Consider the following 57671-nt stretch of genomic DNA (forward strand, 5'->3'; position numbering starts at 1 on the left):
AAACCTACAACATCGTTGCAGCCCACGGCTACTTCGGTCGCTTGATTTTCCAATACGCTTCCTTCAACAATAGCCGTTCCTTGCACTTCTTCTTGGCTCTATGGCCAGTAGTTGGCATCTGGTTCACCGCATTGGGCGTAAGCACAATGGCATTCAACTTGAACGGTTTCAACTTCAACCAATCGATTTCTGACAGCCAAGGACGAGTAGTACCTAGCTGGGCAGACGTAATCAACCGCGCTAACTTGGGTATGGAAGTAATGCACGAGCGCAACGCTCACAACTTCCCTCTCGATTTGGCTGCTGTTGATGTAGCACCAGTAGCAATGGCTGCTCCTGCTATCAACGGTTAATCGACTAGTCTAGTCATCTCGAAATAAAAAAGCCTCTCCTTGCGGAGAGGCTTTTTTATTTGTTGTGGATTGTGTAGTAAGTTCTAGCGATTGTACAGCGCTTTGTGCTCTAACTAAAACAAGAAAGAAGGAAAGCGTTGCTTGGCATCGCTTTCCTTCTTTCTTGCGTCTCGAAAATGACGGGTTTTTATTATGAAAATTGCTGATATAGCAATACAAGAAATAGCTAGGACAGATCAAAACCAAAAAGATGAGTGGCGGCACTTCGCAGTGCCGCCACTCATCTTTTTGGTTTTATGTCCTAAGCAAAACTTACATTCCTATATTTAACGTGATTTCTCCTTCCCTTTGGTAAACTATGTCATGGCTATCCTAGTAAAGCTTTTCAGAACTAGAATAGGATGATAGCGACAGTCGGCAAATATGCAAATATCTTTAGACAATCTGTTAGAAGAATTATCGGGGCTTGAGACAATTACCAATCCCACCCAAGTTGCAAAACTTTCAGAGGATTATGCTCACTTTAGTCCAGTTCTTGTTCCATTATTAGCGGGCAAAGTTGGCGATGTTGTAGTTCGTCCTAGCAACGAAAGTGAAGTACTGAGAATCGCTAAAACTTGCGTAAAATATCAGATCCCCTTGACAGTGCGCGGTAGTGGTACAGGTAACTATGGACAATGTACTCCCCTCAAGGGTGGGGTGATTTTAGAAACTTCGCGACTGCAAGAAATCAAATGGGTTAAGGCAGGAGTTGCTTGTGTAGAAACAGGCGTAAAAATGGTGACCCTTGATAAAAAAGCTCAAGAAATTGGCTGGGAATCGCGGATGGTTCCATCAACGGTGCGAAGTGCGACTGTAGGCGGATTTATCGCAGGTGGTAGCGGGGGAATTGGATCAGTTTTGTACGGGCAGTTGCGCGATCGCGGCAACTTGCGAGCGGTGCGTGTCGTTACCCTTGAAGATGAACCAAGAGTCATTGAACTACGTGGTGATGATGTTCAGAAGGTTGCACATGCCTATGGCACAAATGGCATCATTACCGAATTGGAAGTTCCATTAGCTCCTGCCTATGGCTGGGCTGAGTATGTGGTCAGTTTTGCTGATTTCATGACTGCGGCGAGATTTGGGCAAGCGTTGGGGAATAGTGATGGCATTATCAAAAAGATGATCAGTGTTCATTGCGCACCAATTTCTAATTATTTCATAGCTTTACAGAGTTATATTCCCGCAGATTCCCATTGTGCTTTAGTGCTAGTTGCCGAAAGCGATCGCGAACCGTTTAAAAGCCTCATTCAAGAATTCAAAGGTGAGATTTTCTATGAGAAAAGCGCTCAGGAAGCGAGTAAGGGGATTAGTCTAGTTGAATTCTCATGGAATCACACTACTTTACATGCTCGTGCTGCTGATGCTTCTCTGACTTATCTCCAAAGCCTATTTCTAAACGATCCGAAATTAGAACTTGTGCAGCAAATGTATGAGCATTTCGGTGATGAGGTGATGATGCATTTGGAATTTATCAAAGTAAATGGAGTCGTAATTCCTGCGGCGATTCAAGTGGTGCGCTTTACGACGGGTGACCGCCTAAATGAAATCATTGAATACCATGAGTCGCAGGGTGTATTTATTGCCAATCCCCATACCTATATTCTCGAAGATGGGGGCATGAAAACAGTTGATTACGATCAGCTCAACTTCAAGCGCCAAGTCGATCCCTACGGTTTGATGAATCCCGATAAAATGAAAGGCTGGCAAATTAAATAATCACAGATGACAAAAAAAGTCAAAATTGCGCCTCACCTGTAATCAGCGATCGCAAGCTAAACTATTTACATAACTTTACAAAGCGAAGAGTCCATTAGCTATGACTGCAAGCACTTTGCTCAGGGATAATCTCGATGACAAATCCAAATCTGAGGCTGATCGGCGATCGCAAGTTTTGCCTGCGGGTGGACAAGATCCCGATCGCTTTGATTGGCAAGAGGTATGGTATCCCGTCTTTTATATTGAAGACCTAGATAAAACTAAACCTGCCAAATTTACCTTGTTAGAACGTGATTTGGTGATTTGGTGGGATCGGCATACAAACTCATGGAAAGCCTTCGACGATCGCTGTCCCCATCGGTTAGTCCCTCTATCGGAAGGAAGAATTGCGGAGGATGGCTTGTTAGAATGCCCCTATCACGGTTGGGCTTTTAAGGGAGATGGAAACTGCGATCGCATACCTCAACAACCCGAAGGCGGACTAGCTCACACATCAAAACGTGCTTGTGTAAAGTCTTTGCCCACTGCCGAGCGTCAAGGCTTACTGTTTATTTACGCGGGCAAGCCCGAAAATGCACCTCACGTCAAAATTCCAATCATCGAACCATTGGAAACTGAGACTGAGAAATGGACTCTTTTCGGCACTTTCCGCGACTTACCCTACGATGCGATTACCCTTTTAGAGAATGTCCTTGATGCGAGTCATCTTCCCTTTACCCATCACAAATCCGTCGGCAATCGTGCCAATGCTGCACCGATGGTTTTAGAAGTTCTCGAAAGTGATAAGTACGGTTTTACTGGAACTTGGGAAGAAGGACCAAGACGAGGCAAATTAGGAAAGCAAGACACTACCTTCATCGCACCGTCGCTAATGTGGCATGACCTCACGTCTAAGCAATTTGGTCGCACGATCACGGCTGTATATGCAACACCCACTCGCAAAGGTGAATGTCGCTTGTTTGCGAGATTTCCCTTCCAATTTAATTCGGCAATTCCCAGATTTTTTATTGGCATTACGCCACGTTGGTATTCACATATTGGACAAAATGGAATCTTAGAAGATGACCAGATTTTTCTGCATTATCAAGAGCGTTATTTAGCCCAAGCTCTCGCTCAGCCAGAAATTGATGGCAATTATGCTAAGGCTTTCTATTTGGCAACAGCCGCCGACACCTATGTTTCGGAATTACGGAAATGGGTCAATCGTTATGAAGCCGATCCCTTTGTCGATCAGAGATTAGCTGCACCCTTAGCAAAAGAAGTTCTCTTAGATCGCTATCATTCGCATACTTCCAAGTGTGCAAGTTGCAGCCAAGCTTTGCGAAATGTCCGCAAGATTAAGATGATCAGTATGGTGCTTGCAGCGATCGCATGGACAGCCACGCCATTACTCAGTTATATTTTTGCCCCAGCCAATTTAACCTTGATTTTGCTTGGTTCTGGTACGGCGGCGATCGCGATCGCCGTATGGGTAATTTGCAATAACCTAGAACGTAAATTCATCTACGGACAAGAAACGCCTTTACGCAATTTATAGATAAGGATCTAAGCAAACCCGTAAAGTTGCGCCCCGCAGGGGCGCAACTTTACGGGTTTGGTAATTGGTACATAAAGTGCTTTGCACCTTAATATAAATGAGGTCGCTTAGCGACCTCATTTATTGTGTTTAGGGAAAAACTATGATCAAGCTCTATGGTGGCGCAAGAAGTCGTGCCTCAATCGTCAGATGGTATCTAGAAGAGTTGCAAGCTCCCTATGAGTTTGAATTACTAGATATGAAAGTAGGTGAGCATTTACAGCCTGAATTCTTAGCACTCAATCCTTTTGGTAAAGTCCCTGCGATTGATGATGATGGCTTTATCGTCTGGGAATCAGGTGCAATTATGCTTTATGTGGCTGAAAAATATGACCAATTGAAGACGTTACAAGAAAGAGCGATCGCATCTCAATGGGTCTTATTTGCGAACTCGACACTGGGGACTGGACTCTTTGTTGCGGAAAGTCGCGAGAAAGAAACACCTCGTTTACTGAGCAGCTTAAACAAGGTTCTCGAAAATCAGGATTATATTACTGGCGCAAACTTCACGGTGTCGGATGTGGCCGTAGGTTCGATTTTGGGCTATGCGATCATGATGCTGCAAATGTCCTATGCTGACTATCCTGCGATCGATGCTTACATGAAACGAATTAGCGATCGCCCCGCTTACAAAAAAGCAATTTTATAGCTATAGCCACCTGTATCAGGACAAATCAAAACCCAAATAGTGTGAGGCGGCGCGAAGCGCCGCCTCACACTATTTGGGTTTTATGTCCTAACAAGAATGGCGACAGCTATAGGTATTTCATAAAAAAGAAGGGTCGCATTGCGCCCCTTCTTTTTTTATGGAAAGTTAGCTAGCCGAACCAAGTCCAACATAGGAACCATAAAAGAAAAGACCGACAACAACTAGTACACCAGTACCAGCAACAGTTGCGACTAACCAAAGCGGAATACGTCCATTTTGAAGCATGAATGAAACCTCCAGATAAAAATTGTTTTTATGAAATGAAGTGCAAATGAGTTGGAGAATTTAGAGATTATTCAAGAAATAGAATCTTTTCTAACTGATCTCTAAGCCACGCTAGTTAAAGAAATAGCTGGAAAAAAGTAGCACAGTTACGAAAATGAGCAGTAGTCCCAAGAAGAGAGAAGTACGGTTCAACTCTACAGGTTGGCTGTTAGGATTTTTAGGAGCCATAGGTAGGTAAAAGGAGAAAGGTTAAAGGTAAAGGTAAAAAGTTTTGTTTTTTAAGAAAGCAAAACTAAAATGAATTTCGATTAGCGGCTGATGAATTGCATTGCAGCGATCGCGCCGATGAAGAACACGGTAGGAACGCCCAGACCGTGAACTGCTAGCCAACGGAAAGTAAATACAGGATATTGAATGGGTTGGTTAGGATTATTGCTTGCCATAGTTATTAAGTAGTGGATGCGTTGATTGAGTGCGTTAATGGGGAGTCGTTAATTTAGCGCTTGAGTTTAGGGCTGCAAAATTAACGAAATATTTTTTATCTAAGCGCTATTTACCCATTTGGATATCTTTGGAGGGATTGTAGCGATCGGTTACCAGAGGAGCGGTCTGACGATCTTGACCGTAGTATTCGTTGGGGCGTGGTGTGCCAAATACGTCATAAGCTAAGCCTGTGCTTACAAATAGCCAACCTGCCAAAAATAAAGCGGGAATTGTAAGGCTGTGGATTAGCCAATAACGAACGCTAGTAATAATGTCGGAAAATGGGCGTTCTCCAGTAGTACCTGCCATAACAGTCCTCTAAATGTGTGATGTTTAAAATCTTTATCTTAAATAATAATTTACTATTGTACATACTTGCCATCGCATAGATAAAACAATAACCCCTCCACTAATATATTTTATAAATAATTCGGTATTGTTAATAGTTTGGTAAAGGGTTGTAGATAGCATATTCGTCAGTGTCAACCTTAATAACAAGGGCGATCGCCAAGTTATATAGCAACGCAAGAGATAGATAGGACAAATCAAAACCAAAAAGATGAGTGGCGGCGCTTCGCGCCGCCACTCATCTTTTTGGTTTTATGTCCTAAGCAAAACTTACGTTGCTATACCATCAATTCACGAAAGTGTGGCAACACTTTTGCAAATTAAAAATTAACGTGAGTTCAATAATGGCGATCGCTATTTGGATACAGAAGATCGGATTCCCATGATGAGGGATTATTAGCTATGTATTGGCGTAGGCGATCGCAGATTTCTTGATTGCGGATAATATGTTCATAATAGTTCCGTTGCCATAGTCTGCCCATAAATGGTTGCCATTGTTCCTGATGAACGCCATGACGATATTTTGTGGTTGTGAAGGATTTGAACCGATGCATGATTTCTCCTAATGTCATTACAGGTTCTATTTGTGCTGATTTCAGAATGATAATGCCGTGAATATGATTGGGCATTAGCACGAAGGCATCTAACTCTATGTTTGGATAATGGAATGGCAGTTCTTCCCAAATTGTTTGTACCATTGTTCCCGCAGGGGTTGGGTGCATGATGCCATCAGCGATCGCGCCCAATAGGGGTTGGCGATGGTTGATGCAAATGGTGACGAAATACGCGCCTGCCTGTGAATAGTCGTATCCTTTGAGACGAATGGAACGACGATGATGTATGTCTGGATTGTAGGACATGGTGCAATTTTTTTGCGGCGATCGCAATTTTATCAACGCATTGGTAAATTGTCGCCGCATACAAAATGGTTTGTGATCTGCGAAAGAGGGGCGAGCACGGGGGCATCGCCCCTACGATTTTTTGTTTTGAATGGTAAATGGAATGTTCTGGCGATAATTTTTATGATTTTACCCGTAGGGGCGATGCCCCCGTGCTCGCCCCTTCTATGCGAACCGCAAATAATTGTTGACCGCAAAATCCCCAATTTTCATGGATGGATTTGGCGATCGCATAATCATCATTGGTCAAAATTGATCGCAATTTTTCCCTACATTGCAAATCTATCGCCGTATAAAAAAATGGTCGTGATCTGCGACAGAGGGGCGAGCACGGGGGCATCGCCCCTACCGATTTTTGTTTTGAATGGTAAATGGAATGTAATGCGAATAAAATTTTATGATTTCACCCGTAGGGGCGATGCCCCCGTGCTCGCCCCTTCTATGCGAACCGCAAATAATTTTTGACCGCGCAATTCCCAATTTCATTACGGGATTTTAGGATTGAAAAAAAATTTGATCGCCTGACGGCGAAGGACTAATCAAAGAAGGGCAGATAAATACGAAGAAGTGCAAAGGGCTGAGGCAAAAGAACAGAGAAGGGAGTCCTCACCGCAAAATACACACAACCCGAAAACCGATGATGTAGTGCCGATTACGCGCAAAGCTGCTGTCACGAGACGCAGACCGACAAACCCTAGCAATGAGGTCCCACGAACCACCGCGCAGCAGTTTTTTTGTTTCGCCGCCGTCTTCATGATTCTTAATATGCTTTACCCAAATCTGTGCATCAATTGGCGCTCCTTCGTAACTGTCATGCCAATCATCAGCGCACCATTCCCAAACATTGCCATGCAGATCGTAAAGTCCCCAAGCATTAGCTGGTTTCAGTCCGACAGGATGCGTACCACAATTATTTTGCCTTATTCGTTCAGAATATCGATTAACATCTTGATTCACATCTTTCCAGATCTGATCGGCATCGATCGCGCGATCACCGCTATTATTGCCATACCAGCCATAGTTATCTAACTGGCTAGCATCATCACCAAAGCTATATTCTGTATATTCACTTGCCCCTGCACGACAGGCATATTCCCATTCCGCTTCACTAGGCAAGCGATAGTTCTCTCCTGTGAGTTGTGATAACCGCGCACAAAACTCCTGCGCTTCGTACCAAGTTATTTGTTCCACAGGTTTATCTTCACCGCGATGATAAGCAGGATTTGGACTCAAATCAATCTCGACCTTGGGCGACATCGCCACCGCCCGCCATTGCGCCTGTGTGACAGGATACTTGCCCATCTGAAAGGCTTTTACCGTAACTTGATGGTAGGGCTTTTCATTCTTATTACCTTTCCCTTCAGGCGAACCCATCCAAAACGTACCGCTAGGAATATCCACCATTTCAGGTAAATTCCTTGGATCAAGCCAAGGCTTATATTTATAACGATTGCGCTGCACAAATTCCTGTTGTTCAGGCGTGAGGTAGTCAGCGATCGCAGCTTCCACTTCCTCGATTTGAGCAACCACACCTTCAGGCAACAAAAACTTATCCCGATCCAACGCGCGATCGCATTCCTCAAAAGCATCCCTAATCCGATTTACCAACCGCAATACATCACGTTTTTCTTCGCGCCACTTCGCAAAATAGCTCCATTTCTCCATCAGCGCCTCATGCGCCATATCCACCCAAGCCTCACCATCGCCATCCTTACCCGTTACCAACAGTCTCCCCAACACCAACTGCTCCAGCGCCACCTGAAAATCTTGCAGATCGCCATCTTTCGCAAGTGTCGTAAGTTCCCCCTTAGTTCGGCGTTGGCGCGTATCCCTTTCACCCAGACCAGTCCGCACTAACATCAAACAAATCCGCTTTGCCCAGTCCTGCTCCTGCGGTTTCAGCGCATCAAAAACAGAATTAGCGTGTTGATTCAATGCTCCCATCACCCCACCCAACTTGTCATAGATCGCAAAAGTAAATCGTCGCTTTTCGCGATTTTCCCATAGCTGCGTCAGCGCAAACTCCAGCAAAGGCAGCACATTCTTCTCGTCACGCACATCGCGCAAAATCGCAGGTAACAAGCCCTCACCTAGTTTATATTGTCCAACTTCAGCAGGAGCCGAGATCGCCTCTTTTAACTCCTCCTCATTCATCGGCAACAACAACAACTGATGCTCTTGAATCACCTCCCCTAAACCACGATAGCCTAGACAATTCTCAAAGAAATCCGCCCGCATCGTCGTCACCACCCGCAACCGCGAATCAGGATACTGCGTAATCCCCACCAACAAATCGATAAATTGCTGACGTTCTGCTTCCTTTTCCGCAGGACAAACTGTAAATACTTCCTCAAACTGATCGACCACCAGCAAAATCTTTTTTTGTTCGGATAGACAAGCGATCGCCGCTTCTAAATTTCCCGATGCGATTTGTTTGCTAATTTCCAGTTTGCTATCTGCTCTTTGACAAAGTTGTGTCAATACCCGACTAATTTCGGCAACAGGCATAAGCGGCGAGTCCCCAGCTTTAATAGGTGGCAAAATCAACCAATTTCCCTGCGCTTCTAATGCTGAAATCAGCCCCGCCCTCACCAGCGATGATTTACCACTCCCCGAAGCCCCAATCACAGGTACAAAGCTCGATTCAGTTATTTTTTGTAATAACAACCGCACAAAGCGATCGCGTCCCTTAAAAAATTTGGCAGTCTCCTTCGTAAAAGCCTCTAACCCCACATAAGGACAAACATCCTCTGTGATTTTTTTCGGTGCAACCTGTCGATAATTGACGATCTCCATCGCTCGACCATAGCCCAGTTGCCTCGGTTCCTGTTGTTTTTGCTTTAGGCGATCAGAAATAAACCCAAACAAACTACCCGAATTAATTTTGCCCTCATCATTTTGGCGCGATTCCGACAAAGCCTCTAGCAAAGCCCCTGTAAAAATACTATGGGCTTCCTTTTTCATCGCTGCCGCTTGTTCAAAATCTCGACAAGCCGAAATCAGCAAATAATCCTTATCTGTCTTGTTAAAAGCCGTAAAACTCTCCGCGATCGCTTGGAGCAAAGCCCCACTATGACAGCAATCCAAAAACATCACCAAACTACTCAAAGGCGATCGCGCAATTAAATTATTCAAACCCGCAAAGGGAATCCCATCAGTTACGCTTTCCTTCGTTGCTTTACAATCCGAAGGCGCTAAATATCCCTGTTTCACGCCACAATCTTCAACCAGTACCCCATGCCCCGTGTAATAAATCAAAACTTCGCTACCCGTCGCCTGTTCGCTTAACAACCGATTTAACCGAGCAAACAAATCCGCCTTAAGCAATTTGGGCGTATTCAGCAAAGTTACTTCTTGAAAATCACCATGCGATCGCAGCAAGTTCGCTACTGCCTCCGCATCCCCCAAGGTTTTACTAAGCGGCGATGGTAAATGCTTATATTCAGAAATACCTACTACTAGCGCATATCTAGCCATAACTTACTGATTTGTTGCGATCGCGACCTTGTGCAACTAGAATACAGGCAAATCTCACAAAATAGTAGTAACAATTGCTATGGCTCACAAAATTTATATCGAACAGGAAGACGGCGAAATTCTTGAGATAGCAATCTCTGAATCCGAAGATGATCAGCCAGTAGAGTCAGATAGCGATCGCGAATCCTATGGCATCAAAGAAGATGCGATCAAAAACCTGCAAGAAATTCATGAAACCATTCGCTTCTATACCAAATATGCGATCGGCGCATTCAAAAATCTCGGTGATGCCCAAGTCGAAGAAGTCAACCTCAAATTCGGTTTAAAAATTAGTGGTGAAGCAGGCATTCCCATTCTTACCAAAGCCTCAGCCGAAAGCAACTTTGAGATTTCAGTCAAATGTAAATTCCCACCAAAATAAACTTCTACTAGCTATACATACATTCTTATTTATGGAGTCACCTTACTGGCGATCGGCATTCTCCAGCCAGAACCAAAAGCGCGATCGGTTATTCTCAATCCTGGAGCAGCTTGGCGACGTTTGAATTCAGCGATTTTGACAAGACGAACTACGCGATCAACGATCGCTTGTTCATGTCCTGTAGCAATAATTTCGGAAGCTGAAAGATGTTGATTAATTAGTTTATGCAGAATATCATCAAGAATATCGTAGGGAGGCAGTGAATCTTGATCGAGTTGATCGGGCTTAAGTTCAGCACTGGGAGGCTTAGTAATAATATTCACAGGAATCACTTCCGTCGTCCCTTGCTTAATTGATAGAAGAGAATTAGTCCGATTCAACCATTCACAGATAGAAAACACTCTGGTTTTAGGGACATCAGCGATCGCTGCAAGTCCACCATTCATATCACCATAGAGAGTACAGTAACCAACCGAAACTTCCGATTTATTCCCTGTAGAGAGCAGCAAATGTCCAAACTTATTCGAGATTGCCATTAGCAAACTGCCACGAATTCTTGACTGCAAATTCTCTTCAGTCACATCACTAGACTTTCCTGTAAAGAGATTAGCTAGACTAGTATCAAATGCTTCCATCATTGGCGCAATCGGAATGGTTTGCATAGAGATTCCTAAATTATCTACTAAGGCGATCGCATCGGTAATCGAATGCGTAGAACTATAGGGCGAAGGCATCAACACACCCAATACATTCTCTTTGCCGATCGCCTCGGCAGCGATCGCCGCCACAAGCGCAGAATCAATACCCCCACTCAACCCAATCACCACTTGACGAAATCGACATTTCTGCACATAGTCACGTACACCCAGCACTAAAGCCGCAAAAATTTCTGCATCATCACTTTCATATCCAGATGCAGTCAGATTTAGCTCATCATCTAAATTAATGACCAGTAAATCCTCTTCAAAGCCCTTCCCACGAGCTATGATTTTGCCACTACGATCAAAAGCCATACTCCGCCCATCAAAAATCAAGTCGTCATTTGCCCCCACCTGATTGGCATAAATCAATGGCAAGTTATGCATAATCGCACTATGGCTTAACATCGACTCACGTAAATTCTGTTTGCCCACCGCATAGGGTGAAGCCGATAAATTGAGCAACAAATCGAGTTGATGATTTTGCGCGAGTTCCGCAACAGGATCGTCGGCATAGTTCCGTTTGCCCCAAAACTTCTCATCGTTCCAAATATCTTCGCAGATGGTCACCCCAATTCTTAGTGATGTTCCATCTTTGAGATGGAGTGTAAAAACTTGACTCCCCTTGCCCACGGCAAAATAGCGATCTTCATCAAATACGTCATAGGTTGGTAATAATCGCTTATGAAAAATCTGTCTTACTTCACCCCCCTGAAGCAAAGCGGCGCTATTAAATAATGGTTTCCCACCTGATTGACTAGCATGGGGATTGACAGACACCATGCCCACTAATACCGCAACATCAGGAGGAAGTTTACGAGCAAGATCCGCGATCGCTGCTTCCATATCACTCACAAATTGCCGATGCATCAACAGATCGCGAGGTGGATAGCCACAGATCGATAGCTCTGGTGTGAGTACTAGTTGCACACCTTGTTCAGCTAATTTCTGTATAGCAACCAATAGGCGATCGCTATTACCGACTAAATCGCCAATTACTGGATTAAGCTGGGCGATCCCAAAAATTGCAGGGGGCATATTTATTTTATGGGTTTGAAATTATTGGCTTTTAGCTTTTAGCGATTAGCAATTAGCTGTTAGCTATTAGCTGTTAGCTTTTCCAAATATATTTTAAAAGCCTCGCAAAGCGAGGCTTTTAAAATATATTTGAGTTTATCAAGAGTGCAAAGCACTCTAAAAAGCTAACAGCTAATCGCTAAAAGCTAACAGCCTTACCTCAAGAAACAAGCATGGAGCCACATTACCAACAAAATAATCACCATTTGGATCGAGCTAGGAAAAAATCCATCGCTGACCACACGGGACAATAATAAAACTTGATTAGTCAAGGCTGCCAATATGACACCGATCGTAATTCCTGATAGGGATATTAGCAAAGCTCGTCCAAAGCGATTTTCTTTGCGGGTTAGCAAATAAACACTAGCAATTAACCCAAAGGATAACCATGTAGTAGCTGCGGGAACAAAAAAGCTTACTGCACCCAGTCCCGTAAAAATTCCCAACGAAATATAAATATCTTTTTGGCTTGGGGTGTCTAATAGCCTCGACAACCAAGATGGGGCGCGTCGCTGCGTATTGTTTTGCATCGCAGCAGGGATCGCTGTAGACAGCCGTTCGGGATAGCGGATGCGATCGGGTACAGCGATCTTGCCTTCTTTGCGGGCGCGTAAACGATCCATAAGGATGGCATCGTAAGCAACCTCGATCACTTCTTGTTGCGACTCGTCTCCCTCATATTCGCGCAATAGGCGATCGCGTGCATCGCGCACTTCTTCAAAGGAGGCTTCGTCATTGACTCCTAGTTTTTCGTAGGGAGTTGGTTCGCTCATTTTTCCAACTATGAATGTTTGTAGAGTTCGCTGTGTATTTAATGAAAAAGTTGTCAAGCAACTAAATCAAAAAATAGCATGTAGCTTAATGTCTAAACATAGTATAACGTCTGCTTTCAAATACGTATCTAAACTTTTAGATATCGTATCTCTCTAAACCCCTAAGAGGAGAAGCGGCGCTTTGCGCCGCTTCTCCTCTTAGGGGTTTAGGTACTGTTTAGCGATCGCTATATTTTTGTAAGATCCATGCCCCAACTTCTGATTGAGATTTTTCGCGACTAAGTTTTAGGGCGGCTTCGAGATCAGCGATCGCTAATCCACCTAACAATTTTGATACGGTAATTTGCCGACTGCCACCATTCTCTAGCATTTCTAAAGCAATAATTTTCACCTCTTGGACATCAACTACCCAATATTCACTAGTCCCCAGTTGTTCATAAAGTAATCGCTTCTTACCTAAATCATCGTTGATGGTGGAGCTAGAGATTTCAATTACCAAATTCGGTACAGGCGATTCATCAAGGCTAACAATAGAACTACTACGAGGGGCGAGGGCTGCGATTTCACCGATGTAGTAGGAGATATCTGGCTGACAGCCTTGAACTCCTGTTTTGACATAACTACAATTGGTTAAGCCTCTAGCAGGAATATTTTTTAATGTACAGTACAAGCTAATTGCAAAGATTATCAGTGTATTGTCATCAGCGTGTTCAGACCCCACAGGCATAGTTTCAATCCTCATTTGCTTAATTTGATTTTTGTCGTAGTAGCAGCGAGATTCTTCATATAGAGGATTTTCGAGAATCTGCACAAACTCTTCCCATGTAGCGCTAATCCACTGATCAGTGATGAGTGGCTGGGATATTGAATCTTCTGGTTTTGTTTGTTGTTTGATTGGGGGAGGGGCGATCGCTGACATTTGTTAGGCTCCTAAAAAATTAGCGTAATACCAATTCACAAAAGTGTCGTTACGCTTTTGTGAATTAAAAACCAAATCCAGTAAGGGTTTCAAAACACAAAATGGCGTAGCCATTTTGTGTTTTGGCGTAACAGAATAAAAAATACGAAGTTTCCTTTATCCTAATTAACATTTTTGCAACATTTTGAAACAGTCTTCATTTTTTGACTAAAAAATCCCAAAAATTGATTAAATATATATTATGAATTAGTGAACCTTGACCGAGATACTTGACCGAAATACAAGAATTAAAGCTTTCTCTATAAAACGAAAAAATGTTTAAGCTGTTTAAATTACCAGTTGCAAAAGTAGGAATCGAGGATAGTCAGCAAGGTTTGCTCAAAGCACTCCTTTGGTATAACGGATCTCTGCGTCCTTTGTTTGGACCTTCTCCTAGCTCAATGATCCCTCTCAATTTAATGGCAGCGGCTTTTATTCATACCCACTCTGATGCATCTATGCGTATCCTGCATGGGTACACATCCTTGGGGCTAATTCCTGGGCTATTTACTGTGATTTTAATGCTTCTCAAAAAAATCAGGCTTGAACTTGTAATTACGGTTTTAGCAGTGAATGCCATTTTCTTGGTTGTAAATACTTTAGTTGCGGTTAGTGCGATCGATATGCCATACGGTCAATTATTTCATGCTCTGATTTCTGCAATAATTCTTGGCAACTTTTTTCTAACTAATTGGCTAAATAAACTTTCAGCAGAAGAACTGATGAAAGAATCAATAGAAAAGTAATTGTAAACTCAATATATAGCTAACACTGGTAGACAATCAACAGATGCTGCGCTTCGCGCTGCCTCTGTTGATTTGGTTAAGCAAAACTTGCATTGCTACATAAGATTATGGCGCTTTTCAAGCAAGCGAGGTACATAGCTTAGTTTCCCCGCCTTCGGCGGGGAAACTAAGCCGTGCCTCACTAGACTGCTCAACGCTATAAATAGTTTTTGAGAGTGCATCTCTTTGAAATGCACTCTCAAAAACTATCTGGGATTGCTATACATGATCTGTCATCATGAAACGATCATTTTCTCTAAAAATTCTTTAATGTGGATCTGTCCCAATGAATTTAGACTTAATTGTTTCTAACATCCTCAATCCGCCGATTTTGTTCTTTTTCTTAGGAATGCTGGCAGTTTTGATTAAATCAGATCTAGAGATTCCACCACCGATCCCCAAATTGTTTTCGTTGTATTTGCTATTGGCGATCGGGTTTAAGGGTGGCGTGGAGCTAGTAAAGAGTGGGATCAGTCAAGAAGTAATTTTGACGATGGCAGCCGCGATCCTGATGGCTTGTGTTGTACCTGTCTATTCATTTTTTATTCTCAAGATCAAACTTGACTCCTACAATGCCGCCGCGATCGCCGCAACCTATGGCTCGATCAGTGCGGTTACCTTCATTACAGCTAGTTCATTTCTGGGGCAGTTAAACATTGCCTTTGATGGCTATATGGTAGCGGCTTTAGCGCTAATGGAGTCTCCTGCGATTATTGTGGGACTGATTCTTGTGAGCCTATTTACTGCCGAGGAAAAAGCCAAAAAAGGTGAAACTAGCGAATTTGCATGGTCAGAAGTACTCCGTGAAGCTTTTTTGAATAGCTCTGTATTTTTGCTCGTTGGTAGTTTGATCATTGGCTGCTTGACTGGCGAAAGAGGTTGGCATGTGTTGTCACCTTTTACGCAAGATATGTTTTACGGCGTGTTGACATTTTTCTTGATGGATATGGGCTTAGTCGCCGCCAAACGAATTAAGGATTTGCAAAAAACAGGTGTTTTCTTAATAGCCTTTGCGGTTTTGATGCCGATCTTGAATTCTGGTGTGGGCATTGCGATCGCTAAGTTAATTTCCATGTCACAAGGCGACGCGCTGTTATTTGCCGTCCTATGTGCCAGTGCTTCGTATATTGCTGTGCCTGCCGCCATGCGTCTGACTGTACCAGAAGCTAATCCTAGTCTCTATGTGTCAACGGCTCTAGCCGTCACCTTCCCCTTCAATATTATTGTCGGGATTCCTCTGTATATGTATGTGATTAATATGTTTTGGGTCACGGCTTAGATGATATTGGCGATGCAAAATGCCTGCATTTGTTTGGGTTTAGGCAAGAAATTTAGTAGGAACTTAGTAGAAATAAAATCATGCAAGCTGTTAAAAGAATCGAAATTGTATCTGATTCTGTTGAGTCACACAAAATCATCAAGGTTTTAGAAAAAGTTGGGGTTTTGAACTACACCGTGATTCGTAATGTCGTCGGAAAGGGAGTCAGTGGTACGAATTCAGGTGATCTCGATATGAGTATGTTGGAAAACGATTATGTGATTGCTTTCTTTTTGGAAGACAAAACCAAGACTTTGGTGGAAAAGCTGAAGCCTGTTACCCAAAAGTTTGGCGGAGTTTGTTATATCTCCGATGCGATCGCCATTAATGCCGCAAGTGCGACCTAAACTAACGTGAGTTCGATATAGCCATTTGCGGCGTGCAAAGCACGCCGCAAATGGCGAAAAATGGTAAGAATCGCTTAGCGATTCTTACCATTTTTCGCTTTCGTCGAACTGACGTTAAACTAATGCTAGACAAGGGGCTTAAGCCCCTTGTTCCAGTTGGTATTTAACGACGTGAAAATCGACGCTTGATTTGATTGGTGAGAGCGCCAATTTCAGGAATTCGCATTTGCATAGCGATCGCCCCAAAAATTGTGAAACCGATACCACTGGCGATCGCTAATCCACCGAGTTTTGCTCCAAACTTCAAGAAGGGGCTAAGGCTGTAAAAGCTCTGGCTGAGTAAATGATAAATTCCCCAACTCGCCCCACCTGCGATCGCACTGGCGATGATTAAACCCAAGATCGTCATACTCCAGCTTTTTAGTGGCATTCCATTGAGGCGGCGATCGAGGAAATAGAGCATCGCCACCATCGAGATCACATTCACCGCAACCGTCGCTAAGACAATGCCTGCTGCGCCAAACCTCTGAACTAACAAATAATCAAATAGTCCATTAAAGAAAATATTGACAACGCTGATTTTAAAAGGTGTGTCGCCATCGCCGAGGGCATAAAATACGCGCACCAGTACATCACGACCTAAATACACAAACATCCCTACTGCATAAGCCATTAAAACAACAGCAGTTAGCTGCGAAGCTTCGGCATCGAAGGCAAAGCGTTCATAAACTACCTGTGAGATCGGCAAAGCCAGAGCTACCATCACCGCACTAATCGGCAACATTGTCAGCGCTGTGAGCATCAAGCCCTGACGAATACGCTGTTTTAGTTCATCCCAGTTCTCAGGATCGGTGAGCTTAGACAGCACAGGAAACAATGGGACTAAAATCACATTCGACAGGATTCCTAGCGGCGTTTGTACTAGCAATCCTGCATAGCCCATAGCTGACACCGCCGCCGCCGCATTGGGGATAAATGAGGCAAAAAATAAATCTGTCCAGACATTGATTTGCAGCATTCCCGATGAAAAGGTGGCAGGGAGCATGATTTTCATCACTTCCTTGACTTCGGGGCGCTGGAAGTCAAACCGTAGTTTAAAACCACCCATGCCAGCTTTCATCTGCACAGGTAGTTGCACCAACCATTGCAAAACGGCTCCTGCTAGAGTTGCCCAAGCAAGTACCGCACCGCCCAACACCGCATTTTCGGGCAACAAAATTTTGCTCCCCATTGTCCAGAACAATCCGCCAATGCCAATCAACACGGTCAAGCTGGAAAATATGGGGCTGACCGATGGCAACCAGTAAGCATCCGCCGCATTCAGCGCTCCAAAGCCGATCCCCACTAGTCCCGCTAAGACTGCCATCGGAGCCATGATCTGAAACTGCTGAATCGCAATATCTTTAGTAATCTTCAGATTTTGAATAGTTTCAACAGAAATTCCTTTAGCCAGTAGATCTGCTTCTGGTACAAATAATCCGGGGGCAACCAGATGCATCAATGGCTCGGCAAAAATCACCAGCGCAATGCTCACCAGCAATAAAATCCCTGTGACGATCGTGGTGATGCTATCGATGATGGCGGCTACTTCTTTGCGATCGCGTTTGGCTAGTACACTAACGATCGCACTATGAAAAGGGCCATTAATCCCCCCCAGCAAGATCAGCAAGAAGCCGGGGATCACGTAGGCGAAGTTATACGCGCCATAAGCTGTACCGTTACCAAAAGCGGCAGCAATCGCCACTTGGCGCAGTAATCCAAATATTTTGCTCAGTAACGTGGCGATCGCCACAATCGTCGCAATATTTAGTAGCGATCGCTTGGTAGATTGTTGAGCAGATTGCCCAGAAAATTGCTCAGTGGATGGAGATTCCTGCGGTTCTGTGACGATATCGTCTTCTTCGTTGCCAGACAAAATTGGTGCGGTTCCTTACAATTTAGATTCTGAGAAATGTAGCATCAAATCATGACGCAGACTAAAAAACTCCGAACGTTGTACATAAAGTACTAGCGATCGGAGCTTTTAAAAAATTTATGGAAAGAAGCGATTAGTAGAGAGCTTCTTCTTGGTGGGTCAAGATTTCACAATCAGACTGAGCATAGGTTACGCAAAGAAGAGCGTAGCCAGCTTCGATTTGTTCGTCATCCAAGAAGGACTGATCGCCTTGATCGATTTCACCCTTAACGATTTTGCCAGCACAGGAAGAGCAAGCGCCAGCGCGACAGGAGTAAGGAAGATCGATGCCTTGAGCTTCAGCAACGTCAAGAATATACTCGTCAGAAGGAACTTCGATAGTTTTATCAAGGCCTTCAGCTTCGTTAATCAGTCTTACTTTGTAGGTAGCCATGTATGTAATAAACCTCTTAAAGATTGCAGCCAAAAAAATAAACGAGGGCTTGAATTTGTACCTTACTAAAGGAACTCAGCCAAGTTACGTTTACTTCAATTACCCACAAGGGTATCAACACGCATCATATCGCTCTTGGCAGCCAAGCGAACAACTAGCTTTTTATTTCTATCATTGGTTATAGGTGATAGTTATCGGTCGCTTTCAAGACCATTGCAAAGGTTGAAAACTAGTCTAGTAAAGGCTTTTAGTTGTTTTGACAGGCAAATAAAATGATGAGTTTTCGTTTGTATTTTAATTTTTTTGATAAGTTTTTATAATCTTATTCACAGGCGTAATCACAGACCAGTTTTTGATATGAAAATTCAATCAATGAGCATTACGTTCTGTCACGGCAAAATCATCTTAAAGTTTATTAACAACGGCAATTCAGGTGGAGCTAAATAGCGTGAGTTTGGGACATGCTACAAAATCTCTAGGAAGCAAAACCTGTAAAGTTGCGCCCCGCAGGGGCGCAACTTTACAGGTTTTGGTAATTTTTTGCTCAAGTACTTATTACAGCGCTTTGCGCTCGAAACTCAACCAAGAAGAATTTTGTAAGCTTTGCAAAGTATAGCTGTAGTCACTTTCAATAGGACAAGACAAAACCCAAGAAGCGAGTGGCGGCGCTTCGCGCCGCCACTCGCTTCTTGGGTTTTGTGTCCTAACAAGAGTGGCTATAACACTTGCAAAATTTTTCTTGTAGCTCGTTTGATCGGCAATTGCTATAAAAACTAAACGCTTATTGAGCTAAGTTTTTATACCTAGCTCGCGAGATCAAGCTCTCTTTCTTGGGCAGTATTGAGAAGATTTAGACGCTCTTCTTCTTTCCAATAAGCAGCTAGCTGCGATTCAATTTCACGACGTACAATATCGCGGTACTCCATGAAGTGTTCATTGTGAGCGCAGACGATTAGGTAATGCTCCCATACCGCAGGATTACGCTTAATCATGCTAAACAGATGATGCCAGAATTTCCAACGAGTATCGCGTTTAATCCCTTGCCGCCAAACGATAATCGCTAGAGCCTTGAGATCGGTAAGTGTAGGCAATTTTGCTTCAGCTTTGATTCTGGGTGCGCCCAACTTTAAGAAATAGCTGTAAACGCGATCGAGGTAAGCATGAGGCTCATACAAAGCACAGAAAGCTTCCACATATTCGCGGGCAATTTCCTCGACGGGGCGGGTTGGCTCAAAATTCATCAAGGTTGTTTGATTCAAGTTCCCATTTTGAGTTCGCAAACGACCTTCTTTTTCGAGGCGATGCCAGAGAGCGGTATGGGGCAATGCTTGCAACATCGCAAATGTTGTCGTAGGAATACCCGTTAGTTCGGCAAATCGGACAATGCGATCGCCTGCTCCTTTTTTCTCGCCATCAAAGCCGATAATAAACCCAGCCATGACGCGAATCCCTGTTTTGGTGATGGCTTCAACCGAATCCAGCAACGAAGATCTAGTATTTTGAAACTTCTTGGTCATCTGCAAGCTATCTTCATCGGGAGTTTCGATACCAAGGAATACGGCATCAAAATAGCACTCTACCATCAGATCCATGAGTTCTTGGTCGGCGGCTAAATCGATGGAAGCTTCCGTATTAAAGCGGAAGGGATAGCCATGTTCTTTTTGCCATTCTTTTAGTTCGAGCAAGAGCAAGCGCACATTGCGTTTATTGCCAATGAAGTTGTCATCCACCATAAACACTCCACGCCGCCAACCGAGGCTATATAAATAATCTAGTTCGGCTAGTAACTGAGCAGGAGTCTTAGTACGGGGTTTGCGTCCGTACAGTACAATAATGTCGCAGAATTCGCACTGGAAGGGACATCCGCGTGAGAACTGCACCGACATCGAGTCGTAGGCATCAAATTCTAATAAATCAAAGCGTGGTACGGGTGTGCTAGTGACATCGGGCTTTTCACTGGTGCGGAAAATGCCACTGGGTTCACCCTTAGCGATCGCCTCGACAAACATGGGCAAAGTAATTTCGCCTTCATCCAAAATCAGATAATCCACACCCGCCGCTTGAGGATCTTCGGGCATCGAGGTGGGATAGGGCCCACCGCAAGCAACTTTTTTACCCCGTTGTTTCGCTTCTTTAATCAATGACAATAAATCATCTTTTTGGACGATCATCGCCGATAAGATCACCATATCCGCCCATTGCCATTCCGCCTCGGTAATTGAGCGCACATTGCGATCGACCAGCTTGAAATTCCATTCTTGGGGCAAGATCGCCGCAACTGTAATCAAGCCTAGAGGCGGTAGTAACACTTTACGATTTACTAGCTCTAGGATTTTTTCATAAGACCAAAATGTTTTTGGAAAAAGTGGGTAAACCAGTAGAACGTTCATGCCTTTTTTTAGGTAAGTGGGCGGATAATCTTAATCGCATCCCTCTTTGGGGGATGCGATTAAGATTTAGACAGCAGGAAAACCAGTACGGATATCTTCGATGATGCCATCACGGAGAACAATTTCTACACGCATCTGAGCAATTAAATTATCACCCTTGCCAGCAGGGAAATAGCTGTCAAGTTGTCCTTGGGAAACTTCTTGTTCAAGTTCCAGATTTTGAACTTGGGTTAATTGCGTGAGTAATTGATTCTTTTGGTCTAGCAATTCGGCTTTAACTCGATTCATTTCTGCACGAATACCTTCGATCTCATTGGAAACTTCGGCAGAAAATGGTTTGATGCTTTGACGCTCAATTTCATTGATTTGACGTGAGCCTTGAGCATCGACTTGCTGCACTTGAGCATCGAGTTGAGCAATTTGCTGTTGCAGTTGTTGCTGCATTTCCTCTTTCCAGCGCTGCGTCACAATGACTTGAATATTGGCGGTACGACGCAATAAGAGCTGATTAGAAAAATCCATCGAATTCACACTTATCTCCAAATTTAATAGTGTTTAACATGAAAGCGGCAAAGCCGCTCTCACATTATGAAGTAGTTTTTAATGTGAAGGCGGCGCAGCCGCTTTCACATTATGAAGTAAACATTTTGACAATAATATCTTGATAACGCTCAAATACGATGTTACGTCGGATCTTGAATGTTTGCGTTAGGAACCCATTATCGATGGTAAAGGGTTCAGGCAAGAACTCAAAAACGCCGATGCGATCGTTAATGCTATAGCCTGGACGGTTTTGGACTTCGCGATTGAGTTCTTCACGGTAAAGATTCCGAATTTTTGCTTGATTCAACTCAGGCAAAATATCAGTAAGAGTTGAGTCAGCAGGAATTAATCCTGCGGCTTCTAGTGCTGAAAGATTGGGAACGATCAAAACTCCTAGCTGCTTTTGGTCTTGTCCCACTAGTACTACCTGATCGATATAGGGACTGCGAATGCAAGCATCTTCAATGGGCTGTGGTTCAATGTTTTCGCCATTGGTCAAGACGATCGTATCTTTTGCTCGACCCGTGATTACCAAGTCATCCCATTTGCTGACATAGCCCAAATCGCCTGTGTCAAACCAGCCCTGCGGATCGATCGCCTTAGCCGTGGCTTCAGGATTTTTATAATAGCCTTGCATTACTTGCGGACCCCGAATTAGGACTAATCCCTGTTGTCCCACTGGTACATCGGCTCTGGTAGACAGATCGACAATCCGAGTTTCCGTATTAGGAAATGGCTGTCCATCACCACCACGAATATTACGATTTGGGCGGCGCACATGGGTAATTGGGGAGGTCTCAGTCAAGCCATAGCCACCTAAAATCTCGATGCCGACAATTTCATAGAAGTCTTCGAGATGTTCCGCGATCGAGCCACCGCCACTGACGATATATTTGAAATTGCCACCCGTTGCTTCGCGGACTTTTTGATACACCAATTTATCTCCAAGCTTGTGAATAGCCCATAGCCCAATCACCGAAGGCAAGGCAAGCAATTTCTCGACTAGGGAAGGATAGAGATTTTCGACATTTAATCCTTGAAAAATGCGCTTAGCAACAATATATTTCTGACTAGCATTGAAGAAAAATTTGACTAGCCCTTGCTTATTTGCAGGTTGTTCGCGGAAGTTTTTCTGTACACCTTCATAGATGGACTCCCATAGGCGCGGCACGGCTACCATGTAGTCAGGTTTGTGTTCCTTAAGATCTTTTTTGATCGTGCGGAGATTGGTGTAAATCTGAGTGCAACCTTGGGAAAAGATGAAATATTCAAAGGTACGCTCGTAGGAATGCCATGTCGGGAGAATGCTCAGAACTTTTTCGCCTACTTGCAGTTGCAAAACTGACTGCGCCCCTTGGACTTCATATAGGAAATTTCCATGGGTAAGCATTACGCCCTTGGGACGAGCCGTTGTACCTGATGTATAGATCAGGGTGGCAAGGGTATCGCGTTGAATGGGGGGATTGCCTAAATCTTTGCTGCTGCCCTTTTCGAGTAATTGCTGAAAGTTATAAGCTCCTTCGGGTGGGGTTTCGTCTGAGAGCAAGATAATTTGCTTGACGGGTAATGTATGTAATTCTGGTTCTAGTTTTTTGAGGGTAGCGAGATTTTCGACGACGATCGCTACGCTATCACTATGCTCGATGATGTAGAGCAATTCGCTACGTTCAGCTTGTGAGCTACGGGTGGCATTGGCTGCGCCGATCGCCAAAATCCCTTGGTCAGCAATTAACCATCGTGGCGAGTTATCAGCAATTAGAGCTACCTTTTCTCCAAATTGGATGCCTAGCGATCGCAAGCCTGCCCCAAAAGCATTAATTTGCTCAAAGGTGTCTTTATAGGAAATTCTGACTGGAGGTTTGGTATGGGGATCATGAAGAGCGATCGCATCAGGATGATTTTTTGCGCCTTGCTCCCATAGTTGCCAGAGGCTAGAGGCTTGCGAAATAGGAAAAGATGTAGCCATAAAAGGAATGATCTCACTAATGTTTAATTATTTTTGATTACTAGAGTTTATAGTCAAAAACAAGCATCAACTTAATAATTGTATGATGCCTAAAATCATTGAGAATAATCAATGGTTATCATTGGGTTTCTCATAGATTTCTTTTAGTAACCCTTTTTGGTTACGACCACTTTTAGTTTTCCCACCAATAACTAGTAGCCATAATTCTGTAAACTGCCATTTGTATATTGGCATAGGATGCGCCGTCAAATTTCGTAATTTAGCGATTTGGTCAATTTTACTGGCTGCTTTTTGATTGCCTAAGAGCCAACTAGAAACAGGGTGATTCCACTGTTCCAAGAATTCATTTACTAATTGGCGATCGCTAGTTGATATTTTCTGATCATTGATTTTGTGATAGTAAAGGCGATCGCGATCGGCATTAGATAAACTGTCCCTATTTAAAATCTCATCACTAAAAGTATCCCATTCCTTAGCAATCAGATAGGGCAAACTGCCGATAGTATATCTGCCTCTGTTTTTGAGAATCACTCCCGCGATTACAAAATCTCTTTGCATGGGATTTTGCTGGCAAAGAAAGTGATAGAAACTCTTATAAAAAGAATGCACAATTTCCCTCTCGACCACACTAGCAATATATAAACATGAGGGTTTGTAGTCCGAAAAATCCTCTGTAAAAATATCTGACTCAACCAAATATTTATGTTTATAGGCACTAAATAGATCGTTTTTGCTAGATATTTCCAACTCTTGCCAAGCTCTTGCTCCCAGCCTTTTAATTAGTTTTGCTTCAGTCTCGCGCTCATCATAATTAAAGGTGGGAATATTTTGCTGATCAGATAAAGTTTTGATTTGATCTCGGAGTTGTAAGATTTCACCACGTTCTTCGTCCGACAGATTAGCTTTTTCTCTAAAAATGGCAATCTCTGCATTAAGCAGACGAATTTCTTCATCTTTATCCTTAAGCAGCTTGTATTTTTCAGCAAGATCGAGAGCATTTACAGCAGCTTTGATGAGGTTGTAATAGTTATTTTTTAAAATATCGACTTCCTGCGAAGTCGCCCGACTTTTACCGCGCAAAGCTGTTTTCTGCCCTTGCCTGACAGCTAAGATTTCGCCTTCATGATTGCGGATGCGTAATTCTTTACTCTCCCCTCGCTCATCGGAAAGCATCACAACCATGCATTCATACTTACGCTGACTGTAATAAAATTCCGCTTTCATTATTATTTAGACTGCTGATTCAGAATGGCGGTTCTTTGCGCTCAAACCAAGAGATTTTTTGAAAGTGTTGCGAAGCAACACTTTCAAAAAATCTCTTGTGATTCGTTTGATCGGTAATTGCTGTAGATTTCCACTTAGGGCAATGCATCGGGGTTGATTCCTTGCGATCGCAAATAATTGGCTAACTTTTCAGCCCGTTCGTTTGCTTGCTCAGCACGTAGACGCTCTTGCTCAACTAGCTCAACCGCCCAAGGCAAAATGTTACCTAACTCATCCCACCAACGCAACCAATAGCCATCACGTTGTTCTTTAGCCCCCTGCCATACGCCCAAATACAACTTCATCGCCTCGATCCAGAAATGCCCTTCCGCATTTGGTTGGGCGAGTTCATAGCGATCGCCCTGTAGATAGTAGACCTCTAGTTCACCTGTAGCTGGCTCAAAAATCACATATACAGGAACATGCAAAATCTGCTCATAAAAAAACCATTTGCCAAGGGGGAAAGTCCGTTTGACTGAATATTCGCCGCCATCGCTATGGGACAAAAACTCCATAACTATAGTCGGTGTCGCCCCTTCAAGTGTGGGTGTATAGCTACGGCGATCGCGAATCGTCTCATACTTTTGAACATCCGCGACATACAACCAATCAGGAGCCTTGATCGCGATCGTATCGTTGACCGTAGCGCATAGCCCAAAATTAGACGCAATCAACATCTCAGGTTGAATAAAACCTGACAGTTCTAAACTTTCGCGCAATGCCCCTGCCAAAAGCGGTTGCCCTTCATTTTCCACAGGTTCTTCCTCTAAAGGCAGATCATCTGGCCATTTTTCCCACTTAATCACGAGAGGAGATTTGACAATAGAAGACGGTGTCGCAACCATATATCCTCCAAAAAATTCTAGTCAGTTAGTACAAACGCGCCGCGTGTGTACTAACTGGTTAGCCAATAGAACCGCCGCAGAAATTTCAAAAGTTAGTTAGCCTTTGATAATTAGCCTTTGATAAAGGCGATCGCATGTTGCCAAATCACGATCTTATGTCCCGATGCATCCATGCAAAGGCATTGATCATCAATCCAAACAATTTTGCCGCGTAGTTGATCGCCTGTAACCAGTTTAATTTCCACTTCATTTTTGTCGCGAATAATGGCATGAATGCGACGAATACTGGGCAAAGCGGTATTGAGTCCGATCTTAGTTGCTGTTGGTGCGCTCATCGTCTTACCTAGGACAGTTTTACGAATATTATCATTTTAATTTGTAGGACTTACGCAAAATAAAGAACCATTTTTTGTGGTGCGGCTCGCTGCGCCACAAAAAACGAGTTCTTGAGAGAAAAGGCTAAGCAATGTCGCTAATCCACAAGTGGATAGGCATAATTAATTACAATCCCAAACCGTTAAGGTTGCGCCCCGCAGGGGCGCAACCTTAACGGTTTGGGTAACAAGGTACTTAAAAATAAAAGCAGTCCCAAGGACTGCTTTTACTCTACTTTGTTGGGACATGATAGGGACAGCCTTTACTAGAATCGTAAGCCCAAACCAGTTTGTAAAGAAGTTGCCGATGTTCCTGGAGAATTGCGATAGGCATCAAAAGCGAAGATCACATTACCAAATAGGACAAGATTACTATTAGGTACTGTGTAATCAATACCAGGTTGGATCACAAAGCTATTTCTGTTACCTACTGGAGTTGTATCAACGGTGTTAGAAAGCGCTACACCTGCACCAATATAAACATCAGTATCAAAGTTTAATGGCACATCAAAGGATACAGTTGGTACAACTGCGGTACTACTACCAATCAAAATTTGGGTTCTGACAGAAACAGGGAATTCTAGAAACTTATAACGAGCCGCTATTAGCCCAGATGTGCGAGAGCTTTCGCCTGCACTACTATTGCCACTGGTAAAGCCAAAGCTAGCGCCTGCGCCCACATAGCTACCATAGGCTGGCTGTGCTTGAGCTGAAGGAGCCGCGATCGCTGTCAAGCAACCCACGGCAGTCAAGCCAAGCAAAATTTTATTTAGGTTAATTAGATTTTTCACAGATATCACTTCCTTGTGTGAGAAACGATTTACTTAGTTTTTGATTGATAGCAAATTTCATTTTGCTGTAAGCAAAATGAAAATCCAAAACCATTCCTGAGTTTGATTTTCTATCTACAAATGAGTTCGTACTCACTTGTAAACTGCTTTAGTTTTCGGAGTAACCCCGTCAGGGAGACAGACTATCACAAGTTGGATCGTTTGGCGAAAAAATTTAGCGAAACCCAGTAATTCTCATTATGAAACCGATTTTGGTGTTGCCTGCGGCGAAGCCGCAGGAAACACCAAAATCGGTTTTTAGCTCACAAGCGAAAGCCCCGCACTCTATCCGTTTACAAGGATGAGTGACGGGATGAAAGCGCGTCCATCAAGGGGTTCAATGCCCCGCCGATGGACAATTATCTTTGCTATGGAAAGTGTTTTACAGTAGAATAAAAATGGCTACTTCGCCCGTATTGGTGTCTGATAAGCCTCTGACCAGTAGCAATGCGATTATTGGTAAGCGAAAACCGTTGCACAGCATAGAAGAAGATGGGTTCATCTTGAAAGTACGATTTTCCATAGGTTTGCCTGATAGCGCGAGAAACCCGCATTTCATCCAAGGCAGTAAAAGTTGTAGGGTACAAGGTAAGAAATTAATAGTCTGCGGAGGGGCGCTCCGTGGACTTAAAACAAAGCTCAGGATATGCCCGATGCAATAGCAGGGTTCACTGAGAAGCCCACCCTATACTCGTCCGCGAGTTAGGGCTGGGAGTCGTCACAGCTGACATCCCCCAACTGGAGATAGCTAAAATACAGATAAGGTTGTATGGTTAAAGATCTATCGAGTAGCATATGCTACAAATCTAAAACTTCTCTATTCAAAATTTGTCTCTTGACCTATGGCAGAACTCGCAGTTTGTTTTGTTTTGAGTCTTGGTGTTCCTTACACATTCTGGAAAATCGTTAAACCTTTTACAGATATGTAACGACTTAACTCAAAAAACAGAGGAGACGCTTTGCGTCTCCTCTGTTTTTTGTTTAATCTACTAAGTCAGCTAAACCGAGGTAAGTGATTTTTGGTGGCTCGATCGCAAATCGACATGGTAATACCTTCACACCTTTAGCGATCGCCTCTTTTAAAAGCCTTGCATATTCGGGATCAGCTTCTGCACCTGCCGCAAAGCGATCGCAATCACCACGATTGATAAAAAAGATTAGAGCAGCAGATGTATCTTCTGTAAGTACCGACATTAACTCGCGAATATGCTTTTGACCCCGCGTTGTTACTGTGTCAGGAAATAACGCCAAACTTCCCATACACCAAGTTGTGTTTTTAACTTCTACATAGGTTTTTTGAGAAGAATCTTCTCCATTAGTCAATAAGAAATCAATACGGCTTTTTTCGTTGCCATAGGCTACTTCACCTTTGACGGTGTTATATGGTTCTAATTCTGGTAATAAATGGCGATCGAGCATATGACCAATCACGCGATTGGGAAGACTCGTATTTATGCCAATCCATTGTTCATCTAGATAGATTGCCTCCCAGCTATAGGCCAATTTGCGTTTAGGACTAGGATGATAGGAAACTAAAACAGGACTTCCCAATTTGCATACGCCTGTCATTGGTCCTGTGTTCGCACAATGCGCGGTAATTACTTCACCATTCTCTAATTCTATATCTGCAAAAAAACGTTTGTAGCGGCTGACGAGACGACCTGTAATTAGATCAGGGTAAGTATAGACTTGTGACATTTTAAGTTTAGTATGGACAGTGAAAAGCGCTGCTCATATTAACATGAAGGGAAAGTCATTAAGACAAGTTATCCTATGAGAATCAAACGCAAGTTGCATCATCCCCTAATTAAGTTAGAGCAGCGTGATGGAGTACTTCAAGTTGTTGGTGGAAATTCTTGGTATTCTTATTTGCGTGATCCATATCACCTATTGTTAACAATTCCTTGGGTCGGATTTTTTGTGATTGTGGTGGGGTTCGATATATTTCTCAATGCCATTTTTGCAGTTCTCTATTTACTTGATGCGAATGCGATCGCAGGTGTAAAGGAAGTAGGGTTTTTGGAAGCTTTTTTCTTTAGTGTGCAAACACTAGCATCCATTGGCTATGGAGTGATGAATCCGCAAACACTATATGCCAACCTGATTGTCACCTTAGAATCGATCGCTAGTTTGATGTTATTTGCAGTGATCACAGGAATAGCCTTTACTAGATTTGCCAAATCCTCTTCCCGTGTGATGTTCAGTCGAGTAGCCACGATTCACAATTACAATGGCATTCCCACGCTAATGTTTCGCACAGCCAATGAAAGGAAAAACAACATTCTCGAAGCGAAATTGAGTGTTTACCTAATGATCGATGAAGTAACTGCGGAAGGTCAGATGATGCGACGGTTGCATGAGTTGAAACTAACTCGCGATCATTCTCCTGTCTTTTTACTGTCATGGACGGTGATGCATACTATCAATGAGAGTAGTCCCCTCTATGGATTGTCTATGGAAACAATGGAAAGATTACATGCTCAGATTCTAGTGTCTCTAACTGGTGTCGATGAAACGATCGAAGGTACGATTCATGCTCGACATATTTATGCTGCTCGAAATATCTTATTCGATCGCCGTTTTGTGGATGTGATTTCCATGGGAAATGATGGGCATCGCTATCTTGATTACACGCACTTCCATGAAACAGTTGCAATTTAATCATAACGTGAGTTCGATATAGCCATTTGCGGCGTGCTTCGCACGCCGCAAATGGCTATATCGAACTCACGTTACTTTTATTTGGAGGTTGATTTCCGCTCCGATTCATTCACTAGCCTGAAATAATTTGATGTAACTTTTTAACTAGCTCCTGTTCTCGGTAAGGCTTACTGAAGTAAGCCTTAGCCCCAAGATATAGCGCTAACTTTTGATCGTTTTCATTGTTCTTACTAGTAAGCACAATAATTGGTAAATTTTGAAGATCGGCATCGGTACGAATATTCGATAAAAGCTTAAATCCATCCATGTGAGGCAGTTCCAAATCGGTGATTACTGCGTCAACATTTAATTTCATCTCTAAACAGTCTTTGAGAAAGGCGATCGCCTCCTTGCCATCCTGAACCTGTTCAGTCAAAAATCCTGACTTGGCGAGTGTCATCGCCAGATAACGCCGAACATTAGCTGAAGATTCTACAATTAATACCCTTGGTTGATGCGATCGCCTTGCTTGATAATTCTCGAATGCACTGGTAAACAGCCCCGAACTTTCTAGGTTTTCAGGCTCAGGCGATCGCTCTAAACTAATATCTAATGGTTCTAACAGATTAGCAAGTGGTGACTCTGATGTCGAATCCCCCGCATTAAAAAAGTCAGATAGAGTGCTAAGATTCTCGAAATTGGAATGGGACGATTGAGAGGCTAGAGCATTGTCATCATTAGGACACAGAATAGGATGCAGAAATTGAGTGACTAGTTCGGCAGGATTGAGCAAAGCCACAGCCTGATTACTACCCAAAACCACTGTACCTAGAAAAATTTGTGGAAGGCTGATATCTCCCTCAATTTGGTGAAATGTTGCTTCTTGATCATGCCAGCAACCATCAGTCTGCAATGCAAATAGTTGATTCTCGTAACTGATTACTAAAAATGAAGGTACAGTATGGGCAGGCTTCTGACTTTCAGATTGGTTGATTGACTGTGAAGATTGGTTTGATTGGAGAATCGAATGACTCAAACTATGGCGACAATTGAGTTTTAGCGAAGAATTGAGACGCACTATAGGTAGTACGCGATCTCGCCACGGTAGAGTCTCTACCGTATCAGCATCAAGATTATCGAAATTACTTGGGATTACTTCCAAGATTACTTTACTGGGAATTGCTAAACACATTTGATTGATATCAATGAGTAACACCCGAATTAAGGAGAGGATATTCGGCAAAACCAAGGTGAATTGAGTACCTTTGCCTTTCTGAGACTGTACCGAAATAGTGCCGCCCAACTCGCGCAACTTCTTCCTCACCCCGCTTAATTTAGTTCCTGTTTCTGTATAGGATTTACTATGCACGAGATTAAAACTTGGCTCAAAAATTAATCCAATTAACTGTTCATCACTCATATCCATTGTTGAGAAACCTGACATACCTGCGATCGCAGCCGCTTGTTCAACTTGATGACGGATTTTTTCTATATCAAAACCACAACCATCATCACTAACTTTGATGATGGTGCTTTCATCGGTTTGCGTTGCCATAAATTCAATTTTACCTTGGGATACTTTCCCCTGCTGCTGACGCTCGTGGGGAGATTCGATACCATGTTTAAATGCATTTCGCAGCAATAGCTCTAGTGGTTCAGCGATGATGTCGGAGATTAATCTCTCAACTTCAATTTCAGCGCCTTGGACAACCAACTCCACCTGTTTACCATACTGAAGTGATAGATCTCGCAAAATACGTGGAAATTTTCGCACAAGACTAGAAATCGGATTTTTGAGGACTTCGCGCAGATTTTTCCTTAAATGATAAACATCCTGACTCATCGCATAGTTTTGTTGTTCAGTGAGTGCTATTACATTGGCAATCTGCTCATATGTATTGTGTAACCCTGCGATCGCCGCTTGATGTTGGCTATCTAAGTTAGATTCTAATAGCTGCAAATGTTTTTGAGCATCACCAGACAAGATTCTGATTTCACTTAAATAAATATCTAAACTTCCCTTACGAACTAATAATTCTTCCGATAAATCCCCTAACATTTCTAAATGATTTAAGGGCAGTCGAATCGTCGCATCATTAACTTTTGTGACCACTTGAACATCTAATTGATTATTACTATCAACAGTACTCATATCAGCTTCCATTTCAGTCTTGACATCTGATTTTAAGTCTACGGATAAAGCCGAGAAATCAGCATAGGAAATTTCTTTGTCCCCAAAATTCATTTGCGATAAGTCAGACCAAGAAGAATTAGTATCATCAAGATTATTCTGATAGATCGGGGATTCTTCGATCGCCGTATCAATGTCTGAAGCAGGAAAATCTTCTTTGAGCATTTCTGCTAACATTAAGCTACTGTCTAAATCTGAAGGATGAGAACTAGGATTTTCCTTGAATTGAAGATTTTGCGCTGCATCTAGGCTAGATATATTGCGATCGCTTGACTCAAAAGCACTGCTAGGAGTCATGTTTTCAACAATATCATTAGATAATTCAGACAGGGCAAAGTCAGACAAGTCAAATGCAGGGACTAGACCTTCATCATTTGGCTGCGACCAAGACTCCATTGCTGTAAATTTATTCCAAACATGATCCAGATCATCTTCAAGCCCTTCCAGATCTTCTTCATCTACATCAGGATCATTCCACTTAACCCCTTGGATTTCAGTCTCGTCATCATTGCCGACCCCATTACCTAATAATTGCTCGGTAGGTGCTACTGGAAATATGTTAGCCAACAATTCTGGCATTGGCAGTCTTTCAGCGCTCCTCGTCTCATTAAAATCCTGCAAGTCTCCAGTCAATTCATCCAAATCACCGCTAAAAGTATCTGTTAATAAACTAGGGAATAAAGTCGTCAATTCATCAATAGAACTTCCTGATATGTCTTGAAACAATTGGTCAGAATCCAAAAGATTATCTTCTTGATCCAATTGAATCATTAAAAAACTATCTGAATTATCTAGATCTTCTATTGAAGTTGTATAAAATCCTGCTTGAGTTTCCTGATTTTCTTCTGTGTCAAAGTCTAGATCAAAAAGATGTAAACCTTCTGGGGTATCTTCTAAATTAAATGGCTCATTCTCTTTACTATTTAATTCTAAAATACTTGGGGAGTTAATCTCATTTGATTCCAATTGCAAATGTTCACTTATTTGAGCAAACAAGCTACGCTGTAATTCGATCCAATCCTTATCTAAATCTATTCCTGAGCAATATTCATCGATTACTTGATTGGACATGTTGATTACTTCAAGTATTAGTTCTTTGGTAATCCAATCAAGATCAGCACGACGATCGCGCAATTGGTTGATTAACGACTCGAAGTTGCAAACTAATTCTAAAAATGGTGAGTTGGGAATATAAAAACTAGCTTTGATAGCCGCATCTCTCAACAACTTAATTGTAGAAATTAAGCTGTCAAGTTGTTGCTGAAAACTTGGCTGGTTTACATCTAATTCTAAGACTTTATTTTTTAAATCATGCGTCAAAGTTTGAGCTTCCTTAGAAAAGATGTTCTTGGTTTGTGGCAATATTTCAATCATGGGAAAATCCATTACATCTATGTCTGACAAACTTCTATCCTCAAATCAGTAATAATTCATATCGCCAAAATCTTTGCCCATAGACAACTAAAATCTAGCGAGTTTTGAAATGAGACAAGGACTGTTGGAGTTCCCCAGAATAACCTCGTGTGGCTTTGATAAACTTGGATACTTCCGAAGAAGAGGCAAGCGTTCTTTTTGCCATATGCGAAATATCATTCATCAAGTTGGCAACCCCTTCCGATGTTTGGGCTTGTGAAGTTGTAGCCTCGGCGATCGCCACCACTAATCCATCAATTTGCTGGGAGATTTGGGCAATTTGTTGCAGGCTATCCTTAGCGTTGATCGCTAAGTTATTACTCTCTGATAGTCGATTACTACCTGATTCAACTACCGCCATCACTGCGTTAGTCTCGCTTTGTATATTGCTGAGTAGGCTTTCCACTTCTTTTGTCGCCGCAACTGAGCGAGCAGCTAGTTCTCCCACTTCTTCGGCAACTAGGACAAATCCATGATTAGGAGCATTGGATCGAGATGCTTCTAGGGTGGCATTGATGGCAAGAAAGTTGGTTTTAATCGCAATTTCATTAATTGCAGAAATCGCTTTAGCAATTTTTTGGGAGACAACACCCAGATGCTTGACGCGCTTAGCCGTTGAGGAGATTGTGTTTTGCAATTCTCCAACCTTGGACATGACAGCCTCAATCGAGCGATCGCTGTCCGACAATTTTTCTGATACTAGCTGTGATGATTGCAATACTTGCTGGCTATTACTGACAATTCTCGTTGCTGATAACTTAGACATCTGCATTGTCGTTAGCGATCGCGTCACTGTATCGACTTGTCTCTGAGAAACACTAGCCAGATTCATGATTGCCTGTTCATTTTGACCAAGGGAGAAATTAACTTGGTTTGCTGAGGATTTAACTTGACCGACAATATTTTGTAATCCACGGATGACATCATCAAAAAATATGGCAACATTCGCTAAACTGCCATCAACTGACTGAGTCGAAACCGTAAGATCGCCATCAGATAAGGCCTGAATATCCTTGAGCATTTGCGCCAAATGATTGCGTAGGTCTTCATTCTGTTGGCGATAGCTCTCAACTTCAGCATGTCGTTGTACTATTTCAGCCCGTACTTTTTTCCCTAAATACAAGATGTTTTCATCGGTTAAATCACCTTCTTTAACCTCGTGCCTTTCTTCTCTCGCAAGTTTTGCCAAAACTTTAAACAACTTCACTACCTGTAACTGTAAGTTTTGCTTTTCTTGTTCTTGCTTCTGCATCATCGTCTGAAATTGTTCAGACATTTTATTAATGCTTAAGGAAATGTCTGACATTTCGTCATTTCCTTCCACACTTAAGGTTCCAAAACTAACATCAGTATTTCCTTGTCTAAGATCTCGTAAAGCGGCGCGAATATCCTTAAGTCTGGTGCTAAGTTTCCTTGATAAAGCATAGGTGATCGCTGCTACTAGTAAAGGCGTAGCAGCAATACCAATACCAATCACTAACAGTAAATTTTGATTACCTGCGGTCGCTTTAGTTTTGTCTATAGTCGTTAAGACATCCCAAGTCAGCATGTCATAGGTCTGCATATTTGGTACAGGGGCATAGGCAATCAGTTGCCCATTGCGATCGCTCTTGACAGTATCTTGGCTAGCAGAGGAATGAGCTGTTCGCAGATCGGGGAGCATTGCAAAATTAGTTAACGCATCTTCGCCAACTGTGACAGGTTGGGAACTAGCAATATATTTGTTAGCACCATCAACTATGTAAAAACTTCTATTATCGTTACCATCTTTGAGTCCATTGTTTAGATCATTTACCAATTTTTTTACAGGAATCTCAACCTGCAAAATCATGTTGACTGTTTGGGAATTAGAACTCTTGATTGACCTAGCTGCATAAAAATGAACCCCATCTTTCCCTGATACGGGATTACTAAACAATACATTATCCACAGAACTTACTTTACTGAGGATATTAGGGCTAAGAGTTTGCAGGGTTTTCGATTGGCTTGACTGAGCAATTAACTCTCCATTAGCGCTAAACAACGCAATGCTAGTGTAATCAGGATAAGCTTGACCATAGAGATTTAACCGATTAGTCAACTGCTGCTTATATTGTCGTTGCTGGGCTATTGGCATTGAAGCAAGAGGATTAGTTACTTTGGGATTTGCGGGCTTTAGTAAGATGTTTTGTCCTACTTCGGTCGAAACCAGTAATTTTTGAAGCACTTCCACACCATTAGTTTGCTGCTTTAAAAAATTTTTAGTCACATTTGCTAAAGTGATCGCTTCCGATTGCTGAGCCTGTTTGACCTTATTCAATAACAAACCATTGCCCATTTGGTAAGCTACTACCCCCAAGGCGATCGCAGGAATAGTCGCAACTAAAGCACCCCATAAGGTGATTTTTTGGCTGACACTAGAAAATTTAAACATGTCCTCCAATGCGATCGCCGAGCCAGCATTTCTTCCATTAACTTTGCTGCGCTTAGCTGTATTTTGAGAATCCATCCCCCAACCCAGAATCACTGATGATTCTACAGGTGGAAACTCGATTTTTTGATTGTTCTGCTGGCTTACTTCCTGAATATTAGAGATAGACTTATTCAAGATTGAAGGTGTAACCTTGTCCGTTATATCTTCTAGACCCTGATCCCTAGCCATTATATTTTCCGCATCTTCAACCAACAAAGTCTGCTCATCCAGCAATTGTCCTTGAGGAGTAGTTGTTAGTTGTTCCTGTTCTTGCTGATAACTTTTAAACTGGGCGGCGATCGCAGGTGGCGGAGGAATTATCCCATTACCGTTAACCTGAGTTTTTTTAGAGGCCTTCGGTTTAGCAGGAATATTAGAAGATGTTGCTAGTACGGTAAGGTCACTGGTAGTTGAGCCATCATGGTCGATAATATAGGAAATACTAGCTTCGCCAAATGGACTTTTTAATTTTGAACCAAGATTGGTGGATTCTAACTGCAAAGCTCTATAGTTAGCTTCCTGAGCCTTATCAGCATAACTGGCTTCTTTGAGATTAGAGCTATTATGAGGACTATTAATAGAACCTATGTCTTTTTGTAGGTTATTGTTTTGAGAAATACTAGCTAACTTATTTTGAATTTGAGCAAGCGAAGTACTTGCAAGATCAAGCAAATCTGGATCTTCTGTAAGAGTCAATACCTGTTGGTATTGCACCTTAGCATACTCAATCTTGCCTGCCTTACGGAAGGTTGCACCTAACCAAATATGTAGTTTGGGATTACGAGGATCTTCATACAACAATTCTGAGAACTGCTGCATCGCCTCTTCATACCGACCCTCTGCATAGGAGTGTAGAGCCGCCTGATACTGCGCTGTCATCATGATCGCCCCTTTAGAAAATACGTCTTTGTTTCAAGAAGGAGGCTTTAAATCTCTACAAGTCTCCTGATACATATTTAAACGAATTTATATGTAAATTCTCTAGCGCCATTTTGCTTGTGTTTAACAAAAAAAGTGTTATGATAAGTTAGGTATTATTGCACTCAGCTAAATAGAAATTGAAAAAACTGGTTTTATTGCTTGGATGTGATTGGCTCCTCAACCTAAAGTTGGGTGAAAGACGTGAGTCTGATCCTACTCTTTCTTGGGATGATGCCTGTGAAGGACCTAGTATGTTCCGATCGACCTTCTAACTATCAGGGTTGTAACCACCGTTAACAACCTAGGTCGATCGCTTCTCACCATGGAGAAGATTAAATATTTTCAAAACTGAATAAGCGGTTAAAAACCTCTGGCTAATAGAGATTTTTGGCGTGTGATGTTTCAAATCAGCAATATCTATCTTTTGAATGATAGTTACTGTCAATCCTGAAACATGTGTCATCGCGGAAAAACTTCCTAGATCTTAGGTGTGTGATTTTGCTTGTTCTGTTATTGAATTCTGATCAAATTTTTCTTGCATACATCTACTAACACATAACATCTAGGACAAACAGAATCATGAAACGCGAACTACTTAAACAGACCGTTGAACACATCGACATCAAAGCTTTTGATGTAGTCGGATTGGTTGATGCAATGGCTAACACCGCTTTTCAAGGTAGAAACCTTGGACGTGCGGCTCATATCTATGACGATATGATCAAGGACAAAGATTGCGCGATCATCCTGTGTTTGGCAGGTTCTTTATTTAGTGCGGGACTTAAGGGAGTTGTCTACGATCTCATCGCCAACAACATGGTAGACATGATTGTCTCTACAGGCGCAAACATCGTTGACCAAGACTTCTTTGAAGCCCTCGGATTTCGTCACTATGTCGGTGATACCTTTGCTGATGACACAGTACTCCGCGAAAATGCGATCGATCGCATCTATGACACCTACATCGACGAAGACGAGTTGCGCGTTTGCGACATGACGATCGCCGAAATTGCCAACTCTCTTCCTCCTCGCCCTTACTCTTCTCGCGAGTTCATCCATGAAATGGGTGCATACCTCGATAAGAATGCTAAAAACCGTCACTCTGTCGTTTTGGCAGCTTACGAGCATCAAGTTCCCATCTTCGTTCCTGCTTTCAGCGATTGTTCCGCAGGTTTCGGCTTAGTCCATCATCAGTGGTTCTCTCCTGAAGAGCATGTCAGCATCGATTCTGTACGCGACTTCCGCGAGTTGACTCAGTGCAAGTTGGCAAGCCCTCACACTGGGCTATTCATGATCGGTGGTGGTGTTCCTAAGAACTTCGCTCAAGATACCGTTGTTGCGGCTGAGTTGCTTGGTTTCGAGGCAGCAATGCACAAGTATGCAGTTCAAATCACTGTTGCTGACGAGCGTGATGGCGCTCTATCTGGTTCGACTTTGAAGGAAGCACATTCTTGGGGCAAGGTTGATATTGTCCAAGAGCAAATGGTTTACTCCGAAGCCACTGTAGCTCTGCCATTGATTGCAGGCTATGTCTACGGTAAGAAGAACTGGTGCGATCGCGCTCCTCGTCAATTGGCTCAAGTTTTCAACAAGCCATCTGTTGCTTTCAGTCAAATTCCTACACCTGTAGGCGTGTAGTAACATAAAGCAAAAGGGGGGCGCTTTGCGCCCCCCTTTTGCTTTTAGAACATAAAACCCCAGAGAGAGTTGCGGCGCTTCGCGCCGCATCTTTCTCTGGGGTTTTATTTTTGTCATAACATTGATGGTTATAACTATAAGCAAAATAAATATAGTGACTATTAAAGTTCTCCATCTCTCAGATATTCATCTTGGCAGTACTACCCACGGCAAAGTCAATCCGCAAACAGGATTGAATACTCGCCTAGAAGACTTTGTCGCAGCATTGACAATCTGTATAGATCGCGCAATTAACGAGCCAGCCGATATTGTTCTCTTTGGTGGTGATGCCTTTCCTGATGCTACGCCACCGCCACTTGTGCAGCAAGCTTTTGCCAAGCAATTTCGTCGCCTTGCTGATGCTGGGATTCCTACGGTGTTATTAGTGGGAAATCACGATCAACATTCGCAGGGTATAGGTGGTGCGAGTTTAGCAATTTATCGCAGTTTAGCTGTGCCAAACTTCACGGTGGGTGACACGATCGCCACCCATCGGATTTCCACAGATGCAGGGGATATTCAGATTATTACTTTGCCTTGGATTACGCGATCGACTTTACTTACAAAGTCGGAAACAGAAGGCTTTTCGATGACTGAAGTAAGTCAATTCCTGATTGATCGCTTGCAAGTTGTCATCGAAGGCGAAATCCGTCAGCTTGATCCCAAGTTGCCCACAATTCTACTGGCGCATGTGATGGTAGATACAGCTACCTATGGCGCGGAGAGATTTTTAGCGGCTGGCAAAGGTTTCACAATTCCATTATCAATGTTAACCCGTGAGGCGTTTGACTATGTAGCGCTCGGACATGTACATCGTCATCAAATTCTAGCGACGCAACCGCTTGTGGTTTATCCAGGAAGTATTGAGCGAGTAGATTTTGGCGAAGAGAATGAATCGAAAGGCTATTGTTGGCTAGAAGTAGAGAAAGGGAATGTGAAGTTTGAGTTTTGTGCAATTCCGACTCGTGCATTTCGGACAATGGAAGTAGACGTAACGCAATCGGAAGATCCTCAAGGCAAGTTATTAAAAGCGATCGCCAAAGGGAAAATCGATCATGCGATCGCCAGACTTATCTACAAGGTCAAAGCCGAACAGTTAGCCCAAATCGACGATCGCCTCTTACATGAAGCAATGGCGATCGCCCATAATTACTCGCTCATTCCTGAAGTGGTTAGCCAAAATCCGCGCACGCGATTACCTGAGCTGAGTACAGCCGAAGCGCTCGATCCGATGACTGCGCTCAAGACCTACCTAAGTACTCGCGAGGATTTGAAAAATCTAGAGCCTGAAATGTTGACTGCGGCGCAAGAACTACTCAGTGAGATTGGCTTAGGAATGGATGGACTTGATTCTATTGAAGATTCAGCCCAGCCTAGTCAATTGACGATAAGTTTCAACTAATTCTGTTTGCAGCGTTTCCAGTGAAATATGGCGCAGGCTAGCGGCGCGATCGTAAATTTGCTCAATGCTAATATCATGGCGATCATCAGTTTCTAAAAGAAATCTACCTTGCGGTATAGTAGCGATCGTCTGAGTCACATGAGAGCGATCGCTAAAAATTGCGGCTCCAAAGGAGAAATAGAAATCATGCTTGAGCAGTTGTTGAAAGACTTCTTCTTTCTTATTGAAGCCATGAATAATCCAAGGCATCGAGGATTTAGTGTTTTTCTTTAACGCAATTAATTCCGCAAATGCTCTGACACAATGAATTACAAGTGGTTTCTGTAACTCCTCAGCAAGTTCGATATGTCTTTGAAAGATAGAAATTTGTGTTTCTAAAGGCAAATCAATATTTCGATCTAATCCACATTCACCGATCGCTACCACCTGTGATAATTTTGCTAAATCTGCAAGATTCACCCATGCCGTTTCCCATGTTGCTAATTGCACAAACCAAGGATGTAAGCCAAGACTGCAAATATTAGGTAAGGATTCGGCTTGCAATTCTGGAATGACATGCAAAGTTTGCAGATTGATGAGATCTGGGGATATGCGATCGCTATGTGTATGGAAGTCAATAAATAAGTACTTATACAAAATAAATCACCCAAACCTGTAAAGTTGCTCCCATGCGGGGCGCAACTTTATAGGTTTATAATTAAAACTCATCATCTGGATCAATACCCAAAGCACGTAAACGCTCTGCAAGACGATCAGCACGTTTACGTGCTTGATCAGCGCGTTGACCTTCCTGTATGACTCGTTGCTGCTCCTGCCAAACTTGAATCTTAGATTGCTGCAATAGTTGATCTAACTCTACAGGGGATAGAAATTTTTGCCCGTCGGGACGAAATAATACTAATTCTTGTCCTGCTACCCAATCAAAGCGGATTCCTAACAGTGGACTCACCCAGTTGCTCATTGAGAGAATTTTGGTCAAGCGATCGCCTTGTCTCTGCCAGCCTACTAAGGTTAAATCATCAGGATCGTAAATGTAATATTCCTGAATGCCATAGGTTTCATAAAATGTAAACTTCTCGTCTAGAGCATCAATACCGCGACTATCTTTATTGCTTGGTGACAAAATTTCAAAAGCAACCTGTGGAGGGATATTATCCTCTAGCCATTGCTTGTAAGAGCCTCGCCTACCTTTAGGTCTGCCAAATGCAACCATCACATCTGGAGCCATACGTCTTAGGGTATAGCGCACAGGATACCAAGCCAAGTCGCCTCCCACAAATACATGGGGATCGTTAGCATACATAATCTCTAGATTTTCTTTGATGATCACAATCCAGCGAAACTGCTCGGTATTGTCAGACATAGGATTACCGTCACTATCTGGATAGTCGATCTCTGGGGCGATCGCTTCATGAGTTAATGGTTGCAGAGTCATGGATTTGCCCTCGCATAGACCTGTGCGTGATTAATATATTCTATAGCCAAACCTAAAAGAGAGTTGCGGCGCAACTCTCTTTTAGGTTTGGCTACTGCTATTCAGCAGTCTTTGCTTCTAGTTCCGCAATTCTCTTTTCTAGTTTGCGAACTGTGTGTAATAAGTCTGGAAGTTGACGCTCCGAAATAACGATACGCTTCCAATCCTTTTCAGGAACGACGGGATAGCCCATCATCGTCACACCTGCGGGAACATCACTGGGAATGCCCGACTTTGCCCCAATAATTGCGCCATCACCGATGTGGATATGATTAGCTGCACCGACTTGTCCTGCCATGACCACATGATGACCGAGGGTGACACCGCCCGCTAAGCCCACCTGTGAGGCGAGAACGGAATGCGCTCCCACTTCCACCCCATGACCGATCTGCACAAAGTTATCCAGTTTTGCACCCTTATGAATAACAGTAACCCCAACGGCAGGACGGTCAACGGCGCAGGAACAGCCCAGTTCGACGTTATCTTCGATGATCACATGACCGATTTGGGGGACTTTGTACCAAGTGCCATTGGGCGATATCTCAAAGCCAAAGCCATCGCCACCTAAAACGGTGCTGGGATGGAATAGACAATTTGCGCCAATTTGAGTGCGATCGCTAATTACACAATTGGCATGAATAGTTGTATTTGCGCCAATCTCGACATCGTTGTAAATGGTGACATGGGGATAAATCGTGACGTTATCACCAATTTTGACGTGATCACTAATGACAACATAGGGTGCGATCGCCACATTTGTACCTAACTGCACGCCTTCACCCAAAATTGCGGTGGGATGAATGCCCTGTGGCGGTGTGGGTGGTTGATAAAACTTTTCGAGAACCTTGGCGAAGAGAATGCGGGGATGGGCGGTGCGGATACAGGGCAAAGGTGACGGAGTTTTAAGATCAAGAATGACAGCGCTGGCTTGGGTATCCTTGAGACGGGCGACAAATTTTGCAGAAGACACAAAGGTGATTTCTCCAAATTGCGCCTTATCGATCGCGGCGACTCCCGTGATGATGGGATCAGTACCATCGGATTCAAATCGACAATCAGGGAGAGCGGCGACAAACTCGGCGGCGAGTTCGGAGAGTTTGAAAGAAATTGTTTGTGTCATGGATCTGATGTCATATCAAGAATGCGCGATTACCATAATACTTAATTGTGCCAAAACACGTAGTGTTGATGGTGTAATCCCAATTCACGAAAGTGTGACCACACTTTCGTGGATTGGGTAAATAGTGATTGCATCCAATAGGCACTAGATAGCCACTAGTTAGCTACTACCATGACAAAAATGCAGCCTCGACACCTTGTTCTCGTTTAACCTTGGCATCGCGTTCTACCCAAGTAAGGATCTGGGCTACGGTCAAATCTTCAATGTGAGTGCTGTAATCTTTTGCGATCGCCACTAATGCTTGCATTGCCGAAATGACCATGCGCGTGAGAAATTTTTCATGGCTGGAAAGCTTCGCAGTTGTAACTTCATCCTGTCGCGTATCTTCAAAATCTAGATCAGGATGAGGCGAAGTCCATTTCAAAAAGGCGGCATCTTCACCTTGCTCTTGTCGAATCTGTGAATCCATTTCAATCCAATGCACAATTTGACTAGAGGCTAGATCTTCAGCATGAATATGTAGGTCTTCAGCAACTTTAGTAATAATCCGCATTGATGAAACTGTGATGCGGGTCATAAATTTTTCCATTGTCGAAAGCATTGCGCCATCGATCGCATGGGCTTCGGCAAGCGTTAAAAACTGAATTGGGTCTTGGGGAATTGTCATAGCCTATAATTCTAGGGGCAAATCCAAGCTTTGCCCCCATTTTAGAAACCGATAATTTGTAAAGTTCTTTTCTTACTTCCTTCCCAGTAAAAGAATAGCGTTGCGGCGCAACGCTATTCTTTTACTGGGAAGGGAGGTAGTAGTCACCTAAGCGATAGCAACTAAGGTAATCCCAATCATTGTCAAGACGAGTAAGGTAATGCCAATAAGTGGCAAGCGTCCTTTTAAGAGTTCAGCATATTCTGTAGCGCCACTTTGCTCATCGCCTTTCGCCTCAGCTTTCTTATCGATCTTGTCATCGAAATACATCTTTGGTTCGATCGCCCAATTATTTAAAATCCCACGATCATCTTTGGTAAAGGCTGTGCGGACTTTGGTTTTTGGTTCAGTCATTGATATTTCCTTTTTATAATGTTTTTTAAATTTTTGTTTAGGTTAACTGTGCAAATAGCGATTTTACCTAAAACCTGAAATTGATAATATTGAGCGATCTAGAACATATTCAAAGTGTTTATCTGGAAAATAAAATTTTTGAAACAGCTTAGTATTGCTACATGAATCTTAATGTTCCTTCGATCTTATCCCTAATGTTAAATTTCGGCAAATATTAGTCACAAAAAGAGTTACGTCGTTCCACGACGTAACTCTTTTTGTGACTAATGTCTTAGTACCAATTCCCGAAAGTATAGCTGCCGCCGATTGTGTTAAGACAAAAGCAAAACCCAAGAAGAGAATGGCGGCGCAAAGCGCCGCCATTCTCTTCTTGGGTTTTATGTCCTCATACACTTGGCGACAGCTATATGAGCCATACTTCTGGGAATTAAAAACCAAACCCAGTAAGGGTTAATACCAAAACATAAAATGGCGTAGCCATTTTGTGTTTTGGTATAAAGTAGAGATCGCGCAAAGCGCAATGTTTACTTCATGTTTTTTATGCCCCACTTTTCCCATCTATGTGAGCATTGGCTATCTACGCTCAACTGGTCACCCAACCCTGACCAAATAGACCAATTTGAAAAGCTGTACGAATTAGTCTTAGAGGGCAATAGCAAACAAAATTTGACTCGAATTACGGCTGCGGATGATTTTTGGGAAAAACATTTATGGGATTCGTTGCGGGGGGTATTAGCTTTTTGGGATCGGGAAGATATTAAGGTAATTGATATTGGTACAGGGGCGGGGTTTCCGGGATTACCGATCGCGATCGCTAAACCGACATGGCAAGTCACCCTAGTAGATAGCAAACAAAAAAAGGTTGCCTTTGTCGAGGAGACGATCCAAACTTTAGGACTATCTAATGCGATCGCCCAATGGGGTCGTGGCGAAGACATTAATAAATTAGGTCAGTACAAAAAGAAGTACGACTTAGCAGTAGTAAGAGCCGTGGGCAAGCCAGATATTTGTGCAGATTACGCATTGCCTTTTCTCAAAAAAAGCGGCACAGCAGTTCTATATCGTGGTCAATGGCTCCCCGAAGAAAGTGAACAGCTCGATATATTTTGTGAGCAGCAAGGGTTGCAAGTCGTCAAGCAAGATCGCTTTCAGACTCCGCTTACCGCAGGGATTAGACACAGCGTTTACCTTTCTCCGCGCTCAACTTCCATCTCCAACTCATAGGGAGATGCAAAGTTAGAAGAATCATATAAAAATCGGATTACTTCTTCTTCGAGACGGTGGATGTGATGGACTTCTACAGCATTAGTAGCCCGCAGAGCTGATAAGTAACCGTCTAAAAAGAGCCTCATCTCGTCGGTCGAACGATAACCACGTTCTGACATTTCGACAAGGGAGTCGGTAATCTTTTGATAATGACGAATGGCGATCGCGTCTTGAAGCATAGGTCAAGCTGGGAATAACTACCGTCGTAGGTGGATTTTGCTTAGGTAATAAAATGGTTCCCCCTTAGATCTAACGAGCGATCGCTAGTTAAGAAAATTCAACTTTTATGTACTTTCAGCGCTTATGATTCTATCACTTTGCTAACCAGAGGGGGGAATATAGTGCTGCTTATCCACAAAAAAAGGCGCATTGCGCCTTTTTTTGTTACTGCTCATAAATTGGCAAAACATCTTGCCAATTTGGATAAACTCCTGTTTGCCATTGAGTTTGCCATTGATCGTGGGTGATCGCTAGCAAACTTTCGCCTAGGGATAAAGGTGGATCAGATTGTTGCGCTTTAGTGACTATTGACTCACAGTCAATTCCATATACAGGAATCTGTAACTGCTCACCAATCGTCCTTGCTACCACAACACCGATCCTTGTGCCAGTAAAGCTACCAATGCCCGTGGCGATCGCTAAAAAAGCCAAGTCAGTCCATGCAAGATCACCCATAAACACATTTAAACAGTCATGTAACTGTACAGATAGCTCTCTGCCTAGTTCCCATGACTGCTGCTTGTGGATGATATAAATTTGAGAATTGCGATCAGAATTTGGGTTAATTTCCGCGATCGCAAGCTCTAACTTTGTAGTTGTTGTATGTAAGGCAAGGGCAAAACTTGTGGTCATGATCTGTAGAATACTGGAAGGCGATCGCCAGAATTCAGATTAGAATTTATTGCCACCAGAGCCAGTATCAGCAGCGCCAGTATCGGCTGCACCTGTATCAGCAGCTCCATTGGATTCAGAATCTTCAGGATCGTTATAGCTGCCCATTGGTCTTCTACGTCCAAAGCGACCCATAGGGGTGCGCTTACGAAACTTACGCGCATACGCTTGGTTGCGAAGAGCTTTTTCTTTTTTCTGATTGCGGCGCTTAGCCATTTTAACCTACTGTACCCCTTAGAGATTGAGTCTATTTAAGCTAACACAAAACGCGCATCTCTAAAACCCAGAAAATTGGTGGCGCATCACGCCGCCAATTTTCTGGGTTTTAGTCAATCCATTCGTTGTCTAATTTTTGATCTCGAAACAAGATGCGATCAAAGCCTTCACTGAGAGTAGGTGGGTTATAGGAAAGGGTGCGATACATATCTATGACAACATCTTCAGGAACTACGCGATCGCGTACCTCATTACGGGATAGGCAAATCCAGAGTGGCACATCTAGCCAAATACCCGTAATTGGCTTAAACCCATGAGCCTTAGCGAGGTCGATAACATCTTTGCGATACTCGCGTTTATAATTTGTGGCATCATATATTACAGATTGTTGCGATTTCGCGGCATTGGCAAATGACTGTTGTACCTGCTCCCAAATCTCCGCCCAATCTCCCTGCGTAGATGCTGATCCATAGAGTGAAGCTCGGATGCGATCGGGGCTGATTAGTTGAGTTGCCCCATAAGTTAGGCTGCTACTATTCTGACTAGAAGCATATAGCATCTTCTCAGCAAGGCTAGATTTGCCACTAGCGGGTACACCAATTAGGATAATTACACTTGCCATGCGATCGCTGCAAATTGCTAAATAGTTATGAAATCAGTCTTTACTAACTATAGCAACCTCAAAAACAACTCCCATATAAACCCTAATAATCTGAAATATGTCCACACTTTACGATTTCAAGCTCACCAACATCGATGATCAACCAGTTGATCTCGCTCAGTACAAAGGCAAAGTCGCCTTAGTTGTCAACGTAGCCTCTAAATGTGGCTACACCAAGCAATACAAAGGGCTAGAGTCTCTTTATCGTGAATACAAAGACAAGGGTTTTGAGATTCTTGGCTTTCCTAGTAACGATTTTGGCGCACAGGAGCCAGGGACTGAAGCAGAAATCAAGAGCTTCTGCTCTCTCACCTACGATGTCACCTTCGACATGTTTAGCAAGGTAAAAGTAAGCGGGAGTGACATGACAGATGCTTACAAATACCTTACTGAAACTACAGGTAGCCAAGTAAAATGGAACTTCAATAAGTTTCTAGTTGATAAAGAAGGTAAAGTCGTGAAATACTACCCTTCTAGTGTTGCGCCTGAAGATGCAGATTTGCGTAAAGATATTGAGGCACTCTTGGGCTAGATTTTTTAAAAGTGTAGAAACGTAACACTTTCAAAAAATCTCATGGTTTGTTTGATCGGTGATTGTGGTAGATCTAAGGATGGTGCTAACGAACCATCCTTAGATCTTTAAGTTGGTTTATTGTGGTGAAGTGTTTAAGCTCACATAGCAATGACCGATACTTCGGTAATCTAGTACTTAACTGATTTTACGCAAGATGAAAGATTTGCTCCTATGACCAGAACCAAAAAAGATTTAGTTCAGAAAAATGCCGATAGCTCTCCAGAAGAAGTTGACATCATCAATACGGACTTGGGAGAAATTTTAGAATCTTTGCCAGAGAATTCAGAGACAATTGGTAAGCAACATGCAAAGTCTGATGCTGATTCCGTCGATCGCTCCATGTATTTTTTTAATCGCGAACTAAGCTGGGTTGCATTCAACAAAAGAGTTTTAAGTGAAGGCATTGACTCGCGAACCTCACTACTAGAACGCGCTAAATTTTTCGCAATTTTTAGTACTAACCTTGATGAGTTTTTCATGGTTAGAGTTGCAAGGGTGAAGAAAAAGTTTTCGGAGCAGATGGATATTATTTCCGATGATGGGCTGAGTCCAGAAAAGCAGTTGCAAGTAATTCGGGAAGCGCTTGTACCATTAGTAACGATGCAGCATGAGTTTTTCGAGAATACCCTGCGTCCAGAGTTGCATAGACATGGAGTAAAACTCTTAGACTACAAAAATATTGATAAGAAACATCAGCGCTATCTCAAAACCTATTTTCAAGAAAAGTTATTTCCCGTACTCACTCCCTTAGCCGTCGATCCTGCTCACCCATTCCCTTACATCTCCAACCTGAGTTTAAATTTAGTTGTGATTGTGCGCGATCGCGAAACTAAGGAAAAGAACTTTGCGCGGGTGAAAGTACCTAATGTATTACCAAGGTTTGTCAAAATTCCTGAGACCGATGATCATACCTTTGTACCTTTAGAACAGGTCATTGCCCATAACCTTGATGCGTTATTTCCAGGAATGGAGATTCTCAGTTATTATCCATTTCGGATTACTCGTGATGCAGAACTGGATATCGAAGAAGAAGAAGCCGATGACTTGATTTCCGCTTTACAAGAAGAGCTACGCAAGCAGAAGTTTGGCTCAGTTGTACGAATGGAAATTGCTAGGGATATCCCTCCAGAAATCCGCAAAGAGCTAATTGCACAATTGGGAATTACAGAAGCTGATGTATATGATATCCCTGGTCTCATTGGACTAGGCGGTCTGATGTCCCTCGCTTTTTTGCCCATGCCCGAACATCAAGATAAGCCTTGGAAATCAGTTACCCATCCACGATTGAAGGAAGGATATGAGCAGGGGAAAAGTTTTTTTGAAATTATTCAAGAGGGCGATTTTCTAGTTCATCATCCCTATCAGTCCTTTACAACCACAGTGCAGCGATTTATTGAAGAGGCGGCTAACGATCCTGATGTTCTAGCAATTAAACAGACTCTATATCGAACTTCTGGGGATTCGCCAATTGTCCATGCATTAGTAAGAGCTGCGGAGAATGGCAAGCAGGTAGCGGTATTGGTAGAGCTAAAGGCAAGATTTGATGAGGCGAATAATATTCTCTGGGCAAAGAAACTGGAGAATTCTGGTGTACATGTAGTCTATGGGTTAAAGAATCTCAAAACTCATACTAAGACGGCTCTAGTGGTGCGGCAAGAAGGCGATCGCCTAGTTCGTTATGTGCATATCGGTACTGGCAATTACAACCCAAAAACAGCGAGATTTTACAGTGATCTTGGTATTTTTAGCTGTAATGATGATTTGGGCGCAGATTTAACGGATCTATTTAACTATCTCACTGGTTACTCTCGTCAGCGTGATTATCGCAAGTTGTTAGTTGCGCCTGTGAATATGCGAGAGAAGTTTTTGAAGTTAATTCAACGCGAAATCGAACATCAAAAGCAAGGCTATCCTTCCTATATCATTGCCAAGATGAACTCACTAGTTGATCCTGAGATTATCTCGGCTCTATATGAGGCTTCACAAGTCGGAGTGAATATTGATCTAATCATTCGTGGGATCTGTTGTATTCGTCCTAAAGTTAAGGGCTTAAGCGATCGCATCAGAGTAATTAGTGTGATCGGGCGCTTTCTCGAACATTCACGCATCTTCTACTTCAGTAATGGAGGAGAAGAACAGGTCTACATCGGCAGTGCTGACTGGATGCCACGCAACCTTGATGCGCGTGTTGAGGTGATTACTCCTATTGTGGAAGGCTCTCTAGTTAAAGAACTCAAGCAGATTCTGGAAATCATCCTTGCTGACAATCGCCAAGCTTGGGATCTCAAGGCAGATGGAACTTATATCCAGAGAGTCCCTAATGATGGAGAACCTGAAATGAGTTCACAAAAGCATTTCATGTCACAGGGTAGACCAGAATTTGCATAATAAAAAAGCTCCCTTTGGGAGCTTTTTTATTATGCAAATTTGTCTTGAAAGAGGATTTGGAGACCACATCCCTACAACATTTCGCACCTGTAGGGGCTTGGTCTCCAAGCCCAAATCCCTAGATTTATAGCAATGTAAGTTTTGCTTAGGACATAAAACCAAAAAGATGAGTGGCGGCGCGAAGCGCCGCCACTCATCTTTTTGGTTTTGATTTTTGTCCGAGCTATCTCTTACATTGCTATAGTACTAAATCCAGTCAGGGTTTTAAAAGCACAAAATGGCGTAGTCATTTTGTGCTTTGGTATTAAGCATATTTTTCTTCAAAAGCGCTCATAGCATCCAACTGCGAATCCATTAACAAACATTGTTCTAAATGTTCAATATCTAAATCAGGTAACCAGACACTAGTTTTAACTTTCACATATTCGCTATTCTCTAAGCGATAAATACTTATTTTGCCATCTTGCCAGAACCAAACTTCAGGAATACCTCTTAATTGATATTTCCTTAGCTTTTTAACACTTCCGCTAGTAACAACAACTTCGATGCATAGATCAGTCTTTGCGGGATCATTACCAAAAGCAAAGGATAAATCAGACTGAAACTCAAGCCTCGGTTCAATCGTTTGTGTATAAGCTCCTGTCGCTGTGAAACGAATGCGTTTAATTGTAAAGTAATAGCCTAACAACATCCCAAGCAAACTGGACATCATTTCATGAAGTAAACCAATGCCCATTATTTCTAGTTCTCCCTCGCAATAAATCATCCGCGTACCACCAATTTCATCAAAGGCGGATTGCAAGGTTTTAAATTGCTCCCAAGTTACAGCTCGTTTAATGAGATATTGATTTTCTGCCTTAGCTAAAGTTTGGATCATCGCTTTACCTTTGCTGCTAGTTATTGTCAGTATAGCTAATCAAAACCCAAGAATTGACTGGCGGCGCTCCGCGCCGCCAGTCAATTCTTGGGTTTTATGTCCTAATGAAAATTTCAATCTTTCAAGGATTATACTAACTCTTTTGGCATAATACCCAGTCTCGCAAACATTGCTGCATCATCTTGCCAGTCTGGATTTGCTGTAGTGAGCAATTTCTCACTGGAGAAGATAGAATTTGCACCTGCGAGGAAGCATAAAGCTTGATCGGAGACACTGAGCCGATCGCGTCCTGCGGAAAGTCTCACCACAGCTTTGGGCATCAGGATTCTTGCCGTCGCTACCATCCGCACTAAAACCAAAGGATCGATCGCTGGTAGATCGCCAAAGGGAGTTCCTTCTACCGCCGATAGCGCATTAATTGGTACTGACTCTGGTTGTGGTGAGAGATTAGCGAGAGTATGCAAAAGATCAATGCGATCGCTGTCAGTCTCACCCATGCCGACAATGCCACCACAGCAAACTTGAATGCCTGCTTCTGAAACATGCTGGATCGTTTCGAGGCGATCGCGATAGGTGCGGGTTGTAATAATTTCAGGATAGAAGCTTTCGGAAGTATCAAGATTATGGTTATAGGCAGTTAGCCCCGCTTTTGCTAGCTGTTGAGCCTGCTCTGGGCGCAGCATTCCCATGGTTACGCAGGCTTCCATTCCCATTCCTGCGACGGCTTCGACCATTTGTAACACGCGCTCAAACTCTTCCCCTTCAGGAGCATTGCGCCAAGCCGCCCCCATACAAAATCTCGTTGCACCATGCTGTTTTGCCTCTTCTGCTTGACTGATCACTTCAGCCAATGGCAATAGAGGATAAGTCTCTACTCCTGTCGGATAGCGAGCGCTTTGAGGACAATATTTGCAATCTTCAGGACAACGACCTGACTTAATGTTTGAGAGCGTACACATCTGGACAGCATCGGTTTGGTGATACTGGCGATGGATCGTCTGAGCCTCAAAAACTAGAGAAAGCAAAGGGCGATGGTAAATTTCGGTAGCGAGTTCAAGGGAAATCAAGAGAGTATTTATACTTATGACATAATGATGGCGATCGCCATTGTACTGCGAAGGAATACCGCTTTAGGACGCGATCGCAATACTTCTTTAAAAACAAACCCAAAAATTATTAAGGCGGGCGTAGCCCGCCTTAATAATTTTTGAGGGAGTATGCCATTAATTAATTAAAACGGGTTTACAAGCGGCGATCGTTTGCTCATAGTAGTTTTGTAATTGTCGCGTCGCTGCATCCCAACCCCATTTTTCAGCTTCTAGACGGGCTTCGATGCACATATATTCATTGCGATTTTGCAAAAGATTTTGAGCTGCCAGAGACAAACCATTGCTGTCATTCGGCTCGAACAAATAACCATTGATCCCATTGGTGACAATATCGGGAATACCGCCTGAATTTGCCGCAACCACAGGACAACCTGCTGCCATCGCTTCGAGCAAGACTAAGCCGAGAGTTTCTGTACGCGATGGGAATAAAAACGCATCACTAGAGGCAAACGCCGAGGCAAGATCGTCACCATGCAAATAACCCACAAAATGGGTATTTGTCCCTGCAAAAATTTTCTCCAACTCTTGGCGATAGGGACCATTGCCCACTAAGGCAAGGCGACTATTGGGGATGGCGTTGAGTACTGGCAAAATTTGCTGAATTTCCTTTTCTGCCGAAAGTCTGCCCACATACAGAAATAGAGTGTCTTCAGGATGTCCTTGGGTAAGGCGCGATCGCATTTCCGCACTTTTAAACTTAGGGTGAAACTGCACTGTATCCACACCACGCTGCCATAGATCAAGGCGTTCGACACCATGCGATCGCAGCTCTTCAATCATCGCTGTCGAAGTACAAAGATTTAATGCTGCTTGATTGTGGGTGTTTTTGACTAATTCCCACATCAATCCCTCCAGAAACCCCAAACCGTAATGCTGTAAATATTGGGGTAAATGCGTGTGATAGGAAGCCATCAGTGGATAGTTCATCGATTTGGCATAGTACAGTCCTGCCATTCCCAAAATTGCAGGATTGACGATATGCACAATGTCAGGTTTGAACTGTTCTAGAGCATGACCAATTGAAGGGCGAGGCAGGGCTAGTTTTAGTTCTGGATATAGTGGGAAGTCAAAGGCTGATACTCCATAAATCTCTGCACCACAATATTCTTTAAGTCCACCGTCAGGCGAAAACACCAATACTTGATTACCGAGTTTAACTAGATATTCGACGGTATATTTGAGGCGAGTAACGATGCCATCAACTTTTGGCAGGAATGTCTCGGTAAATATGGCGATACGCATATGTTATAGCTGTATGGGATCGTTCGCTGTGGACTGAGAGGATCATACTATAGTGGTCATCTCTTAATACAAAAAAGCATAATTCTAAAGAATGCTTTTTCAGTCAGGCTGTTTAATACTGAGTTTTCCTGAGTGCAATCAGAGATTTTTTTAGATTTTTGTTGTTTGCAAAAAATTGAAGAAAGTAAGCGATCGCCTTCTGACCGTTGTTTTCTCTCCTCAAGTTAATTATAGGTAGTTTTATAAAACGAATGCTAGTATAAATATTATCTAAAATTATGTCGTAACGTTTCCAGATATGCCGCTAAGTTGGAATGAGATTAAGCAAAGGGCGATCGCCTTTTCTAAGGAGTGGGAAAGTGAGACTTCAGAGAAGTCAGAGTCACAGTCTTTTTGGAATGACTTTTTTAATGTGTTTGGCATTTCGCGGCGGCGGGTGGGAAGTTTTGAGCTACCGATTAAGAAGGCAGATAACAAGCAAGGGTTTATTGATTTGCTTTGGAAGGGGACGATTTTGGTGGAGCATAAGTCTAGGGGCAAGGACTTAGACAAGGCGACCCAACAAGCTAAGGATTATTTTCCCAATTTAAAGGAGCATGAGTTACCCAAATATATTTTGGTGTCGGATTTCCAGAAATTCAGGCTCTACGATTTGGATACAAATGCTAGTTCAGAATTTGAGCTAAAGGATTTTGTAAACCATGTGCATCTATTCGGCTTTATGGCGGGATATGAGAAACGGGTTTATAAGGATGAAGATCCTGTTAATATTGCGGCGGCGGAGTTGATGGGGAAACTACACGATCGCCTAAAAGACATTGGCTATAGTGGGCATGACTTAGAGGTGTATCTGGTACGGCTGTTATTTTGTCTATTTGCTGATGATACGAGCATTTTTGAGAAGGGGATTTTCTGGGAATATGTCGATCGCCACACTAAGGAAGATGGTAGCGATTTGGCGATGCATATTGCTTCGATTTTCCATGTTTTGAATACGCCAAAAGAGAAGCGATTAAAGAATTTAGATGAGAGTTTGATGCAGTTTCCCTATGTGAATGGGAAGTTATTTGATGAACCTTTGCAACCTGCGGCGTTTGATCGGCAGATGCGTGAAATGTTGCTTGAGGCTTGTGCCTTTGATTGGGGTAAGATTTCTCCTGCAATTTTTGGGTCGATGTTTCAGGCGGTGATGAATCAGACGGAACGGCGCAATTTGGGGGCGCATTATACTTCTGAAAAGAATATCCAAAAGCTGATTAGACCGCTTTTTTTGGATGATTTGTATGTTGAGTTTGAGAAAGCGAAGGGTAGTCGCAATAAGCTAGAGGAGTTACATCAAAAGATTGCAGATTTGCAATTTCTCGATCCTGCCTGTGGTTGCGGTAATTTTTTGATTATCACTTATCGGGAGTTGCGAGATTTAGAAATATTGATTTTACTGGAATTGAATAAGAAGGGGCAGTTGGTGACTGATGTTAGCTCAATTATTCAAGTCGATGTGGATCAGTTTGCGGGGATTGAGTATGATGAGTTTGCGGTGCGGGTGGCTGAGGTGGCGATGTGGTTGATCGATCATCAAATGAATTTGAAGGTGAGTAATGAGTTTGGGCAGTATTTTACCAGACTGCCACTAGAGAAAGCTGCCAAAATCATACATGGTAATTCGTTAAGAATTGATTGGCATTCAGTTATTCCCAAAGAGAAACTGCATTTTATTTTAGGAAATCCACCATTTGTTGGCAAACAAGAGAAAAGCAAGGAGCAGAAAGACGATATACAGAGTGTTTTTGCAGAAGTTAAAGGTGCAGGTGTCTTGGATTATGTAGCAGCTTGGTATCTTAAAGCTGCTCAATTTATCCAAAAAACTAATATTTACTGTGCTTTTGTCAGTACAAATTCAATTGCCCAAGGAGAACAGGTGGGAATTCTTTGGCAAGAACTTTATAACAATTACAAGATAAAAATTCATTTTGCTCATCGAACTTTTCGTTGGAGCAATGAGGCGAAAGGTAATGCGGCAGTGCATTGTGTGATTATTGGATTTGGTTTACAGGATGTTGAGAACAAAATGATTTTTGATTATCTAGATATTAAAGGTGAGCCAACAGAAAGAAAAGTTAAAAACATCAATTCTTATTTAGTCGAAGGAAATGATTTAGTCATCCTAAAAAAGACTAAACCGATTTGTAATATTCCTGAAATGCTTTATGGCAATAAAATTGTTGATGGAGGATTTTATCTTTTTAATGACGATGAGAAACAAGATTTTATATCTAAAGAACCAGAATCGGTTAAATTTTTCCGTCCAATTTTGAGCGGCGAAGAGTTTTTAAATGGTAAAAATAGATGGGTTCTCTATTTACGAGATATACCACCAAGCGAAATCAAGAAGCTACCCAAGATCCTAGAAAGAATTGAATCTGTTAAAAAGTATCGCCTAGAAAGTCTAAAACCTCAAACTCGTGACATGGCAAACTTGCCTACTCTTTTTGCTGAACCAAGGCAACCTAACAGTGATTTCTTGCTAGTTCCTCGAACTTCTTCTGAAACAAGGAAATATATTCCATTTAGCTTTTATTCAAAAGACTTTATTGTAAATGATAGTTGTATTGCTTTACCTAACGCGACTATCTATCATTTCGGTATGCTCACTTCGGAAATGCATATGACTTGGGTGAGATATGTCTGTGGAAGATTAAAGAGCGATTTTCGCTATTCCAATACAATCGTTTACAACAACTATCCATTCCCTGAAAACGTTAGTAACAAACAAAAGCAAAAAGTGGAAACTGCCGCGCAAGCAGTATTAGACACAAGGGCAAAATATCCCGATAGCAGCCTTGCTGATCTCTATGATCCTGTCACCATGCCGCCCGACTTGGTAAAGGCACATCAAACCCTAGACAAAGCCGTAGACCTTTGCTATCGTCCCCAGCCCTTCGTTAGCGAACTAAACCGCATCGAATATTTATTTAGCCTCTATGAGGCCCTAACTGCGCCATTGCTCAAAGTCGAGAAGAAAAAACGGGTTAAGAAAAACCCTGAAACGTAGGGGCAATTCATGAATTGCCCCTACGTTTTTAATTGTCTGATGTGGCGATCTCTAATCTATATCACTACTTCCTCTGAATAAAGAAGCCAAATCTCTATGCCCACTTACCACTCGGACAATCTCAATTAAGTTCTCGTTCACTCGATAGAAGATGATATAGCCACTCAAAGGAATACCACGCAAAGAAGTATCTATCTCAGTATAGGCACGACCAATACTAGGAAAAGCGACTAAGTTACGACATTTCTTATTGAAGTCATCAACAAATCTCTCGCCAGCATCAACACTAAACTCTGCAAAATAGTCAAAGATATCATCCAAATCTCGACTTGCTAATGGAGAAATAATGTAGCTTGTCATTGAAGATTCTCACGAGCATTACGAACCCTTTCTTTCAATCTTGCTATAACAAGCTCACTATCCAGGCCTTCACCCCGATCTAATTGAGCTAAACCTTCAGCTACCTTTTGCCGAGTATCTTGCAGCCATTGCTCGTAATGCTGATCTCTTTCCTCAAGCAACCGAAACGCCTCAAAAATCACCTCATCAGCAGAGCTATACTTACCACTATTGAGCTTCTTTTGAATAAACTGCTCTTGCTCAATTTTTAAGGCAATACTCATGATTTACATCCTAAGCCATTTGATTATCGGTAATTATACCAAAAGCATTCAAGATGGAGATATTTGAATAATCGCCTAACTAAGAGCGATCGCGTTCATAATTATGGACAAACTGTCTATTTTGTCTATAATGTAAGAAAAAGAGCTAAAGCTATGCAAATTGTTTCAGCAACAGAAGCCAAACAGTCTTTTGGCGCAGTCATTGATAAAGCCCAGCGTGAACCTGTGATGATCCGCAAACAGAATCGTGATGTTGCTGTAATTATGTCTATTGAAGACTATAAACGCATTACTCGTATTAATATTCAAGAATTTCAACAATTCAGGGCTAGTATTGCAAAAAAAGCACAAAAACGTGGCTTAACGGAAGAAAAGTTAAATGAACTGTTGAGTGATGACGAATAGTTCTATACGCTTAGTTCTTGATACAAATGTCTTAGTCAGCGCCATTTTATCCCCAGCGTCTATTTCAGCCAAAATCCTAAATTGGGGAGAAGACAATGGCGTTATTTTATACTCTACTGCTACTCTCACCGAAGTTTTATCTGTTTTAGGACGCTCAAAATTTTCTAAGTACATTGATCGTGACGATATTGATGGATTATCTATCCGCATCAAAACGGTATGGTTGTTTGTCGAGATTTTGAATCAAGTTCAATTATGTCGAGATCCGAAAGATGATAAATTTATCGACTTAGCGCTAAATGGTGAAGCTTCTTATCTGATTACTGGAGACAGTGACTTGCTTGTACTGAAACCAATTCAAAATACTTCAGTTATCAATCCACGCACTTTTTGGGATGAGATCATAAAGATTTAAATTTAGAAGCTATTGCGCGATCACCTGATAAGCGTGATCGCTAATCTATAACATTACTCTCAACTTGATATGTTCGATAGCGATCGCCATTCTTTAGGGCAAATAAATGAATTTAATCTCGACTTGCCAAGTTAACATTAAGCTATAACGCATATCTAAAAAAACAGCCGATCACAAGATTCCTATGACTAGAACCGAACGCGACTCTATGGGGGAAATGTCCCTGCCCGATGATGTTTACTATGGTATTCAAACTGTAAGGGCGATCGATAACTTTAAAATTAGTGGACTTAAGCCCCTGCCCACCTTTGTGGACGCTTGTTTGCTGATCAAAAAAGCTACAGCATTAGTTAATGCTGAACTCGGTTGTATTCCTGTGGGGATGGGCATGGCGATCGCGGCGGCGACAGATGAAATATTAGATGGACAGTTACGGGATCAGTTTGTTGTGGATGTCTATCAGGCGGGTGCTGGTACATCGCATCACATGAATATCAATGAAGTATTAGCCAATCGCGCCCTAGAGATTTTGGGTGACGTTAAGGGTAATTACCAAAATGTAAACCCTAACGATCATGTGAATTATGGACAGTCTACTAATGATGTAATTCCCACAGCGATTCGGATTGGTGCATTATTAGCCCTTGATCATGTCCTATTTCCTGCTTTAGCAAATCTCAGTGAACAGTTACGGATTAAAGCGATCGCCTTTGCAGGAATCGTCAAATCTGGACGTACCCATTTACAGGATGCTGTCCCCGTCAGACTTGGTGATGAATTTCAAGCCTATGCTCAGATTATTAGCGATCATATTAAACGCATTCACCTAGCAGCT

The 57671-nt window shown here is 42.6% G+C and carries 54 protein-coding genes and 1 pseudogene (1 of these 55 running past the window's edge); 19 read left to right on the forward strand and 36 right to left on the reverse strand.

Annotated features, from left to right (window positions below; translation table 11 throughout):
• From VB775_RS23425 to VB775_RS23440, 4 genes and pseudogenes are all read left to right on the forward strand, one after another.
• Positions 1-353, forward strand: a pseudogene (locus VB775_RS23425) (photosystem II q(b) protein); the annotation flags it as partial.
• A gap of 423 nt (positions 354-776) precedes the next feature.
• Positions 777-2114: an FAD-binding oxidoreductase gene (locus VB775_RS23430; RefSeq protein ID WP_281006081.1), complete on the forward strand. Its 1338-nt coding sequence runs from the start codon at positions 777-779 to the stop codon at positions 2112-2114.
• A 100-nt stretch (positions 2115-2214) separates the two neighbouring features.
• The gene (locus VB775_RS23435; protein ID WP_281006080.1) at positions 2215-3651 is read left to right on the forward strand and encodes a Rieske 2Fe-2S domain-containing protein; all 1437 of its coding nucleotides are present in this window, start codon (positions 2215-2217) and stop codon (positions 3649-3651) included.
• Between the two features lie 142 nt (positions 3652-3793).
• Positions 3794-4339: a glutathione S-transferase family protein gene (locus tag VB775_RS23440; RefSeq protein ID WP_281006079.1), complete on the forward strand. Its 546-nt coding sequence runs from the start codon at positions 3794-3796 to the stop codon at positions 4337-4339.
• A gap of 165 nt (positions 4340-4504) precedes the next feature.
• Here the strand turns inward: VB775_RS23440 and VB775_RS23445 are convergent, their stop codons facing one another.
• The 7 genes from VB775_RS23445 to VB775_RS23475 all read right to left on the reverse strand — a co-directional run bounded on the left by VB775_RS23445 (position 4505) and on the right by VB775_RS23475 (position 9831).
• The gene (locus VB775_RS23445; RefSeq protein ID WP_009625496.1) at positions 4505-4624 is read right to left on the reverse strand and encodes a photosystem II reaction center protein J; all 120 of its coding nucleotides are present in this window, start codon (positions 4622-4624) and stop codon (positions 4505-4507) included.
• Between the two features lie 111 nt (positions 4625-4735).
• Positions 4736-4852: a photosystem II reaction center protein L gene (locus VB775_RS23450; protein WP_071590099.1), complete on the reverse strand. Its 117-nt coding sequence runs from the start codon at positions 4850-4852 to the stop codon at positions 4736-4738.
• Positions 4853-4932: 80 nt separating this feature from the next.
• A complete protein-coding gene (gene psbF / locus VB775_RS23455; protein ID WP_094534729.1) occupies positions 4933-5067 on the reverse strand; it encodes a cytochrome b559 subunit beta in 135 nt (44 codons plus the stop codon).
• Positions 5068-5173: 106 nt separating this feature from the next.
• Entirely contained in the window at positions 5174-5416 is a 243-nt protein-coding gene (gene psbE, locus VB775_RS23460) for a cytochrome b559 subunit alpha (RefSeq protein ID WP_094534731.1), read from the reverse strand.
• Positions 5417-5546: 130 nt separating this feature from the next.
• Positions 5547-5693: a hypothetical protein gene (locus tag VB775_RS23465; protein WP_281006078.1), complete on the reverse strand. Its 147-nt coding sequence runs from the start codon at positions 5691-5693 to the stop codon at positions 5547-5549.
• Between the two features lie 100 nt (positions 5694-5793).
• Positions 5794-6315, reverse strand: a complete 522-nt coding sequence (locus VB775_RS23470; protein ID WP_281006077.1) for a transposase — start codon at positions 6313-6315, stop codon at positions 5794-5796.
• Between the two features lie 645 nt (positions 6316-6960).
• Positions 6961-9831 carry an SUMF1/EgtB/PvdO family nonheme iron enzyme gene (locus tag VB775_RS23475; protein ID WP_281006076.1) on the reverse strand — a complete coding sequence of 957 codons (2871 nt, stop codon included), beginning with the start codon at positions 9829-9831 and terminating at the stop codon, positions 6961-6963.
• A gap of 79 nt (positions 9832-9910) precedes the next feature.
• Here VB775_RS23475 and VB775_RS23480 point away from each other — a divergent pair, with 79 nt between their 5' ends.
• Positions 9911-10252: a CU044_2847 family protein gene (locus tag VB775_RS23480; protein ID WP_217901567.1), complete on the forward strand. Its 342-nt coding sequence runs from the start codon at positions 9911-9913 to the stop codon at positions 10250-10252.
• Positions 10253-10281: 29 nt separating this feature from the next.
• On the opposite strand, the gene VB775_RS23485 is transcribed toward VB775_RS23480, so the two are convergent.
• From VB775_RS23485 to VB775_RS23495, 3 genes are all read right to left on the reverse strand, one after another.
• On the reverse strand, positions 10282-11988 hold the full coding sequence (locus VB775_RS23485) for an NAD+ synthase (protein WP_281006075.1): 1707 nt from the start codon (positions 11986-11988) through the stop codon (positions 10282-10284).
• A gap of 194 nt (positions 11989-12182) precedes the next feature.
• Positions 12183-12800, reverse strand: a complete 618-nt coding sequence (locus VB775_RS23490; RefSeq protein WP_281006074.1) for a CPP1-like family protein — start codon at positions 12798-12800, stop codon at positions 12183-12185.
• Positions 12801-13017: 217 nt separating this feature from the next.
• Positions 13018-13719 (reverse strand): Uma2 family endonuclease, encoded by a 702-nt coding sequence (locus tag VB775_RS23495; RefSeq protein WP_281006073.1) that lies wholly within the window; start codon positions 13717-13719, stop codon positions 13018-13020.
• A 314-nt stretch (positions 13720-14033) separates the two neighbouring features.
• Here VB775_RS23495 and VB775_RS23500 point away from each other — a divergent pair, with 314 nt between their 5' ends.
• The 3 genes from VB775_RS23500 (at position 14034) to VB775_RS23510 (ending at position 16208) form a co-directional block, all read left to right on the forward strand.
• Entirely contained in the window at positions 14034-14504 is a 471-nt protein-coding gene (locus VB775_RS23500) for a hypothetical protein (protein WP_281006072.1), read from the forward strand.
• 325 nt (positions 14505-14829) lie between these two features.
• Positions 14830-15822, forward strand: coding sequence for a sodium-dependent bicarbonate transport family permease (locus VB775_RS23505; RefSeq protein WP_281006071.1), 993 nt, complete (start codon positions 14830-14832; stop codon positions 15820-15822).
• Positions 15823-15902: 80 nt separating this feature from the next.
• Positions 15903-16208, forward strand: coding sequence for a P-II family nitrogen regulator (locus VB775_RS23510; RefSeq protein ID WP_281006070.1), 306 nt, complete (start codon positions 15903-15905; stop codon positions 16206-16208).
• A 163-nt stretch (positions 16209-16371) separates the two neighbouring features.
• Here the strand turns inward: VB775_RS23510 and murJ are convergent, their stop codons facing one another.
• The 10 genes from murJ to sfsA form a co-directional block, all read right to left on the reverse strand.
• Positions 16372-18123 (reverse strand): murein biosynthesis integral membrane protein MurJ, encoded by a 1752-nt coding sequence (gene murJ, locus VB775_RS23515; RefSeq protein WP_281006069.1) that lies wholly within the window; start codon positions 18121-18123, stop codon positions 16372-16374.
• A gap of 133 nt (positions 18124-18256) precedes the next feature.
• A complete protein-coding gene (locus tag VB775_RS23520) occupies positions 18257-18556 on the reverse strand; it encodes a 2Fe-2S iron-sulfur cluster-binding protein (RefSeq protein ID WP_094532658.1) in 300 nt (99 codons plus the stop codon).
• Positions 18557-19359: 803 nt separating this feature from the next.
• A complete protein-coding gene (locus tag VB775_RS23525; RefSeq protein ID WP_281006068.1) occupies positions 19360-20946 on the reverse strand; it encodes a B12-binding domain-containing radical SAM protein in 1587 nt (528 codons plus the stop codon).
• A gap of 66 nt (positions 20947-21012) precedes the next feature.
• Complete coding sequence (locus VB775_RS23530; protein ID WP_281009423.1) at positions 21013-21468, reverse strand: YlqD family protein; 456 nt, start codon at positions 21466-21468, stop codon at positions 21013-21015.
• A gap of 109 nt (positions 21469-21577) precedes the next feature.
• Positions 21578-23455: an AMP-dependent synthetase/ligase gene (locus tag VB775_RS23535; RefSeq protein WP_281006067.1), complete on the reverse strand. Its 1878-nt coding sequence runs from the start codon at positions 23453-23455 to the stop codon at positions 21578-21580.
• 108 nt (positions 23456-23563) lie between these two features.
• Positions 23564-24679, reverse strand: coding sequence for a hypothetical protein (locus VB775_RS23540; protein ID WP_281006066.1), 1116 nt, complete (start codon positions 24677-24679; stop codon positions 23564-23566).
• A 134-nt stretch (positions 24680-24813) separates the two neighbouring features.
• Complete coding sequence (locus VB775_RS23545; protein WP_281006065.1) at positions 24814-25563, reverse strand: Uma2 family endonuclease; 750 nt, start codon at positions 25561-25563, stop codon at positions 24814-24816.
• 110 nt (positions 25564-25673) lie between these two features.
• Positions 25674-25898 carry an Hfq-related RNA-binding protein gene (locus VB775_RS23550; protein ID WP_094534012.1) on the reverse strand — a complete coding sequence of 75 codons (225 nt, stop codon included), beginning with the start codon at positions 25896-25898 and terminating at the stop codon, positions 25674-25676.
• A gap of 305 nt (positions 25899-26203) precedes the next feature.
• The gene (locus VB775_RS23555; protein WP_281006064.1) at positions 26204-26728 is read right to left on the reverse strand and encodes a hypothetical protein; all 525 of its coding nucleotides are present in this window, start codon (positions 26726-26728) and stop codon (positions 26204-26206) included.
• Positions 26729-27748: 1020 nt separating this feature from the next.
• The gene (gene sfsA, locus VB775_RS23560) at positions 27749-28465 is read right to left on the reverse strand and encodes a DNA/RNA nuclease SfsA (protein ID WP_281006063.1); all 717 of its coding nucleotides are present in this window, start codon (positions 28463-28465) and stop codon (positions 27749-27751) included.
• Between the two features lie 75 nt (positions 28466-28540).
• Here sfsA and VB775_RS23565 point away from each other — a divergent pair, with 75 nt between their 5' ends.
• The gene (locus VB775_RS23565; protein ID WP_281006062.1) at positions 28541-29428 is read left to right on the forward strand and encodes an ion channel; all 888 of its coding nucleotides are present in this window, start codon (positions 28541-28543) and stop codon (positions 29426-29428) included.
• 112 nt (positions 29429-29540) lie between these two features.
• Here the strand turns inward: VB775_RS23565 and VB775_RS23570 are convergent, their stop codons facing one another.
• A complete protein-coding gene (locus VB775_RS23570; RefSeq protein ID WP_281006061.1) occupies positions 29541-33002 on the reverse strand; it encodes a response regulator in 3462 nt (1153 codons plus the stop codon).
• A 64-nt stretch (positions 33003-33066) separates the two neighbouring features.
• Positions 33067-36345, reverse strand: a complete 3279-nt coding sequence (locus VB775_RS23575; RefSeq protein ID WP_281006060.1) for a methyl-accepting chemotaxis protein — start codon at positions 36343-36345, stop codon at positions 33067-33069.
• Between the two features lie 618 nt (positions 36346-36963).
• Between VB775_RS23575 and VB775_RS23580 the strand changes: the two genes are divergently transcribed.
• Together VB775_RS23580 and sbcD are read left to right on the forward strand one after the other, a co-directional pair.
• Complete coding sequence (locus tag VB775_RS23580; protein ID WP_281006059.1) at positions 36964-38022, forward strand: 1,9-bis(guanidino)-5-aza-nonane synthase; 1059 nt, start codon at positions 36964-36966, stop codon at positions 38020-38022.
• Positions 38023-38146: 124 nt separating this feature from the next.
• On the forward strand, positions 38147-39463 hold the full coding sequence (sbcD, locus tag VB775_RS23585; RefSeq protein WP_416235819.1) for an exonuclease subunit SbcD: 1317 nt from the start codon (positions 38147-38149) through the stop codon (positions 39461-39463).
• Here sbcD and VB775_RS23590 read toward each other — a convergent pair.
• The 5 genes from VB775_RS23590 to VB775_RS23610 all read right to left on the reverse strand — a co-directional run bounded on the left by VB775_RS23590 (position 39425) and on the right by VB775_RS23610 (position 43117).
• Entirely contained in the window at positions 39425-40099 is a 675-nt protein-coding gene (locus tag VB775_RS23590; protein WP_281006057.1) for a TatD family hydrolase, read from the reverse strand. The genes sbcD and VB775_RS23590 overlap by 39 nt on opposite strands.
• 61 nt (positions 40100-40160) lie before the next feature.
• Positions 40161-40898: a Uma2 family endonuclease gene (locus VB775_RS23595; RefSeq protein ID WP_281006056.1), complete on the reverse strand. Its 738-nt coding sequence runs from the start codon at positions 40896-40898 to the stop codon at positions 40161-40163.
• A 97-nt stretch (positions 40899-40995) separates the two neighbouring features.
• Entirely contained in the window at positions 40996-42057 is a 1062-nt protein-coding gene (lpxD, locus tag VB775_RS23600) for a UDP-3-O-(3-hydroxymyristoyl)glucosamine N-acyltransferase (RefSeq protein ID WP_281006055.1), read from the reverse strand.
• Positions 42058-42223: 166 nt separating this feature from the next.
• Entirely contained in the window at positions 42224-42724 is a 501-nt protein-coding gene (locus VB775_RS23605; RefSeq protein WP_190580220.1) for a hypothetical protein, read from the reverse strand.
• Positions 42725-42871: 147 nt separating this feature from the next.
• Complete coding sequence (locus tag VB775_RS23610; RefSeq protein ID WP_281006054.1) at positions 42872-43117, reverse strand: chlorophyll A-B-binding protein; 246 nt, start codon at positions 43115-43117, stop codon at positions 42872-42874.
• Positions 43118-43376: 259 nt separating this feature from the next.
• Here VB775_RS23610 and VB775_RS23615 point away from each other — a divergent pair, with 259 nt between their 5' ends.
• Positions 43377-43571 carry a hypothetical protein gene (locus VB775_RS23615; protein WP_281006053.1) on the forward strand — a complete coding sequence of 65 codons (195 nt, stop codon included), beginning with the start codon at positions 43377-43379 and terminating at the stop codon, positions 43569-43571.
• 86 nt (positions 43572-43657) lie between these two features.
• On the forward strand, positions 43658-44341 hold the full coding sequence (rsmG, locus tag VB775_RS23620; RefSeq protein WP_281006052.1) for a 16S rRNA (guanine(527)-N(7))-methyltransferase RsmG: 684 nt from the start codon (positions 43658-43660) through the stop codon (positions 44339-44341).
• Here the strand turns inward: rsmG and VB775_RS23625 are convergent.
• From VB775_RS23625 to VB775_RS23640, 4 genes are all read right to left on the reverse strand, one after another.
• Complete coding sequence (locus tag VB775_RS23625; RefSeq protein WP_281006051.1) at positions 44302-44562, reverse strand: DUF6761 family protein; 261 nt, start codon at positions 44560-44562, stop codon at positions 44302-44304. The two genes, rsmG and VB775_RS23625, sit on opposite strands and share 40 nt — an antisense overlap.
• Positions 44563-44767: 205 nt before the next feature.
• On the reverse strand, positions 44768-45235 hold the full coding sequence (tsaB, locus tag VB775_RS23630; RefSeq protein WP_281006050.1) for a tRNA (adenosine(37)-N6)-threonylcarbamoyltransferase complex dimerization subunit type 1 TsaB: 468 nt from the start codon (positions 45233-45235) through the stop codon (positions 44768-44770).
• Positions 45236-45274: 39 nt separating this feature from the next.
• Positions 45275-45490 (reverse strand): hypothetical protein, encoded by a 216-nt coding sequence (locus VB775_RS23635; protein ID WP_094530815.1) that lies wholly within the window; start codon positions 45488-45490, stop codon positions 45275-45277.
• Positions 45491-45599: 109 nt separating this feature from the next.
• The gene (locus VB775_RS23640; RefSeq protein ID WP_281006049.1) at positions 45600-46112 is read right to left on the reverse strand and encodes an AAA family ATPase; all 513 of its coding nucleotides are present in this window, start codon (positions 46110-46112) and stop codon (positions 45600-45602) included.
• 97 nt (positions 46113-46209) lie between these two features.
• Between VB775_RS23640 and VB775_RS23645 the strand changes: the two genes are divergently transcribed.
• Complete coding sequence (locus tag VB775_RS23645) at positions 46210-46683, forward strand: glutathione peroxidase (protein ID WP_281006048.1); 474 nt, start codon at positions 46210-46212, stop codon at positions 46681-46683.
• A gap of 213 nt (positions 46684-46896) precedes the next feature.
• Positions 46897-49113, forward strand: a complete 2217-nt coding sequence (gene ppk1, locus VB775_RS23650; protein WP_281006047.1) for a polyphosphate kinase 1 — start codon at positions 46897-46899, stop codon at positions 49111-49113.
• Positions 49114-49417: 304 nt separating this feature from the next.
• Here the strand turns inward: ppk1 and VB775_RS23655 are convergent, their stop codons facing one another.
• The 3 genes from VB775_RS23655 to VB775_RS23665 form a co-directional block, all read right to left on the reverse strand.
• Positions 49418-49990 (reverse strand): Uma2 family endonuclease, encoded by a 573-nt coding sequence (locus tag VB775_RS23655; protein ID WP_281006046.1) that lies wholly within the window; start codon positions 49988-49990, stop codon positions 49418-49420.
• A 128-nt stretch (positions 49991-50118) separates the two neighbouring features.
• Positions 50119-51057, reverse strand: coding sequence for a biotin synthase BioB (gene bioB / locus VB775_RS23660; RefSeq protein WP_281006045.1), 939 nt, complete (start codon positions 51055-51057; stop codon positions 50119-50121).
• Between the two features lie 156 nt (positions 51058-51213).
• On the reverse strand, positions 51214-52341 hold the full coding sequence (locus VB775_RS23665; protein WP_281006044.1) for a glycosyltransferase family 4 protein: 1128 nt from the start codon (positions 52339-52341) through the stop codon (positions 51214-51216).
• A 298-nt stretch (positions 52342-52639) separates the two neighbouring features.
• On the opposite strand from VB775_RS23665, the gene VB775_RS23670 reads away from it, so the two are divergent.
• Positions 52640-55393 carry a DNA methyltransferase gene (locus tag VB775_RS23670; RefSeq protein ID WP_281006043.1) on the forward strand — a complete coding sequence of 918 codons (2754 nt, stop codon included), beginning with the start codon at positions 52640-52642 and terminating at the stop codon, positions 55391-55393.
• A gap of 51 nt (positions 55394-55444) precedes the next feature.
• On the opposite strand, the gene VB775_RS23675 is transcribed toward VB775_RS23670, so the two are convergent.
• Together VB775_RS23675 and VB775_RS23680 are read right to left on the reverse strand one after the other, a co-directional pair.
• Positions 55445-55753, reverse strand: a complete 309-nt coding sequence (locus tag VB775_RS23675) for a type II toxin-antitoxin system RelE/ParE family toxin (RefSeq protein WP_281006042.1) — start codon at positions 55751-55753, stop codon at positions 55445-55447.
• A complete protein-coding gene (locus VB775_RS23680; protein WP_281006041.1) occupies positions 55750-56016 on the reverse strand; it encodes a type II toxin-antitoxin system ParD family antitoxin in 267 nt (88 codons plus the stop codon). The genes VB775_RS23675 and VB775_RS23680 overlap by 4 nt, the downstream gene beginning before the upstream one ends.
• A 153-nt stretch (positions 56017-56169) precedes the next feature.
• Between VB775_RS23680 and VB775_RS23685 the strand changes: the two genes are divergently transcribed.
• The 3 genes from VB775_RS23685 to VB775_RS23695 form a co-directional block, all read left to right on the forward strand.
• Entirely contained in the window at positions 56170-56421 is a 252-nt protein-coding gene (locus VB775_RS23685) for a type II toxin-antitoxin system Phd/YefM family antitoxin (protein WP_407072995.1), read from the forward strand.
• Complete coding sequence (locus VB775_RS23690) at positions 56411-56836, forward strand: putative toxin-antitoxin system toxin component, PIN family (protein ID WP_281006039.1); 426 nt, start codon at positions 56411-56413, stop codon at positions 56834-56836. The genes VB775_RS23685 and VB775_RS23690 overlap by 11 nt, the downstream gene beginning before the upstream one ends.
• Before the next feature lie 184 nt (positions 56837-57020).
• Positions 57021-57671, forward strand: partial view of an aspartate ammonia-lyase gene (locus VB775_RS23695; RefSeq protein WP_281006038.1) — the beginning only. 738 nt of this gene lie beyond the right edge of the window; only the first 651 of its 1389 coding nucleotides appear in the window; the start codon lies at positions 57021-57023; its stop codon lies off the right edge, out of view.

It is taken from the genome of Pseudanabaena sp. CCNP1317, assembly GCF_034931345.1.
Classification (GTDB): Bacteria; Cyanobacteriota; Cyanobacteriia; order Pseudanabaenales; family Pseudanabaenaceae; genus Pseudanabaena; species Pseudanabaena galeata.

Excerpts from the sequence above, each read along its gene's own strand:
- VB775_RS23525 (WP_281006068.1), bottom strand. The coding sequence starts at position 20,946 with ATGAACGTTCTACTGGTTTACCCACTTTTTCCAAAAACATTTTGGTCT.
- VB775_RS23470 (WP_281006077.1), bottom strand. The coding sequence starts at position 6,315 with ATGTCCTACAATCCAGACATACATCATCGTCGTTCCATTCGTCTCAAA.
- rsmG (WP_281006052.1), top strand. The coding sequence starts at position 43,658 with ATGCCCCACTTTTCCCATCTATGTGAGCATTGGCTATCTACGCTCAAC.
- VB775_RS23625 (WP_281006051.1), bottom strand. The coding sequence starts at position 44,562 with ATGCTTCAAGACGCGATCGCCATTCGTCATTATCAAAAGATTACCGAC.
- VB775_RS23635 (WP_094530815.1), bottom strand. The coding sequence starts at position 45,490 with ATGGCTAAGCGCCGCAATCAGAAAAAAGAAAAAGCTCTTCGCAACCAA.
- VB775_RS23665 (WP_281006044.1), bottom strand. The coding sequence starts at position 52,341 with ATGCGTATCGCCATATTTACCGAGACATTCCTGCCAAAAGTTGATGGC.
- VB775_RS23430 (WP_281006081.1), top strand. The coding sequence starts at position 777 with ATGCAAATATCTTTAGACAATCTGTTAGAAGAATTATCGGGGCTTGAG.
- VB775_RS23445 (WP_009625496.1), bottom strand. The coding sequence starts at position 4,624 with ATGCTTCAAAATGGACGTATTCCGCTTTGGTTAGTCGCAACTGTTGCT.
- VB775_RS23595 (WP_281006056.1), bottom strand. The coding sequence starts at position 40,898 with ATGACTCTGCAACCATTAACTCATGAAGCGATCGCCCCAGAGATCGAC.
- VB775_RS23670 (WP_281006043.1), top strand. The coding sequence starts at position 52,640 with ATGCCGCTAAGTTGGAATGAGATTAAGCAAAGGGCGATCGCCTTTTCT.
- VB775_RS23580 (WP_281006059.1), top strand. The coding sequence starts at position 36,964 with ATGAAACGCGAACTACTTAAACAGACCGTTGAACACATCGACATCAAA.
- VB775_RS23575 (WP_281006060.1), bottom strand. The coding sequence starts at position 36,345 with ATGATGACAGCGCAGTATCAGGCGGCTCTACACTCCTATGCAGAGGGT.
- sfsA (WP_281006063.1), bottom strand. The coding sequence starts at position 28,465 with ATGTCACAAGTCTATACTTACCCTGATCTAATTACAGGTCGTCTCGTC.
- psbF (WP_094534729.1), bottom strand. The coding sequence starts at position 5,067 with ATGGCAAGCAATAATCCTAACCAACCCATTCAATATCCTGTATTTACT.
- VB775_RS23675 (WP_281006042.1), bottom strand. The coding sequence starts at position 55,753 with ATGACAAGCTACATTATTTCTCCATTAGCAAGTCGAGATTTGGATGAT.
- psbE (WP_094534731.1), bottom strand. The coding sequence starts at position 5,416 with ATGGCAGGTACTACTGGAGAACGCCCATTTTCCGACATTATTACTAGC.
- VB775_RS23680 (WP_281006041.1), bottom strand. The coding sequence starts at position 56,016 with ATGAGTATTGCCTTAAAAATTGAGCAAGAGCAGTTTATTCAAAAGAAG.
- VB775_RS23565 (WP_281006062.1), top strand. The coding sequence starts at position 28,541 with ATGAGAATCAAACGCAAGTTGCATCATCCCCTAATTAAGTTAGAGCAG.
- VB775_RS23500 (WP_281006072.1), top strand. The coding sequence starts at position 14,034 with ATGTTTAAGCTGTTTAAATTACCAGTTGCAAAAGTAGGAATCGAGGAT.
- VB775_RS23490 (WP_281006074.1), bottom strand. The coding sequence starts at position 12,800 with ATGAGCGAACCAACTCCCTACGAAAAACTAGGAGTCAATGACGAAGCC.
- VB775_RS23645 (WP_281006048.1), top strand. The coding sequence starts at position 46,210 with ATGTCCACACTTTACGATTTCAAGCTCACCAACATCGATGATCAACCA.
- VB775_RS23655 (WP_281006046.1), bottom strand. The coding sequence starts at position 49,990 with ATGATCCAAACTTTAGCTAAGGCAGAAAATCAATATCTCATTAAACGA.
- VB775_RS23450 (WP_071590099.1), bottom strand. The coding sequence starts at position 4,852 with ATGGCTCCTAAAAATCCTAACAGCCAACCTGTAGAGTTGAACCGTACT.
- VB775_RS23520 (WP_094532658.1), bottom strand. The coding sequence starts at position 18,556 with ATGGCTACCTACAAAGTAAGACTGATTAACGAAGCTGAAGGCCTTGAT.
- VB775_RS23485 (WP_281006075.1), bottom strand. The coding sequence starts at position 11,988 with ATGCCCCCTGCAATTTTTGGGATCGCCCAGCTTAATCCAGTAATTGGC.
- VB775_RS23610 (WP_281006054.1), bottom strand. The coding sequence starts at position 43,117 with ATGACTGAACCAAAAACCAAAGTCCGCACAGCCTTTACCAAAGATGAT.
- VB775_RS23535 (WP_281006067.1), bottom strand. The coding sequence starts at position 23,455 with ATGGCTACATCTTTTCCTATTTCGCAAGCCTCTAGCCTCTGGCAACTA.
- VB775_RS23640 (WP_281006049.1), bottom strand. The coding sequence starts at position 46,112 with ATGGCAAGTGTAATTATCCTAATTGGTGTACCCGCTAGTGGCAAATCT.
- VB775_RS23690 (WP_281006039.1), top strand. The coding sequence starts at position 56,411 with ATGACGAATAGTTCTATACGCTTAGTTCTTGATACAAATGTCTTAGTC.
- VB775_RS23440 (WP_281006079.1), top strand. The coding sequence starts at position 3,794 with ATGATCAAGCTCTATGGTGGCGCAAGAAGTCGTGCCTCAATCGTCAGA.
- lpxD (WP_281006055.1), bottom strand. The coding sequence starts at position 42,057 with ATGACACAAACAATTTCTTTCAAACTCTCCGAACTCGCCGCCGAGTTT.
- VB775_RS23530 (WP_281009423.1), bottom strand. The coding sequence starts at position 21,468 with ATGGATTTTTCTAATCAGCTCTTATTGCGTCGTACCGCCAATATTCAA.
- VB775_RS23480 (WP_217901567.1), top strand. The coding sequence starts at position 9,911 with ATGGCTCACAAAATTTATATCGAACAGGAAGACGGCGAAATTCTTGAG.
- VB775_RS23505 (WP_281006071.1), top strand. The coding sequence starts at position 14,830 with ATGAATTTAGACTTAATTGTTTCTAACATCCTCAATCCGCCGATTTTG.
- VB775_RS23435 (WP_281006080.1), top strand. The coding sequence starts at position 2,215 with ATGACTGCAAGCACTTTGCTCAGGGATAATCTCGATGACAAATCCAAA.
- VB775_RS23495 (WP_281006073.1), bottom strand. The coding sequence starts at position 13,719 with ATGTCAGCGATCGCCCCTCCCCCAATCAAACAACAAACAAAACCAGAA.
- ppk1 (WP_281006047.1), top strand. The coding sequence starts at position 46,897 with ATGACCAGAACCAAAAAAGATTTAGTTCAGAAAAATGCCGATAGCTCT.
- VB775_RS23605 (WP_190580220.1), bottom strand. The coding sequence starts at position 42,724 with ATGACAATTCCCCAAGACCCAATTCAGTTTTTAACGCTTGCCGAAGCC.
- VB775_RS23540 (WP_281006066.1), bottom strand. The coding sequence starts at position 24,679 with ATGAAAGCGGAATTTTATTACAGTCAGCGTAAGTATGAATGCATGGTT.
- VB775_RS23545 (WP_281006065.1), bottom strand. The coding sequence starts at position 25,563 with ATGGTTGCGACACCGTCTTCTATTGTCAAATCTCCTCTCGTGATTAAG.
- tsaB (WP_281006050.1), bottom strand. The coding sequence starts at position 45,235 with ATGACCACAAGTTTTGCCCTTGCCTTACATACAACAACTACAAAGTTA.
- VB775_RS23685 (WP_407072995.1), top strand. The coding sequence starts at position 56,170 with ATGCAAATTGTTTCAGCAACAGAAGCCAAACAGTCTTTTGGCGCAGTC.
- VB775_RS23550 (WP_094534012.1), bottom strand. The coding sequence starts at position 25,898 with ATGAGCGCACCAACAGCAACTAAGATCGGACTCAATACCGCTTTGCCC.
- VB775_RS23510 (WP_281006070.1), top strand. The coding sequence starts at position 15,903 with ATGCAAGCTGTTAAAAGAATCGAAATTGTATCTGATTCTGTTGAGTCA.
- VB775_RS23475 (WP_281006076.1), bottom strand. The coding sequence starts at position 9,831 with ATGGCTAGATATGCGCTAGTAGTAGGTATTTCTGAATATAAGCATTTA.
- sbcD (WP_416235819.1), top strand. The coding sequence starts at position 38,147 with ATGGTTATAACTATAAGCAAAATAAATATAGTGACTATTAAAGTTCTC.